Raw genomic sequence first — 55,719 nt, forward strand, 5'->3', positions numbered from 1 at the left:
GACCTCGTCGGCATCGAGCACGTCGGCATCAGCACCGACTTCTGTTTCGACGTCGCCGATTTCACCAACGAGCTGCGCCGCAATCCCCACCTGTTCGACGCCAGCTACACCCGCTGGGGCCCGATCCAGTGGGTGCCGCCGGAAACCTTTGTGACACTCGGTGAGTACCTGCGGGGAAGGGGATGGAACGGTCGTGACATCCAAGCGGTGCTCGGTGGCAACTTCTATCGGGTGGCCAAACAAGCCTGGCGCGCCTGAACAGGCCACCGGCGCATCAGTTCACGGCAGTTCGACCTTGCTGGCCAGCCATCGGCCGTCCACCTTTTCCATCGTCATCTTTACCCTGCTGCGGTCAAGCTGAGGTGCCGGCGCCGCACCGTTGCTCACCGACTGATCCACGAACAGCACGACGTCCACCTTGTCCTCGGTCGCCGACTGGACCGCCGCGTCGATGACGTTGCCGTGCGCCGCCGCCTTGTTGTCGATGAGCGTTTGGCGCAGCTGGGCGCTGGATTTCGTGTACATGTCCTTGAACTCGCCGGTCGAGCCGTCGAGAACTTCGGCGAAGTTCTTGTCGATCGCGTTGGCGTCCACGCTGGTCAGCGCGAGGATGTATTTCTTTGCAGCAGTGAGTGCTTGGGCCGCCGCCACGTCCTTCTGGTGATGCTGGAACAGCAACCAGCCCTCGTATCCGGCGCCGGCGAGTACGACCGTCAGCATCAGAGCGGCCGCCCAACGAGCGACGTTGATCCGCCGGCCCTTTCGCTTGCTCGGCCGCTGATCGTCTTCCCCATCGGCAGAGCCCTCACCGGGGTCCGTGTCTTCGGCAACTTCTGTGCCTTCTGCGGCGATGCGGAAGCGACTTACCAACCACGTCCCTGGGTTGCCGACTGTTCGTAGCGATGGGCGATGGTTCATCAGTCACATGCGCCGGAGTCACGCAGCGCGTTCGCCCAGCCGATGGCCGAGACGATATTCGCGTGGGTGACGCCCGACGGATCCTTTCTCTTGATGCTGTCGCTGATCCGGGACAACTGAAATGCCAAGTGGGCCATGGATTCCCCGCCGTATAACGGCGAATAGGGGCCGAAGTTGTCGGGTTCGTTGGTGATGATCAGTGGCTTCACCCGCGGGCCCAGAAAGGCCGTCGACCGATCGATGTTGGCGACAACGGCATCGGCGGTCCGCTGCACGCCACCGGCCGTATAGTCGTCGTGTTGGTCGCCGAGGTAGCGATTGAAGTCGTTGATCTGGCCCATCAATGGATCGAACTGGGTCTTGAACCATTGGCAGGAGTCGGACATTCCGCCGATCATCTCGGGGGTCACCCGAGAGGTGAACGTGTTGTAGGGCCAGACGTCGAAGTTCGGTGACCAATCGCTGGGCGCGGGGGTGAACGCCGGCTGCGGTGGGGGAGGTTCACCCGGATCGGCGTAGGCGGTGCCGGAAAGCACGAGGGCGGTCGCGAGCAGCGCCGGGCCGGCACACACGATGCCTCCGCCCGCCTGTCGCAACCTCGCCAGAATCATCCGCGCCTTCCCCGAGAACACGATAACTCGCGACCGCTCTAACCAACCATTTAGTCGACAAATGTCCAGTAACATCTGTGGCCCGGAACGGGATCTTCTCGCGAAGTCAGCGTCGCGTCAAGGGCGCGCTGGCAGGCGAAGATGCAAAGTGACCACGGGTCATAGCGGCACCAGGCGGGACAATTGAGCGCCAAATCTGCACAAAGTGCAAAGTGAGATCTTTCGTACAGCCTGAATAGCGGTTAACATAGCCGCCCGTGGGGGCACAGCAAAGGTTCACCAATGAACAGCCGTACCGGCGAGTGGCCGCGCTGAGGCGCATCCGGCGATGACCGCCCAGGACGATCGCCCGCTCACCGAGGACCGGGCGCCCGACAGTGTGGCCACCATCCAGGAGTGGTCCGCGGGCTATGTGGTGCGGCACCCCCTCGCCTCGCTGAACACACTGGGCGAGCAGTACATCCTCGCGGTCCGCACGGTCGAGTACTGCATGGTCGACCTGTTCACCGGCCGCTTCCAGTGGGCGGAGTTCGTGCGGCAGGGGGCCTTCATGGCGGCGACCGCCGTGCTGCCCACGGTCCTGGTGGCGCTGCCGATCGGGGTGACGCTGTCCATCCAGTTCGCCCTGTTGGCTAACCAGGTCGGCGCGACCTCGCTGGCGGGCGCCGCCAGTGGGCTCGCCGTGATCCGTCAGGCCGCCTCGCTGGTGGCCGCGGTGCTGATGGCATCGGCCGTCGGGTCCGCCATCACGGCGGACCTCGGGTCTCGGACCATGCGCGAAGAAACCGACGCCATGGAGGTCATGGGGGTCTCGGTGATCCGCCGCCTGGTCGTCCCTCGCTTCGCCGCCGCCATCATGGTCGGCGTGGCGCTGACCGGAATCACCTGCTTCGTCGGCTTTTTGGCCAGTTATCTGTTCAACGTCTACTTCCAACGTGGCGCACCGGGAAGTTTCGTGGCGACGTTTTCGTCGTTCGCCACCACGGAGGACATGATCGTCGCGCTGCTCAAGGCCGTGATCTACGGAGCCATCGTGGCGGTAATCGCCTGCCAAAAAGGGCTTTTCACCAAGGGCGGGCCGGCGGGCGTGGCCAACTCGGTGAACGCGGCCGTGGTGGAGTCGATTTTGGTGCTGATGATCGTCAACGTCGGGATCAGCCAGTTGTACAACACGCTGTTCCCCAGGACGGGACTGTGAAATGACGGCCTCCGCATACGTTCCCGGACTCGCACGACCGTTCATCGGCGCATACCGGGTCGCGGCCGCACCTACCATGCGCCTGGGACACATGCTGGTCTTCTTCGTCCGTGCCGTGCTCGCGGTGCCGATCGTGCTTCGGCAATACCGCACGGAATTCCTACGATTGCTGTCGAACATCGCCTGGGGCAACGGCTCGATCGTGGTCGGCGGCGGCACCGCCGGCGTCGCGGTGGTCCTCGGCTTCACCGCCGGCGCACTGGTGGCCGTGGAGGGATACAACTTTCTCAACCTGCTCGGCCTCGGCCCCGCCACCGGGATCATCTCGTCACTGGTCAACACCCGCGAACTGGCGCCCATCATGGCCTCCCTGGCGTTCGCGATGCAGGCCGGCTGCCGGTTCACCGCCCAACTCGGCGCCATGCGCATCGCCGAAGAGATCGACGCCCTGGAATCCCTGGCGATACGCCCCATCCCGTTCCTGGTCACGACGAGGTTGATGGCCTCCGTCATCGCCGTCATCCCGCTCTACATCGCCTGCCTCGCCGTCACCTACCTCACGTGCCAGGTGGTCGCCAACATCATCAGCGGCGGATCGATCGGCCCGTACCTGCACTACTTCACGATGATGCTCAGCGCCAAGGACATCGCCTACTCGGTACTCAAATGCGTTGTCTTCGTGTGGCTTTCCTCCACCGTGCAGTGTTACTACGGGTTCTACGCCGCGGGCGGACCCGAGGGCGTGGGCGTCGCGGCCGGGCATGCCATGCGGGCGAGCATCACCGTCGTGATCATGGTCAACATGTTGCTCACGATGGCGCTGTGGAGCATCGACGCCGGCGCGAGATTCGGTGGCTGAATGGCCAATTCGCTAGATTTCGACGGGCGGGGCCCCACCGACCAACAGCTGGTGGCCCTGGGCGCGACGGTGCTGCTGATCGCGGGACTGATCACGGCAAGCCTGCTGCTGAAGTCCACCGGCCGGCTCAACGACTACATCCGCGTGGTCGCGGAGCTGACGAACGTGGGCGATGGGCTGCCGGCGCGGTCCGATGTCAAATACCACGGGCTGCTCGTCGGCGCCGTCGACAACGTCGTCCCGGCGGCCTACGGCAAACCGAACTACGTGCACATCAACCTCAAACCCGAATACGCCAAGGACATCCCGAGCGCGGTGACCGCGCGCGTGGTGCCCAGCAACGTGTTCGCGGTCTCGTCGGTGCAACTCGTCGACGGCGGCCCGAGCCCGAGCATCCGCACCGGGACGCGCATCCCCGAGGACCTGCAGCTGTCGACGGTGATCTTTCAGACCACGATCAGCAAGCTACGCGACATCCTGGCCGCCACCGGCCGGGCCCGCGAAGACCACAGTGTCGGCATCCTGGCCGCCGTCGCGGCCGCCACCAACAACCGGCGCGGCACCTTGCTGACTGCCGGCGCGCAGCTGACCCGGCTGCTCGACGAGCTCAACGCCATCGTGACCACCGACCCGGGCCCGTCCACGGTCTCCGCGCTGCTGGACGCCACCCGCGGCCTGCAGGCCACCGCGCCCGACCTCGTCGACGTCTTGCACGACGCCGTCAAACCGATGCAAACGCTGGCCGAAAAGCGCGAGCAATTCCGGTCTCTGGTCACCGGCTCGCACCACACCTTCGGCGTGAACCGGCAAGCGTTCGACAACCACACCGACCAGCTGATCGAGATGAGCCAGAACCTCACGCCCGCCCTCGGCGTGTTCGCCCTGAACAGCGACAAATTCGTCCCCATCTTCACCCGGCTGAACCGGCTGTCGGACAAGTTCTTCGAAGAGGTGTGGGATCCGGAAATGGACACCGGGAACATGCGAGTCAATCTGGCGCTCACCCCGACCTACACCTACACCCGCGCCGATTGCCCGCGGTATGGTCAGTTGCTCGGGCCGAGCTGCTACACCGCCCCGACCATCGCGGTGCGCCCGGACCTGCCCGAGGTGTTGTTGCCGCAGAACTACCACGCGCCAGCGGATTTGGCGCCGCCCCCGGGCACGCAGATCGGACCGGATGGCAACCTTACCGCGGTGGGCCCGCCCCTGTTCAACCCGAATCCCAGCCTGGAAGACCCCAACCCGCCGTTGCCGTGGTGGCCGTGGCAGATCGGCCCGACCCCCCGCGTCCCGGGGACCGCCGACCCCGACGACGCGCCGCCCGCAGCGGCGCCGGGACCGCCTCCGCCCAGTCCGGACCCGCCCGATGCGGCCGCGCCGGCGTCCTACGGCGGCAACGTCGGCCCGGTGGGCAGCCAACACGAACGCGACCAACTCGGCGCGATCACCGGCCAGGGCCGTCCGGCGTCGGTTGCGACGCAACTGCTGCTGGGCCCGCTGGCGCGCGGCGCCACGGTCTCCCTGAAACCACGGCAACCGCAGCCGGCGCCGGGTGGTGAGCCGAAATGAAGGTACGCGGACCGCTGATCGGGCTGTCGCTGTTCATGGCGATCGCCATCACCGTGACGTGGATGGTGTACGCCACCCTGCGGCGCGACGTGGCCGGGCCGACCACGCCGTACGCGGCGATGTTCACCGACGTGTATGGACTACGCATCGGTGACGACGTCCGCATGGCCGGCGTGCGGGTGGGCCGCGTCGAAAACATCGAACTGGCCGGCAAATTGGCGAAGGTCTCGTTCATCGTCGAGAACGACCAGCACCTGTACGGCAACACGGTCGCATCGGTGACCTACCAGAACATCATCGGGCAGCGGTATCTGGGGTTGTCGCTCGGCGAAACCGGCAGCAGGGGAACGCTTTCGGCGGGCAGCGTGATACCGGTGCAGCAGACGGAACCCTCCTTTGACGTCGGCAAGCTGCTCAACGGTTTCGAGCCGCTGTTCACCCTGCTCAACCCCAAAGACGCCGACGACCTGACCAAGGGGGTCCTGCAGTCGCTGCAAGGCGACCAGGCGTCCATTCCGCTGCTGGTGCAGCAGACCTCGACGATCACGCGGACGCTGTCGGCGCGCGACCAGTCGTTGGGCGACCTCATCAGCAATCTCACCAAGGTCACCGACACCGTCGCGCGGCAAAACGACGACCTCGACCACGCCCTCGATCAAACCCGCTCCGCGGTAGCCAATTTCGATGCCCGCCGCCCGGCGCTGCAGGATTCGGTGGGTTCGATCGCCCGCGTGACCCGCCGCCTCGCGGCGATCGCCGACGACGTCGACCCGTCATTGAACCAGCTGATCACCCGGGAGCCGGGATTCAGCAAGCACCTGGCCGGAATCGAGCCCCAGCTGGCGTTCACCGGTGACAACCTCCCCCTGTTGCTCAAGGGTTTCGCGCGGGCGCTCAGCGAGGGTTCCTACGGCAACGCCTACGCGTGTGACCTGAACGCGACGGGCTTCTTCCCCGGGCTCAACGACATCACCACGTTCATCGTCAACGCGGCCACGCCCGGAAACGCGTATCCGATCACCACGAAGAACATGGGGTGGCACACCCCGCGATGCAGGAACATGGCCAATGGCTGACGCTCTGAGAACCCGATGGCTGCGCTGGCGACCGCTCGAGTCCTACAACAGGACCTGGCTCGGACTGGGCGGGCTCGCGGTGGTCGCGGTCCTCGTCGCGGTGTCGCTGGGGATCAAGCTTCTCGGCGTCGGTTACACCCATTACACCGCCGAATTCCTGCAAGCCGCCACGCTGCGGCCCGGAAACCCCATCACCATCGCCGGGATCGAGGTCGGGCACGTCACCAGCATGAAACTCGACGGCGATCACGTCGAAGCGGGCTTGAGCGTGCGGGACAACGTCGCGCTGGGCAAGGACACCCGGGCGGTCATCAAGGTGATGACCATCCTCGGATCGCGCTATCTGGAGCTGGTGCCCGACGGCCCGGGATCGATTCCGGGCAAGACGATCACCCTGTCCCACACCGCGGTGCCCTACGACCTGCAGTCTCTGCTCGAAGACGCCACCACCACATTCGAGCAGGTCGATTCCGACCAGTTCGCGCAGTCGCTCGCCGTGCTGGGCAAGCAACTGGGCGGGGTACCGCCGCTGGTTCCGCAGGCGGTCGCGAACCTGCAGACGTTGTCGGCGATCACCGCCGACCGCCGGGGACAGCTCGGCACGCTGCTGAAAAGCACTCAGCGAGTGGTCAATACGCTACGAAGCCAGCAGACCAACATCGGGCATCTGATGGATCAAGGGCAGGACCTGCTCGGCCACCTGGTGGCCCGCCAGGCCACCTTCCACGCCATGTTCGCGGCGCTGACCGAGCTGGTCGATCAGCTCGACAAGGTCGTCGTCACCAACCGCCCCATGCTCGACGAATTGTTCGTCAACCTGCATGACCTGACGAACATGATCGGCCAGCACGACGACTTGGTGCGCAACACGCTGCAGGTCGCCCCGGTGGCGCTGCGGGGCTTGACGAACGCCACCGGCTACGGTCCGGTCGTCGAATTCAACCTGCCCAACGGGCTCGCCATCGACTCGTGGATGTGCGCCATCAGTGGCCGCGCGAAGGAATTCAAGATGATCCAGTACTTCAAGGACTGCAAATGATCTCCGGTCGGGGCAGGCTCATCGCCGTCGCCGCGGTGGCAGCGGCGGCGGCGGCCGTCGCCATCGGCGTGCTAGGGCACTATGTCAAATCGCGCCTCGACACGATGACCGTGATCGCTCAATTCGACAGCGCCGCCGGCCTTTACGAGGGAAACGTGGTCGCGGTGCTCGGCATGCCGGTGGGGAAGGTCAGCAAGGTCACGTCCAAAGGCAGCTACGTCGAGGCCGAGCTGACGGTGGACAAGAAGGTCAAGATCCCCGCCGCGGTCCGCGCCGTCACGATCACTACCTCGATACTCACCGACCGCCAGGTTGAATTGACCCCGCCATACCGGAGCGGACCGGTGCTCAAGAACCACGACACCATAGGACTGACCAGGACGAAGACGCCCGTGGCGTTCGACCGCGTCCTCGACATGCTCGACAAAGTCTCCAAATCGCTCAAGGGCGACGGGAAGGGCGGCGGCCCGGTCGCCGACCTCAGCGACGCGGCCGTCGCCATCACCGATGGGAACGGCAAGAAGATCCTGGCCGCCCTCGACGAGCTTTCCAAAGCGCTGCGCCTCAGTTCCGAGCGTGGCGTCACCACCCGCGAGCAACTGACCACCATCGTCACCGACCTCAGCTCGATCACCGAGGCGGCCGCGCGCAACGACGCCAAGGTGCGCGAGTTCGGCTCCACCACACGGCAGCTCAGCCAGATCCTGGCCGACGAGAAGTTCGGCACTGGCGCCACCGGGCGGACCATCAACCGAATACTCGAAGAAGTCACCACGCTGATCGAGAACAATCGCGACAACCTCAAGCAGGCCGTCCGCAACGGGGACACGGTCGCCAAGACTCTTGTCGCGGATCAGCGCGTCGTGGCCGAGATGCTGGACGTGCTCCCGCTGACGCTGGAAAACCTGTACAACACCGTCGATCGCACCAATGGCGCGATCCGTGTGCACGGCCTGCTCGACAAGGCGCTCACCGACAGCCAGTCGGCCAAGGAGCTGTGCAATCTGATGCACCTGCGCCAATTGGGCTGCAGCACAGGGACGCTACAGGATTACGGCCCGGACTTTGGTCTGACCTACATTCTCGACGGCCTCTCGGCGATGGGGCAGTAGCGATGACCTGGGGCAAGCACAAGGCAATGGCGGCGGCGCTGAGCGCGGTGATGGTCAGTGCGGGCTGTGCCACCAACGGCCTGGCCAGTTTGCCGCTGCCGGCACCGGGAATCGGCGGCGGTGGATATTTGCTCAACGCCGTGTTCTCCAACGCCCTGAATCTGCCCGCCCATGCCAAGGTCAAACTCGCCGGCGCCGACGTCGGGCAACTCGAGAAGATGGTCGCGCGCAACTACAACGCGGTGACCACCCTGCGCATCATGGACGGCGTGCGCATCCCCGTCGGCAGCACCGCGGAGCTGCGATCGGCGACACCGCTCGGCGACGTGTTCGTCGCCATCAAGCCACCGACCCCGGTGGACCCGAATGCGCCGCTACTCAAGGGCGGCGAAACCATCGGGCTGCCGGCCACCCGCGCCGCCGCCACCGTCGAGAGCGTGCTCAGCTCGGCCGCGCTCCTCGTCAACGGCGGTGCGGTCCGCAACTTCACCAACATCGTCAACGGCGCCGGGAAGGCAACAGGCGACCAGGGACGCGCGTTCGGCGACCTGATCAACCGGACCAATCTATTGCTGGGCAAACTCAACGCCCGATCGGAGCAGATCGACGCGGCGGTGACCGAGACGGCGGGCCTGGCCGATCGCCTGGATGAGAAGAACCAGGCGATCACCGAGGTCTTGCAGGCCGTCGGCCCGGCCACGAACCTGTTGTCCAGCAACGCCGATGAAATCGCCGACGTGGTCGACGAACTCGGCGCCACGACCCGGCAGCTCTCCAAATTCCCCTCCATCGCCGGCACCGACAAGACGGGCCGCAGCGTCATCAAGGACGCCAACACCATCGCCGCCGCCTGGAACGATGTCGTGCTGAGCCCCGATACCAGCCTCGCCGCGCTGAACCGGCTGATCCCGCCGTTCGTGAAAACCACGTCCAGCGACGCCATTTCGGTACGCGGAAGCTTCGACCGGCTGGTCATGGGATCGCGACCCGGTACCGGGGCGGAGACCGGGGGGTTCAAGGGCGACCCGGCGTTTCACGGACCCATGCGCCGCGACTGGAACTACATGATCGGCTCGATCAAGTACGTGTTGTGGCGCCTGCAGGAACGCGTCGTGGGTCGCGGGCCGCAAACGCCGATGGGCCAATCCCCGTGGACGCCGAGCGGTCCGCCGCTCCCCCCGGCGCCCGGGGGAGAAGCGCCGCCCGATCCCATGAACCCGGAGCCACCGCGATGATCGACACCCTCGCTCGAATCATCGTCGCCGCGGTCCGAGCCGGTCACCGCCAGCGCGCCTGGCTGTCCGGCCTCGCCCTGGTGCTCACCCTCGTGGTCGGCCTGGCCTACCTGGCGATCGGCGCATTGCGCATCAATCCGCTGGACCCCACCTTCCAGGTCACGATCCGGCTGCCCGAATCCGGCGGGTTGCTGGCCAACCAAGACGTGTCCGTCCGCGGGATCCGGGTCGGACGGATCCAGTCCCTGCGACCCACACCCACCGGTGTCGAGGTGATCGCAAACATCAACGCGAACACCAAGATTCCCGCCGCCAGCCCGGTGCGGGTGTCCGGACTCTCACCCGCCGGCGAACAGTACATCGATTTCGAGCCCGCCTCCAACAGCGGACCGTTCCTGTCGAACGGCAGCGTGATCGGCCCACAGCGCACCACGACTCCCATCCCGCTGTCCCAGGTGCTGGCCGACGCCGATGGGATGCTCGCCCAAACCGACCCGAAGAAGCTCGAAATCGTGAAGCGCGAACTGAGTTTGAGCAAGGAGGGCCCGCAGAAGCTCACCGACATCATCGACGGTTCGACGTTCCTGCTCTCGACGATGGACCCGGTGCTGCCGCAGACCGTCAGCATGCTCAAGACCAGTCGCGTGGTCCTGACCACCCTCTCCGACAAGAATGCCGGGCTCGCGGTCGCCGCACGCAATGTCGGCGACCTCATGACCGGTGTGAACAAGATGGACCGCGGCTATCGCAAATTCGTCGACCAGACACCGCACGCGATGTCGTCGGTGGACAACCTGTTCGACGACAACTCCGACACCATGGTCGGGCTGCTGGCCAACCTGGTGACCACCGCGCGGATCATCTATGTCCGGGTTCCGGCCTTGAACGCGGTCTTCCCGAACTACCGGGGGTCCACGCTCGAGGCCCTGATGACGACCATGCACGAGCACGGGCTGTGGGCGACCGCCGACATCTACCCGCGCTACACCTGTGACTACGGCACCCCGCGCCGGCCGTCGTCGTCGGCGGACTACCCCGAACCGTTCCTGTACACCTATTGCCGCGACGACGACCCCCAGGTGTTGATCCGCGGCGCCAAGAACGCCCCCCGGCCGGGCGGCGACGACACCGCGGGCCCCCCGGCCGGCGCCGACCTCGGCCAAACCGCGGATCCAACACCCAAGGTCCGGTTCACCATTCCCACGCCGTACGGCGGACCGGTGCTGCCGATCGAACCACCCCACTGACCCACCGACACCCAGACCTCAAGGAGCCACCGTGACCGTGACCGCCGACCAAGCATGCGACACCACCGAGGACATCGAGAAGCCACCCGACGACGGGGAAGACGCGTCGGACACCGGGGAGAAGGACCCGAAAACCGCGGCGCGCCCGTGGAAAAGGTACGCCCGCATCGCCGTGGTGGCCGCCGTCTACCTGGGCGCATTCGGCCTTGCGGGTGGGCTGGGCGCCAAGCTGTGGGATGAGCACACGGTGACTCAGGCCGGGCAGGCGGCCCAGCGAACCGCGATCGATTATGCCCAGGTGCTGACCAGCATCGACTCCAACCAGGTCGACCAGAACTTCTCCGCCGTACTCGACGGCGCCACAGGGGAATTCAAGGACACCTACACCAAGGCCAGCGCGCAGCTTCGGCAGCTGCTGGTCGACAACAAGGCCACCGCGCACGGCACGGTCGTCGACTCCGCGATCGAATCCCTGAGCAGAACCAGGGCGGTGGTGTTGTTGATGGTCGACCAGACGGTCAGCAATGCCGTGCGACCCGACGGCCGCGTCGACCGGAGTCGGATGAAGATCACGATGGACAATGTCGGCGGCCGTTGGCTGGCCAGCAAAGTCGAACTCCCCTAGGACGTTTCGGTCATGCGGATAATCCGGCTTTCGGCCAGTGTCGCGGCGGTGGCCGCGGCGGTGTTGACCGCGCCGTCGGCGTCGGCGTCGGCGTCGGCGCAGGCGTTTTGCGGCGACCTCGGCGGGGACTGGGACGGACAGTACTGCCACGCCTCGGTGACATCCGAGCGAAAAGCCGTGCGCGACATCAAGATGGCCCTGCCGGGCGATCTGGTCGAAAACCCGACCAGCGGCCCCGCGATCCGCGAGTACCTGCACACCCTGATGAACAACTGGCGCGCGAAGGGCGCCTCGATGGTCCAAGACAGCTGGGGCGAGGAGAACTTCCAAGTCTTCTCGCATGGGCGCGCGCTCAGCGTCGCCTTCCACGAGGACTACCACGCCGACGGGCCGTCGTTCAACAACGCCTATCGCACGTTCACCTTCGACATGGCGTCCGGACGGCGGCTGCAGCTGGCTGACATCACCAAACCCGGTGTCGACCCGCTGACCGCTATCCCTCCGTTGGCCGAACCGTTCATTCAGGAGGCGCTCGACCGCGCCGCGTGGCAACACACCCCGGGGACATATCCGTTCACCGTCGACCGCTGGACACCGGACAACGTGTTCTCCGGGGGCTACAAGGCGTGGGCGCTCACGCCCGACGAGCTGATTCTCTACATGCCGGACTACCCGGTCGGGCACGACTCCCCGATCCAGTACGGGCAGTCCCAGCAATGGTTTATGGACGGAGGCACCGCCCAGCCACACATCCCGCTCAGCGCGCTCAGCCCGGTGCTGCGGCCGGAATTCGGCGGGGCGTAACGGGGTTAGACGTCCAATGACCTCGCGTACGACGCTGCGCCCGGGCGCGCGGCCCCAACTTGCCGTCCCCACAAAACCGGCGGTCCACCGATCGCCCGATCAGCCGCCGCTGCGGCTACGGTGATCTGTATGCCATCGGCTAGCCGCTCGTCTGCGGATCACGTCAAGCGGCGCCCGAAGGACCGCAAGATCCAGATCGCCCGCGCCGCCACCGATGCCTTCAGCGAGCTGGGCTACCACGCCGTCAGCATGGAGAATATCGCGGCGAGGGTCGGGATTTCCGCGGCCGCGCTGTACCGGCATTCGCAAGGCAAATACGACCTGTTCCGCGATGTCGTCTTGGCGCTGGGCCAGCAACTGGTCGACGCGACGGCGTTCGCCGACGACGTGCCCGCCGACGCCGATCCCGAAAAGGTCCTCAGCGCGCTCACCCGTGCGCTGATCGACACCACGATCGTCAACCGCACCACCGGCGGGCTGTATCGGTGGGAAGGCCGCTATCTGCGCGGGGACGACCAACGCGCTTCGGCGGAGCAGATCAAGCTGATCAACCGGCGCCTGCAGCGGCCGTTGGTCAGGCTGCGCCCCAAACTCACATCGCGGCAACGCTGGTTGCTGTCGGCGGCCACGTTGAGCGTCATCGGCAGCATCACCGACCATCGGTCCCGCCTCGGCAACGCGGAGATCCGGGCGGCGCTCACCGATATCGCGACCGCGGTGCTGCACGCCGAGTTGCCGGCGCAGCACCGACGCGGCTCCGAACCGCTGCGGACGTCGACGCTGACCAGCGCCGCGGGCAGCTACGAGCTGCTGCTCCACGAGTCAATGCGCCTGTTCAACGAACGCGGTTACCGCGAGACCGCGATGGAGGACATCGCCGCCGCGGTGGGCATACCGGTTGCCAGCATCTACCAATACTTTCCGGGGAAGGCCGCCATCTTGGCGGTCTACTACCGGCGCGCCGCCGACCAACTCTCCGGCGACCTGTCCAGCATCCTGGCCACCAGCGACGACCCGGAGCAGGCGCTCGCCCGGCTCATCGACGCCTATGTGACCCGGTCCTTCGCCAACCCCGAGCTCGCGTGCGTCTATTACACCGAGCGTCACAACCTGCCCGAGTCAGATGCGGTGCTGCTCTACAACATTCAGCGCTCGACCGTCGAATCCTGGGCCCGGTTGGCCGTCGCCGCCAGGCCGGAACTCACCCTGGGACGCGCGCGGTACGCCGTGCACGCCGCGTTCGCGCTCGCGGTGGACATCGGGCGACTCGTGTACCCCGACACCAGCCTGTCCGCCACGCTCACGGTTCGTCGCCTGATGGAAGTGACGGTGCTGGGGCGGCCGGCCGCATCGCCCGACGCGGTCGGCGAGATCCGACAACGTCGCTGACAGACAATTCAATCCGAAGAACCGCGCTGCACTTGCTGTGATGCGTGCGTAGCGATCGACGAGTCGGCGGTGCTGAACGTGCCGTTGCAGCAGCATATCTCCGCGTGAAGCCGTCGTGCCGATCACCGCCGGCCGGTCCCCTGCACTACCAAAACGTGCGAATCGGGATTAACATATTCAGCGTCTAGTCCGCGCGCCGGAATGTGGTGGTCCTCATCGCTTGGTGTGGGTCGGCGGCAATTCCGGCAGCGCCCGCGCGAAAGGGACGCTCATGCTCAGCAGGCTCCGCAAGCTCCTCGAGTATCAGTTGAGCATCGCCGAACTGCTGGGACTGGGCATCCTGCTGGGTACGCCGTACCTGATCGTCGGCGTGATCTGGTCGAGCACCCACACGGCGCATCTGCACGACATGCACGGCGTCGATTTGGTGGTGTCGTTCCTCGGCTCGATCGTGTCCTGGCCGGTGCTGCTTTTCGCCAACGTGTGCATGACCTAGGGGGCTCAGGGGGATGATCACCCGCGGACCGCTCATTGTCTTCGCGGCGGTGGTGTTCTTGGCCGGCGGACTTTTCGCGCTCCGGTTCCCGGTTTTCATCGAGGCCTACGACCAGTTCGGCTGGCAAGTCAAATGCGGCAGCGGTTTTACCACCGATCTGACCCAGGCCTTCAACGCGGAGAAGAAACCGCCCGGCCAAAAGGCAAGCGCCGGCGCGCCGCACGCGGCGGGCAGCAACTACGTGCGTCAGTGCAATAACGCGCTGATGGCCCGGCGCGTGTGGGCGATCCCCGCGGCGGCCCTCGGGGGCCTGACCCTGACCTGGGTGGCGGTCGCGGCGCTCGCCCACGATCGCCGAGCCCGCATCGAGCACAGCGAAGGCTGATCGACAATAACGGAGATCCGAAATCCATTGGTAATCAACAGTTGTCGGTGACCCTATCGCGTGGTCTCATCGGGGGTGTCGTGCCGCGACTGGTGCAAACCCGGCGCGTGGGGGTCTTCGTGCTGGTGCTCGAGTTGTTCCTGGAGTTTGCGTTGTTCCTCGGTTGTCTTCCGCGCGTCCTGGGGCGCAGCGGGCGAGTCGGCGTTGACTTCCTGATCCACCGGGATCTCCTCCGAACGTCTGCGATGGCTCCTGTCAGGGTCGCCCGAATCGCATGCGTCGAAACACTCAATACCGTTTGACCACGGCGCGCGGGGCGGTGCGCCAGGTTCTACCGCCCTCGTCCTGACCGCGCGGTGGCTCGAGAAGCAGCACGGCCAGTCCGTCGAGCAGCACCGGGCGCACCCAGTCGCCCAGTTCGATCACCTCGCCGGGTGTCGGCTGGCGGTGCAGGTCGTCGCGGGCGAGATCGATCGGTGTCAGGGTGCGGACGGTGTCGAGCGTGGCGTGGTGGGGCAGCTTGCGGATGCCGGGCAGGGTGATGAAAAGGCCGTCGTTGCCGGACAGGTGCAGTCCGATCGCCGCCAGCGCGCCGGTCATGCCCTCCCGGGTGCCGCCGTGTCCCGACAGATGCACCCCGAGAGCTGGGGCGAGTTCGCGGGCTTCGCTGGGATGCAACACCTCTCGTTTGGCGCGGCGACCGAACTCGATGAGTGGCGCTGCGTCGTCGAGATCCCCAGGAATGACGACGGCGAGGCCGGGGTCGGCGTCGGGTGGGCAGACCCGTTCCAGGAATCGCCCGGCGAGTTCGATGATTTCGCCTCGTGCCCCGTGGGGGTCGCCGTCGGCGCTGCGCCAGGCCAGGCAGGCGCTCGAATTGTGGGACGTATAGGGGATCCGGTCGTCGACGAGCAGCTGGTGACGGGTGGCGCCGGCGGGCGCGCCGAGGCCCGCCGCCGCCAACTCGCGAAGCAGCGCGCGGGCGCGCCGACCGGTGCCGGGTGTGTAGGCGTTGTCGGTGTCGTCGATGCCGACGAGCAGGTCCACACCGGCGAGCGCGAGAGCTTCGGTCATGGGTTGACCACCAGGGCGGTGACATCGCGAACCCATTGATCGCGGCTGAGCCGCGCGCCCGTCAGCTTGAGCGTGTTGCGTTTGGTGAAGCTGAGGATGGTTTGATCGTCGAGCGCGGCGGCGATCAGCGTCTGGGCCGGGTCACGCCCCTCGACCCGGACCCGGGTGGCGTCGGCCGCGCCCGCCGCGTTGAGAATCGAGCGCACGCTGGGCCCCTTCTGGGCCTGCGCTCCGTGCGATTGCGGCGTGGTGATCTCCACCTGGGGGAGCTGCTGCAGCTGCGCGATGGTGAACTGGTCGAGGACGCGGTGGTTGTCCTGGACGACGAGCCGGTTGTCGGTCCCGGAGGGGCCGCACGCCGCGATCCCAGCGCTGACGGCCAGGACCGCGACTGCCCGAAGCGACGGCATATAGCTGCGCATTTTCGGATCTTATCCTGTGAATACGCCGCAAATGAGGGCCAGGCTAGCCGCTCGCAATTTATGCTTTCCGGATGACCGTGATGCAACGCCCTGCGGCCGGCTTCATGGCCGTCCGCGAGGCGGTGTTCCCCCTGCTTGCGGCCGCCACGATCGTCGCCTCCACCGATGTCCGGATCCCGCTGGGCCTGCCCGGGCACCGTGGATTGGTCTGGCTGACCCTATTGGTGGCGGTGGCGCTGGTAGCCGTCCGGCGCGAGACGGTGCTCGTGGTCGGGGCGGCCTCCACGGTGGCGACGTTGCCGATGCACGGGTGGGGCGAGCCGTTGTGGAGTAGTCGCTATGTGGCCGCGGCGGCGTTGCTGTACGCCGCCGCCGCGCTGCCGGCGGTGCGGGTGCGGCGATGGTTGCTGGCGCCAGCCGCCGGCCCGATTCATCTTGTCGCACTGGCTAGTTCGGTGTTCGGCCTGCGCGCCGGCGGTCATGTGTCGATTTGGGTGTCGAGCGGGCTGCTCGAAAAGGCCGGCTGGCATCTGGTTTTCGGATTGTCAGCCGGTCTGCTCGCCTGGGTGGCGGCGACGTTCATGGGCAGAAACCGATGTGAGGAGTGGCCGCTATGACGCTACGAGTCCTTCCCGAGGGCCTGGCCGCGACGAGCGCGGCGGTGGAGGCGATCACCGCCCAGCTCGCGGCCGCGCATGCGGCCGCCGCCCCGGTGGTCTCGGCGGTGGTTCCACCGGCGGCCGATCCGGTATCGCTCGGAGCCGCCGCGGTTTTCAGCGGCAGGGGCAGCCAGCATACGGCCGCGGCGGCCAAGGGCGTCGAGGTGTTGGGCCGGGCCGGGCTGGGTGTGAGCCTCGCGGGCATCGGTTACGAAACCCAGGACGCGGCGGACGCGGCGACGTACCTGGGGGCAGGCGGCTGACGATGACCGCTCCGGTATGGATGGCGCTGCCCCCCGAGGTGCATTCGACGTTGCTGAGCAGTGGTCCCGGGCCGGGCCCGCTGCTCGCCGCCGCGGGCACCTGGGCCGCCCTGAGCTCCCAATACCAGTCGGCGGCAACGGAATTGACGGCGGTACTGACCGGATCGGCCGGGGCGTGGGATGGCCCGACCGCGGAAACGTATGTCGCCGCGCACATGCCGTACCTGGCCTGGCTGGAGCTGGCCGGCACGCTGAGCGCCGAGGCGGCCGCCCAACATCAGGGGGTGGCCACCGCTTACGCGGCCGCCCTGGCCGCGATGCCGACGCTGCCCGAGTTGGCCGCCAACCATGCCATGCACGCCGCCTTGGTGGCAACGAATTTCTTTGGGGTCAATACGATTCCGATTGCGCTCAACGAGGCCGACTACGCGCGGATGTGGACCCAGGCGGCCACCACGATGAGCACCTATCAGGTCACGACCGAAGCCGTGCAATTGACCAGCGGCGCCGGCTCGGGCGGTGGCAAGGGAACCGGTAGTGGAACCGGGACCGAGACCGGAACTGGGGCGGGCGGCGGGACCGGAACCGGATCGGGCGGCGGCGGCGGTGGCGGGCAGGGGTCGTTCCAATTGCCCACACCCGAAGAGATCTGGGAGATGCTCTTCGGGCCCGACGGCGAAAAGATCCCCGGCCAGGGACAGCCGAACTGGAGCCCGTCGGAGTATCTGCAGAATCTGGGGAACTTCTTCAACGGAAACGCCCAGGCCCTGGCGTGGCTTCAGCAGAACGCGTCAGGTCTGCTCAACCCGTCCACATTCCCGGCGCTGATGAATTATTTCATCGCCTGGCAGACCTTCCGGATCATCAACTGGACGATCAGGACGCTGCGGTTCATCCTCCAGGAGCTGCCGCTGCTGTTGCAGGTCGGCTTGAGCCTGTCCATCACCAGCCTGGGAGGACTCGCCGGACTGGCGGGCCTGGCGGGGCTGGCCGGGGTGGCTGCGCCGGCCCCGGCGCCCGTGGCCGCCCCGCAACCCGCCGTGGTGGGGATGCAGCCGCCGCTGGTGTCGGTTGCGCCGGCGATGGCTCCGATGGCCCCGACCTCCCCGGCGGCCCCGGTCACGTCGATGACATCGGCCCCGGCGACCACGGTCTCCACCGTCGCGCCGCCCGCGGCGCCCCCCACGCCCCCCGCTCCGGTGACCGGCGCCGAGGGCTTCGGCTACATGGTGGGCGGCCTCGGCCTCGGCATGGGTTCGAAAGCGCAGAGCCGCACCAGAACCGGGCTACCGGCCGCGCAGGCCGCCGCGGCGGCGGCGCGCGCGAGCGCGCCGGAACGGGAGCGGGCACGGTCGCGGCGCCGCCCGCGTTCGGTCATCGACCCCGGCCACCGGTACGAATTCATCGAGGCCGACGACGATTCCGGCGCGGTGAGCGCGTCCCAGCCCGACCGGGCCCTGGCGTCGGACTCCCCCGGTGCGATCGAGGGTTTCACCGGGACGCTGCCCAAGCCCGACGTGCGGGCGGGAGGCCTGATCAGGTTGGCCGGCAATCAGCCCGGTGACGGCGCCCGTCTGCCGATGTTGCCGGAGAGCTGGGACGGCCCGTAGGTCGCGCCGCTAGCCGAGATGCGCGGACAGTAACCAGGCCCCTACGGACTTGCGGCCGTTGCCCTCGTCACGGATGTCGGCACCGGCGAAGGCCTGGAAGCCTTCCAGAAAGCTCTCCGGCACGTTGGCGTGGATGCGGGCCGGGCGGATCTCGTCGATCACCCAGTACTTGGAGACCGCGTCGCGCAGTTCGTCTTCGGTGACCGCATTGACCGGGCCATCGGCCGGCATGGCGGCGCGGTCAAAGACCAGCACGAAGTACGACGCTCCGGGCGCGGCGGCCCGCACGATCGACTGCTGATAGCCGTCGCGCAGCTCGACGGGCATCGAGTGGAACAGGGTGCTGTCGACGATGGTTCCGAAGCGGCCGTCGTACCCGGTGAAGGCACTGATGTCCGCGACGTCGAAGCTGGCGCTGGTCAGGCCGCGCCGGGCGGCCTTCTCGCGCGCCAACTCGATGGCGGTGGGCGACTGGTCCAGGCCCACCGTGGTGAAACCGCGTTCGGCCAGGTACAGCGACACCGCCGCCTCACCGCAACCGGCGTCGAGCACGTCGCCGTGGAACTTGCCGGCCTCGATGAGGGCCGCGATCTCGGGCTGCGGCTCACCGATGCTCCATGGCGGCCGGTTGCCCTCGCCCATCTCGGGGGCCTCGCCCCGGTAAGCAGCTTCGAACATCTCTTGCGTTGGCTGAGTCATACCACCATTGATATCAACCACCCTGATATGTGTCAACAAAGTTGATATAGCGGGGATCGGCGCGCCGGCGATGCCCGTGGTGGCCGCTACCGAAGTGTCGCGGTCAGGTAGCCCGACGCGTCGCCGAACGAGGCCAGCTCATCGTTGGGCACGCCGAACCCCTGGGCGGCGAAGGCCTGCTCGGTGGTCCGTACGTCGGTCCGCCACCCGCGCGCGGCGAGGTATTCGGCCGCGGTGTTGCGCTCGCCGGTGTAGAAAAGCTCGGCCAGATTGATGCTGGACCCGATGCGCCGTGACCGCTCGGTCAGCTTCTGTGCCCAATCCGACGGAATCTTGCGCAGGTCCAAGTGTTCTGTGGCGATCCGGCTGCCGGTCGCCGACGCGGCGGCGATGTTGTCGAACAGGCGGTCTTGCGCCTCGGGCGGCAAGTAGACGAGCAGGCCCTCGGCGCTCCAGGCGGTCGGTTGCGCGGCGTCGAATCCGGCTTCCGCGAGCGCCGTCGGCCAATCGTCTCGCAGGTCGATCGGAACCGTCCGCCGCTCCGCGGCCGGCGTGGCACCCAGGCCGGCCAGCGTCCGCGTCTTGAACTCGATGACCTCGGGTTGGTCGATCTCGTAGACGATCGTGCCCGCGGGCCAGGCCAGCCGGTAGGCCCTGGTGTCCAGTCCGGACGCCAGGATGACGGCCTGCCGGATGCCCGAGCCCGTCGCCTGCAGGAAGAAGTCGTCGAAAAACCGGGTGCGCACCGTGATCTGTTCCTTGACGGCCTGGCGGTTCAGCAGCGGATCGTCGCTGCGGTCGAGCGGGCTGTCGAGGAGCTTGATGAAGGTCTCGGTGCCGACGGCGCGCACGAGCGGGTCGGCCCAGGGGTCGTTCAGCAGGGCGTCCGGGCCTTGGGAGGCGATCGCGCGCTGTGCGGCGACCGCTGTCGCGGTGGCTCCGACGCTGGACGCCAGATCCCACGTGTCGTTCTCGGTGCGGGCCACGCCAATCTCCTCTCGGCCACGAACGCCTGATTAGTTAGCTTATGTAAGTGACGACTCGACTGTACCCGCTCCGCCGGAGCAGGCGGTGGTGTTCACTGTCGTTATGGGCGACCACATCGAGCTGAGCCCCAGGGGCTGGGTCCGCGAGCAGACCGAACAAATCCTGAGTCGCGGCACCACCGACGGGGTCGAGGTCTTCGACCGGCCCATCGTCCTGCTGACCGTCACGGGGGCGAAGTCCGGCAAACAGCGTTACGTACCGCTGATGCGGGTCGAGAAGGACGGCCGCTACGTCATCGTCGCGTCCCACGGTGGCGCCCCCGAGCATCCCGCGTGGTACGCCAACGTCAAGGCGAACCCGACGGTGACGCTGCAAGACGGCGACAAGGTCGCCACGCTCACGGCTCGCGAACTCGAGGGGCCCGAGCGCGACGAGTGGTGGCAGCGGGCCGTTGAGGCCTTTCCTCCCTACGCGGAATACCAAACCAAGACGGCACGACAGATCCCGGTCTTCGTTCTGGAATGAGAAATTTGCGGCACCGCTGACGGGCCCGCGCAAACATTTGCATTCGATATGCGCCAGGCCCGTCCGGTTGACCGGTCTTGGTTGCCCACCTACTTTCGTACGCAGAGGCCAGGCACGCCCTGCTGAACAATGATGTTCAGTGAATTTGAATCGCCTGGGCCGCACGGCTTTACGAAGTGTTCCGGTTGCCGTTGTCGGATGGATACCCCAAAAGTCCACCGTCATTGACGAATTCAGGAGAAGCTCTTGCAACACGCTGAATCGTCGGGTCGGCAAGGGGTGGAGCAGGGCGTATCGTCCCGCATTGACCGGTTCCGCGAGATCGCCCAATACGACCTGCCCGCATCGCTGGTGGTTTTCCTGGTGGCGCTCCCGTTGTCCCTCGGGATCGCAATCGCTTCGGATGCGCCCGTTCTCGCCGGCTTGATCGCGGCGATCGTCGGGGGCATCGTCGGAGGATGGATCGGCGGGTCGCCCCTGCAGGTCAGTGGGCCCGCCGCCGGACTGACCGTCATCGTCGCCGATGTCGTCCATCAGTTCGGCTGGGGCATCACATGTTTCATCACGGTCGTCGCCGGAATCCTGCAAGTTGTGTTGGGATTCAGCCGAATTGCACGCGCCGCACTGGCGATCTCGCCGGTCGTCGTGCACGCCATGCTGGCCGGCATCGGGATCACGATTGCGCTACAGCAAGTGCACGTGCTGCTGGGTGGCGCCTCGGAAAGCTCGGCATGGAGCAACGTCACCGGGCTGCCCGCGCAGATTGTCGGCGCTCACCGGCCGGGGCTGGTGCTGGGGCTGCTGGTGATCGCCATCCTCGTTGCCTGGCGCTGGGTTCCGGCGCGGGTGGCCAGCATCCCCGGGCCACTGGTCGCCATCGTGGTGGTCACGGCGATCTCGGTGGTGTTCCCCTTCCACGTATCCCGGATCGTGCTGAACGGCTCGGTGCTCGACGCGCTGCAATTACCGACGCTGCCGCACGGGAATTGGGGCGCCGTGGTGATCGCCGTCATCACGGTCACCCTGATCACCAGCGTCCAGAGCCTGCTGACTGCGGTATCGATCGACCGCATGCACAACGGACCGCGAACCGACTTCAACCGCGAGCTGATCGGGCAGGGCGCCGCGAACATCGCGTCGGGCGCGATCGGTGGGCTGCCCATCGCCGGTGTCATCGTGCGCAGCGCGGCCAACGTGAACGCCGGTGCGAGAACGCGCGCCTCGACGATCATGCACGGGTTCTGGATCCTGCTCTTCGCCGTGCCCTTCGCCGGGCTGGTCGAAAAGATCCCGACCGCTGCGCTTGCCGGCCTACTCATCGTCATCGGGATCGAACTGCTCAAACCGGCGCACATCGAAACCGCCCTGCGCAACGGTGATCTCGCCGTCTACCTGGTGACCATCACCAGCGTCGTCTTTCTCAACCTGCTGCACGGCGTCATGATCGGACTCGCCTTGGCGGTCATCGTGACCGGTTGGCGGGTGGTGCGCGCCCGGATCGAGGCCAAGCCCGTGGGGGATGGATGGCACGTCGTCGTCGAGGGGGCGTGCACGTTCCTGTCGTTGCCGAGGCTGACCGGTGTCCTGGCGTCCATCCCGGAACGCACGTCGGTGACGCTGCACCTGCTCACGAGTTATCTCGACCATGCGGCCCATCAGGCGATCAGCGACTGGCAGCGGCGGCATACCGCCACGGGCGGGGAGGTTCATCTCCGCGAAACGCTCGAGACGGAATCCGTTGGGGACGAGGGCAAGCCGTCAAAACCCCACCGCCGCAACGCGCACCTGAGCCTGGTCGCTCAGCTCTCCGCGGACGCTCGCGCCTGACGCGGGACGCTAGGTCAGGTCGGCGGCCACTCGTTCCAATGCGGCGAGGTGGTCGTCGACGTGCGCGAAACCGGCCTTCATGGTGTTCACCGACAGATGGCTGGCCCCGGCGGCTTTCCACGCGGCGATGTCGGCGGCGAGCTTGTCGGGGTCGCCGGTCCAGCTGACCCGGCCTTCCATGCCGATGCTCCGCGGGTCCCGGCCCGCCGCCTCGGCCGCCCGGTTCACCTGCGCGAGCGCGTGGTCCAGGTCGGGGCCCGGCGCGGTCATCGGAAACCACCCGTCGCCGAGGCGGCCGGCGCGTTCGTAGGCCCGATCGGAGGCCGCCCCGAACCACACCGGGATCGGCCGCCGGGTGGGCAGCGGGGCCAGGCCCGCGCCGGTCACGGTGTGGTACTTGCCCTTGAAGGTGACCGATCGCTGCGTCCAGAGCATGCGCATGAGCTCGACCTGTTCCTCGGAACGTTTTCCGCGGTTGGTGAATGTCTCCCCGAGCGCTTCGTACTCCACGGCGTTCCAGCCCAATCCGACACCGAGCCGCAAGCGCCCGCCGGTGAGCAGGTCGACCTCGGCGGCCTGCTTGGCCACCAGCACCGACTGCCGCTGCGGCAAAATGATGACGCCCGTGACGAGTTCCAGGCTGGTGACCGCGGCCAGGTAGCCCATCATGACGAAGGGCTCGTGAAACGTCGAGTCGATGTCGTAGGGGCCCTCGAAGCCCCGGTGCACGGTCGTGTCGGCGCCGACGACATGGTCGTAGGCCAGGATGTGGGCGAACCCGAGCTCCTCGACGCGCTCGGCGTAGGCGCGTAGGACGGCGGGATCCGGTCCGAGCTCGGTCTGCGGGAAGACGACTCCGATGCGCATTCGCGGTTCAACCGTCCCGCATCGCGATTGCTTCCCACGCGGCCCGTCGCTCGATACCGCGCGGGCTTCACGCATGATGGGGACGTGACGGCCAAGGATCTGAGCGGCGTGCTGAGGGTCGGCGAGCTGGAGCCGACGCTGGCAGAAGAACTGGCGGCGCGCTACGAGATTGCGAAGCTTCCCGACGGCCCGGCGCGGGCCCGATTCCTGGCCGAGCACGGCGCCGACGTGCGCGTGCTGCTGACGTGGGGACCGCCGGGCGTCGACGCCGACACCATCGCCGCGCTGCCCAACCTCGAGGCCATCGTCAACGACGGGGCCGGGGTGGACCTGATCGACCTGGAGGCGGCGAAGCGCCGCGGCATCGGCGTGAGCAACACCCCGGACGTGCTGTCGGACACGGTCGCCGACACGGCGCTGGGCCTGATGCTGATGACCCTGCGCCGCTTCGGCGCCGCCGACCGCTACGTGCGGGCGGGCCGCTGGGCGCGCGAGGGCCGGTTCCCGTACGCCCGAGACGTCAGCGGCCTCCAGGTGGGCATCCTCGGCCTGGGCCGCATCGGTTCGGCGATCGCCACCCGGCTGCTCGGATTCGATTGCGCCATCGCGTATCACAACCGGCATCGCATCGACGGGTCGCCCTACCGCTACGCCGCGTCGGCTGTGGAGCTCGCCGAGTCGGTCGACGTGCTGGTCGTCGCCACCACGGGCGACCACGAGTCCCACAAGCTGGTCGACCGCTCCGTGCTGGCGGCCTTGGGTCCCGAGGGGTATCTGATCAACATCGCCCGGGGCAGCGTCGTCGATCAGGACGCGCTGGTGGAGCTGCTCGTCGGCGGCGAGCTGGCGGGGGCCGGCTTGGACGTCTACGCCGACGAGCCGCAGGTGCCGGCCGAACTGTGCGACCTGGACAACGTGGTCCTTCTCCCGCACATCGGCAGCGCCACGGCCCGGACCCGCCGGGCGATGGCGCAGCTGGCGATCCGCAACCTCGACAGCTACCTCGACACCGGCGAACTCGTGACGCCGGTGCTGACGCCGCGCCGTCGGCACTGACCGCCTCCCGGCGTCGTGACCAGGCGATCCTGGATGGAAACCGGTCTGTGGCCGAAGCGATACCGCGAGAAGGTTATCGCCGCAACCGCATCTGGGTATCCGGCTCTCATGAGTCCGCTACTGCAGGAGACAGCCGCGCCGGTGCGCTTGACGCTCGCGGGCACAGCGCGCCCCGATACGGCGGCGAAGTGGCGCCATGTTTTGCAACACTGGCTGCGGCACGAGGTGCGCGCGTCGGAGGACATTCGTGAGGACGTCGTTCTGGGGGTGAACGAGGCGTTGGCCAATTGCGTCGAGCACGCCTACCGCTCCCGTCGCGAGGCCGGCGCAATGAAATTGCAGGCCAGCTACGATCCCGCCGCCGAGTCAATCCGGGTATGCGTCAGCGATCGCGGAAGTTGGCGCAAGCCCTCGTCGAGGCAGACCACCGATCCCCGCGCCTCGCGCGGCATCACGCTGATGCACCGCCTCGCCGATCACTGCACGATCCACGCCCGCCCCAACGGCACCAGCGTCTATTTAGACTACACGACCGACGCGGATAGCGCTGTCCAGCAATAACTTTCACGCAGGAACCGAGCTCAGCCGCCCGAGGGCGCCGAGGGCGTGAACGTGACCGGCATGCGCTCGAGGCCGCTGACGAAGTTGGCCGGCCGCAGCGGCAGCGGGTCCTGAGACGCCAACTCCATGTCGGGCAGGCGTTTGAGTAGTCGCTCGAGCATCATCGAGAGCTCCAGACGCGCCAGCTGGTTGCCCAGGCAGAAATGGGTTCCGAAGCCGAATGCCAGATGGTTGTTGGGGTAGCGGTCGATCCGGAAGCTCTCGGGATCCCCGAACACGGCCTCGTCGAAGTTCGCCGATTCGAAGAGCAGGATGATCTTCTCGCCCCGCGCGAGCTGGGTGCCGTGGAACTCGAGATCGGCGGTCATGGTGCGGGCCATGTTCTTGACCGGCGCGGTCCACCTCAGCATCTCTTCGATCGCGTTGGGCAGCAGCGCCACGTCGTCGACCAGTTGCCGGTGCTGTTGCGGGTGGCGCAGGATCTGCGCGGTGCCGCCGGACAGCGTGTGCCGGGTGGTCTCGTCGCCGCCGATGAGCAACAACAGCACCTCGGTCACGATCTCGTGGTCGGCGAGCTTCTCGCCGTCCACCTCCGCGTGCACCAGCACGCTGACCAAGTCATCGGTCGGCTCGGCCTTGCGCGCCGCGATCATGCTCGTCATGTATTCGGTGTAGGCGGCGAAGGCGTCGATGGAGACCTGGAAGTCCTCTTGCGCGGTCGTGCTGCTGAGCATGGTGACCATGTCGTCGGACCAGCGCAGAAACATCTGCCGCTCCTCGGGCAGGACCCCGAGCATGTCGCCGATGACCGCCATGGGCAGCGGGGCGGCGAGGTCCCAGACGAAGTCGCACTCGCCGCGTTCGCAGACGTTGTCGATCAGGGCGTCGCACAGCGCGCCGATCGAGGCCTCCCGGTCCTTGACGCGTTTCCGGGTGAAGCCCGCGTTGACGAGTTTGCGCCGCAACAGGTGGGCGGGGTCATCCATCGCGATCATCATGGGCGGCGCGTCCTGGTCCGGCCGGATACCGCCGGCGTTGGAGAACAGCTCGGGCGCCCGCTCGGCGTCGATCACGGCCTGATACGTCGCCGCGGCGGCCAACCCGTTGCGGTCCCGAAAGACCGGCTCGTTCTCGCGCATCCACCGATAGACCGGGCGCGAGTCGCCCGCGTAGAAGGCGCCATCGGTCAGATCGACGTCGGGCCGTGGCTGATGTCGCGTGTCAACAGTGCTTGGCATGGCTCACCCTTCCCCAAAGCGGGCATGCGCAGTCTTACCGTGGACCTTACAGTAGGCGTCGTGGTAGCAATCCCACCCTCACGCCGGCCCCGGTGCGGCGCGCTCACGTAGCGCCGTCAGGAACATCTCGTCCATCCGCGGACTCACCTCGGCCAGGGTCGCGGCGCTGACGTAGCGCGCGGAGCCGAAGACGCGCTCGAGCTCTTCGGCGGCGGTGGCGCTCCCGATCGACAGGCACAAACAGGCCACTCCGTCGCCACGGAGTTCCTCGAGCGCCTTGTTCGCGTCGGCCTCCGCGTAGCGACCGTCGTAGCCGTCGTCGTAGGGGCACCCGTCGGACAGGACAAGCAGCAGCCGGTTGGGTGTGCGGGCTTCGGTGTTGAGTATCTCGCCCGCGCCGCGGATCGCCGCACCTAGGCGCGTATACCCCGACGGCTCAAGCTGATTGAGCCGGGCGCGTTGCGGGGCGCCGAAGCGCTGTCCGAACGTTTTTATCGCCGGCAGGTGCACGGCGTGCCGCCCGTGGGATCGAAACGCGTAGATGGCCACGCGGTCGCCGAGTTCCTCCAGGGTCATCGCCACGGTTGCCGCCGCGCGCCGCTGGTGGTCGTGGACCCTGTTCCCCCGCAGGTCGGCGTCGGTGGCCGATCCGGACGCGTCGAGCAGGATGAGGACGCCGAGGTTCCGAACGACGTTGCGGCGCTGGGTGTAGACAGCCTCCGTGGGTGAACAACCGGAGCGCAGGTCGACGAAGAGATCGACGAGCGCCTCGATGTCGATCTCGTCACCGTCGGGGCGCGCGCGTAAGAGCTTGGGGCCGAGACCGACGCGTGCCAATCGCCGCCGCAGCTCGTCGTCGTGCGAGACGTGCGCGGCCGAGATGTGGGTGGGCTTGGTGAGCGGAAAATCGATGACGCGGCACCAGTCCGCCCGATAGCGGTTGTTGAAGACGTCCCATTCCGGATGCAGTGCACCGCCGATTCCCAGAGCAGCGCCGGGCCGGTCGCCGACGAAATTGATGCGCGTCGGAAGTGGACGGGCTGACGCGCCGACCGCTCGTGCCGGCCGGATCGAGCGCGCCTCAAACTCCCCGCCCGACGAGTCGTCGCCGCGCGACGGCGCCTCGCCCAACAGTTTTCGCAGAAAGTCCATCAGTGCCCGCGAACGCAGCAGCGGATTCTCGAACAGCTTGAGGACCTTGCTTTCCTCGGAGGCGGCGTCGTCCTCGTCGTCGGGCTCCCGCTCGGCGACGAGCTCGATCGCCGTCCGCAGGTCCGTATCCGTGGCCGGCGCGGCCCGGCTGTCGGACGACGCCAGTAGTTGCGCCGGACGGATGACACCGAACCACGCCGGAGGGTCCGCGATTCGGCTTGTGCCCCTGGCCATTTCGAGGGACCCGTCCGCGGTCGCGGTGCGGGGATCACCGTCGGGGCGAAGTGCCGCCGCCAGCGCAACGGTGGGGGCGAGTTCGGCGAGCACCCGGTGGCCTTCCAGCGCGAGGTAGCGGCGCGCGATCGCCGGCCGGCCTCGCAGCCGCTTCACCAGCCGCCGATCCAGGCTGCCCGCGCCGAGCAGGGCGGCCTGGACCAGCACCTGCCGGCGCTGCTGCCCGGCTGGGTCGGCGGCCGGGACGAAGATGACGGCGCCGTTCGTGTAGGCGTCCTGGCCGGGCGCCGCCCGGGCGACGTCGACGGCCCGGCCGGCCAGGTAGGTGGCGAGGAGCCGATACCGTTGCGGGCCAACGGGATCCATCACCTTGGAGGCAGCAGGGAATCGACGAGCTCGCCGAGTGCCGTGACGACCTCCCGGTCATCGGAGAGGATCCGCACGATCGCCGCCTGGACGGCGCTGCGCAGGCTGAGTCCTTCGGCGACCAGGCTGCCGGCCAGGATCAGCGTGCGGGTGGACGACACCTCGCGCAGCGGTGAGCCATCGAGCTTTCGGATCGCGTTGCCCACGGTGACCAGGGCGCGTGCCGTCGCATCGTCGATTCCCGCTTCGTGGGCAACGACTTCCGTCTCGGCCTCGACGGGCGGGAAGTCGAGTTCGATGGCCACGAATCGCTGCCGGGTCGACTCTTTGATGTTCTTCAGCACGCTCTGGTAGCCGGGATTGTAGGAAATGACCAGTTGAAATCCCGGTGCCGCGGGCACGGTCGTTCCCAGGCGGTCGACCAGAAGCTCGCGGCGATGATCGGCGAGCGGATGGATGACCACCGTGGTGTCCTGGCGCGCCTCGACGATCTCGTCCAGGTAGCAGATCGCGCCCTCGCGAACGGCCCGCGTCAACGGCCCATCCACCCAGACCGTTTCCCCCCCTTTGAGAAGGAAACGCCCGACCAAGTCGGCCGACGTCATGTCTTCGTGCGCCGCGACGGTGATCAGGTTGCGGCCGAGCGCGTGGGCCATCGCCTCCACGAACCGGGTCTTGCCACATCCCGTCGGGCCCTTCAGCAGCACCGGCAGGCCGCGGCGCGCGGCGGCGCGGAACACCTCCACCTCATCGCCGGCGGGCCGATAGAACGGTGCCTCCGACGCCGGGCGCACGGTGGGCTGGGAATCCGTCAGCACCTAGCGCCCTCGCGCGCCCTCGAAGGGGACGACCTCCGGCAGCTGGCCGCCCGGCGGGAGGACGAGATGGCCGTGCACGTCGACGTATCCGGAACGCTTGGTGGGTATGGGCAGGGCGGGATTCGGGCATGGCGTGTCCGTGCCGTCGCCGCAGATGCCGCCGTTGAAGTACGAACGCTTCTGGTGGTCTTGGGGCCACGGGTCGGAGTGCATTCCGATCCATTGCGCGGGCACGTTGTAGAAGAAAAAGAAGCACGAGCTGACGCCGGCGAAGATCGCCAGGAAGCGCGTGAACTGCTGTCTGGCGAATCCGCCTCGCACGTGGTCCAATCCGCGCTCGACGACGGTGCGGCCGCGATCGTCGGTGAAGAAGCGCAGACAGCACAGCGCGGCCTGCACACCACCCCACATCAGGCCTTCGTAGACCGGCCATTGGTAGTAGGTGTCGGCATTGAGCGACACGGACCTGATGGCGCCGGGGTAGGTGTAGAAGCCGATCGGTAGCAGGACCAGACCCTCCATGACGAAATCGAAGACAAACGCGAGCGCGTAGGTGACGAGGACCAACCGAAGATTGCTGATGTTCGGCCAGCGCGTCTTGATTTTGCGCATGATCCAACACCCGACGATCGTGATCAGCAGGACGCCGTAGGCGTAACCCGGAGCGTTGGTCAACAGCGGCTCGGACACCTGACGGCCCGGCTCCTCCGGGGAAACCCAACCCGGAATGTTCGACGACCAGGAGCCGCGGTTGAACAGCCAGGTGTTGTAGGTGCACCACGTGTTGAAGTAGTTCAGCAGCGGATCCTGGAAGAACATCAGGCCCATCGACAGCACGAGCATGCCGTCCAGCGTGATCCGCCGCTCGCGCCGCCACGGCCGGATGAAGAACCACCACACGACGACCGGCAGCGCGATCCATAGCACCACCGCGTTCGCCATCAGCGGCACCTTCATGTACATCGGCGGCTCGCTCGGTCCCGACGGCACCCGCTCGAAATACGGGCCGGTGATCCACCGGATCCACACGTAGAGCTGGAGCACCAGCAGCGCGCCACCGGCGGCGGCCCAAATCTTGATCGGTCGCACCGGCGACGCGGCCTGCGCGCCGAGTTCGCCCGCGCCGGGCAGTGGCTCGGTGACGGACGACGGCTGGTTCCTGTTCGCGAGATCGCTCATGACGCTGGTGTCCTCCGGGGTCGGCATTCCACGCTCCGAGCAATATACTCACGAGTATCTGAGAAACGGAATAGCTTCTCGCAAGCTCTGGCAGAATCTGGCGCATGGTTGAGCGTTGGACGCGAGAGCGCCGCCTCGAGCACACTCGCTCGCTATTGGTCGATGCCGCCGAGGAAGTCTTCGGCGAAAAGGGGTTCGTCGCCGCGACGCTCGACGACATCGCCCACGCCGCCGGGTACACGAAAGGCGCGATCTACAAACACTTCTCGACGAAGGAAGACCTGTTTCTGGCGGTCAGCGACCGCTACTGGCGCCGGTACTTCGTCAACTTCACCGAGGTGATGGCGCCGGCGACGCAGGTCGGTGCGCGCGAACTCGACGAGATCGCCAAGCGCTGGAGCCAGCTCAGCCGCGATCGCGGGGCGGAGCACGCCGCGCTGGGTCACGAGTTCATGCTGTACCTGCTGCGCAACCCCGAGGCGCGGGAACGCGTGGCCGCCAAGCGATCAGAGGCCGTCGAGGCGCTGGCCAAGTTCATCGTGGCGGGCATCGACCGGCTCGGCGGGACGTTGCTGATCCCCGCGTCGACGTTCGCCCAGGTCCTCGTCGCCACCAGCGACTCGGTGGTGTTGGGCAGTCAACTCGATGACGTGGACCTCTTCCGCCCGATCGTCGAGATGTACGTGTCCGTGATCAAGCTGCCCTGACCGCCGATCCGAAAAGGACTGTGGCGCACGGCGTCTCAGGCACCCGTGGCGATCTCCAGGTCCTTCAACGACTCCTCTAGATGACCGAGCATCCGCTGCAGGTGCGGGACGCTGCGCCGGCAGCCGACCAGGCCGAAGTCGAGGTTGTCGGCGTTGTTGGTCACCGTGATGTTGACCGCCTGGCCGTCGAGGGGGATGGACAGCGGATAGTTTCCGTCCAGGCGGGCCCCGCGCCAGTACAGCTGCTCCGAGCGACCCGTCGACACGTTCGAGATGACGATGTTGAACGGCGGCGAGGCCGCGGAAAGGTAGCCGGGGACCAACCCGAGGAACAGGCCCCCGATGTTGAAGGCGGACAGGGCCAACTGCTGAACCGGCGGCAACTGCCAGAACACCTCTTTGGTGTCGCGAATGGATGCGCTGATGATCTCGAGCCGTCTCGCCGGATCGTCGAGATCGGTGGCGAGGTTGCACAGGAAGGTGCCGACCATGTTCCCGCCGCGGTCGTCGTCGTCCTTGCGCAGATTCACCGGAACCATCGCGGTCAGTGGGGCGTCCGGCAGCGCGTTCTGATCCAGCAGGTAGGCGCGCAGGGCCCCGGCCGACATGGCGAGAATGACGTCGTTGACCGTGACGCCGGCGGCCGCCTTGACCGCGTTGATGCGCTCCAACGCCCAGGACTGGGCCGCCACCCGCCGCGCACCGCCGATCCGGACGTTGAACATCGACCGCGGCGCCTGGAACGGGAGCGTGAGTTGTTGTTCGAGCAGCGCGGCCCGCGCGAGCTTCAGCGTGGACGGCGCCAACGCCAGCGCCGACCCCGCGGTGCGGCCCACCCGCCCGAACAGCGACGGACTTCTGCGTCCGCCGCGCTTGCGCGGCGCAATGCTCCACGGGACCCGCACCTCGTCGTCGTCGGGATCGGAGGTGAAGGCCCGCTGCATCAGGCGAAGCGCCGAGACGCCGTCCATCAGGGAGTGGTGGTACTTGGTGTACACGGCGTACCGCCCGTCCTGCAGGCCCTCGACCAGGTGCGCCTCCCACATCGGGCGGTGCCGGTCCAGCAGGCTGCCGTGCAGCCGGGAAACCAGCTCCAGGAGGTCTCGCACCCGTCCCGGTTCCGGAAGCGCGGAACGGCGAAGGTGGTAGTCGAGTTCGACTTCCTTGTCGAAGGACCACGCGACGTTGGTGACCCCGCCGAAGAACGCCGGACGCTTGCTGAAGGCCGGTTGCACGTCGGTGCATTCGAGCATCGCCTGATAGGACTCGCGGACGAAATGCGGGCCGGCATCCTCGGGCGGCTCGAAGAGCTGCAGCGCGCCCACGTGCATCGGATGTTCGCGTGATTCGCCGAGGAGGAACAGCGCATCCGTCGGTGATATCGGTTCCATGCGTGTCGCCCCCAACTGTTGCCGTCGCGCCGCCCACCGCAGGGACGGCCTACCTCCTAATAGCCACAGCGGGTGGCGGCCCAAACAGCCATCCGCCCCGGGACGGTCGCTAGCGGACGTCGTCGGCGAGCGCGCGAGCCTCCCGCTCGGTTTCGACCGCGGGCCCGGAGCCCGGCAACGGCTTGCCGGCGACTTCGGGGGTGAACAGCAGCGTGATCGCGCCCACCACGCCCCCGAAGATCAGCATGTAGGCCGGCACCATCACGTTGCCGGTGCCCGAAACGAGAGCCTGGGCGATCAGCGGCGTGATGCCGCCGACTAGCGAAATCGAGATGTTGTAGGAGATGGCCAGCGCGCCGTAGCGCACGTTGGTGGGGAACAGCGCCGGCAGCATGGCCGGCCCGGTGCTGTCGAAGCACAGCTCCATCAAACCGATCAGCAGCACCCCGATGAAGATCACCGGGTAGATGCCGCCGAAGCGGATGAGCAGGAACGCCGGGATGGAGGCGACGATCAGCAGGCCGCACCCCGTCCACATGATCGGTTTGACGCCGATGCGATCGGACAAGGCCGCGACGAGCACCACCGTGCCCATCAGGATCGCCAACGTGGTCACGATCATGACGAGTCCGGCGGTGCGGCCCACACGCACGAACAGCCGCAGGTACGTCGGCAGGTATCCGGTGAGCATGAAGTCGGCGACCTGGGAAGTCAGCACCAGCGCCGCGCAGATCAGCATGGGCCGCCACTGCTCGACGATGGTGCGGTGAATCTGCTGCCGGCCCTGGTCGCCCGCGTGCGCGTCGTCATGGGCGCTCTGATAGGCAGAGGACTCCTCCAGCCGCAGCCGCAGGAACAGCGCCACCAGCCCGAAAGGCAAGCCCAACAGCAGCGGAATCCGCCAGCCGTAGGTCAGCATGGCGTCCTCGGGCAGCCAGGTCTGCAGCCCGGTCACCAGCAAGCCCGCCAGGACGAACCCCACCAGATTGCCCATCGGCAGGAACCCGACCATCATGCCGCGTTTGTGATCGGGGGCCTGCTCGACGAGATAGGTCATGGCGCCGACGTATTCACCACCGGTCGACAGGCCCTGGAATATTCGCGCGAGGACGAGCAGGATCGGCGCCCAGATGCCGATGGTGCTGTAGGTGGGCAGCAGGCCGGTCACAGTCGTGCTCACCGTCATCATCAGGATGGTGACCACCAGGACGCGGTGGCGCCCGATCCGGTCGCCCAGCGGACCGAAGATGAACCCGCCGAGCGGACGCACGACGAACGCCGCCGCGAGCGTTCCAAAGGTCGCGATGAGGTGGACTCCGCTGACGTTCTTGCCGGGATAGAACACCTGGGCGATCGTGGTCGCGATGTAGCCGTAGACCCCGAAGTCGTACCACTCCATGAAGTTCCCGATCGCGGTGCCCATGATGGTTCGGCGCATCGCGGGGTCGGCGACCCTGATTTCTCTACGTGCCCATTTCCTCCGGCGGCGTCGAATAACCATCGAATCAAGACTTACCCACAACTTTCTCAGGGACAACCGGCGGGGTGGGCTTCACGGCCCTGACGTGGGACGACCGGCGGCGATCGCCGCGATCCCGCTCGGCCACGATCGCGTGCGACAAACGCCAGCTAGAACGGGTCGCCGGCATTCACGTCGGCGGCACCGCCGCGCCGCCGGAGGTGACGCGGGGTTATCCCCGTCACGTTCGCCCGGTCACGGGCGCGCGTCACTGGCCTTTCAGGCTGCCGATGCGCAACGAGAAGTCCCCGGGCCCGGGGCGGGGGGCCTCCACCTGCTCGACATAGCGACGCGGGTCCCGGTCCGTGATGGGCAGCCCCTCGGTGGTCGGGTGCTCGGCCATGAACTCGCTGTATTGGCGCCCGAGCGCTTCGCGAAGGCCGATCGGGGCGTTGCGGCGGAAGTCCGAGAGCCCTTCGCGTTCCTCCTCGCCCATGTGATCGTCGTTGGCCTCGCGGGTGCGCCCGACCGCCGCCCACCATTGCTCGCTGCCGAGTTCGGCCGCGTCGGCGTCGCGCACCCCGTCGCGGATGTCGTTGTGGTCACCGATGGCGTCGAGGGTTTCGCCCTCGGCGTCCTCGCCACCCCGTTTGAGCAGTTGGGGGTAGAAGATCTTCTCCTCGATGTAGGCGTGCACGTCGAGCTTGTCGGCGAGCGGTCGCCACACCCGTTCGAGACCGGTGCGGTCGGCCGGCTGCTGTGCCTGGAGGTAATCCAGCCGGGCGAACTGTTCGCGGAACCAATCGTGGTCGGCGAGGATCAACATGGTGATGTCGGCCATCGGTGAGCCTCCGCCCCTGTGACGCCGGTCAGCCGGCTGGGTTAGCGCGTTCGACACCATTTAAGAACGCCAGCCTCGTCTTACCCGCTTGCGGGGTCGATGTAACGACCCCGTAGGCACCGCATCGATGTGCTCGCCCGAGTTGCTCTGCGCCGCAGGGGATTAGCAAATTTGCACCGACGTAAGTGTTCTGGCAGGCTGAGAGCCATTTCGGCGGCACTAAGCTGGTCGGAAACTCGGCGGAGGGGCACGGTGTGCCGGCCGGATACACTGGGGCGTCCGTGCGGCGATCGATTCGATCGCGCCGTTGAACCCGATATGAATAAGTCAGAGGTTGTGCCTTGTCCGAAAATCCCGGCGATGCCGTCAGCTTGGAACCGCATTTCGAGGACGTACAAGCGCACTACGACCTGTCCGACGAGTTCTTCGCGCTCTTCCTGGACCCGACGCGGACCTACAGCTGCGCGTATTTCGAGCGCGAGGACATGACGCTGGAAGAGGCGCAGATCGCCAAGGTCGACCTCTCGCTGGGCAAGCTGGGATTGCAGCCGGGCATGACGTTGCTCGACGTCGGGTGCGGCTGGGGCACCACGATCGTCCGCGCGCTCGAGTGCTATGACGTCAACGTCGTCGGGCTCACGCTGAGCCGCAATCAGCAGGCGCACGTGCAGCGCCGCCTCGACGCGCATCCGTCCGCGCGGTCCAAGCGGGTGCTGCTGCAGGGCTGGGAGCAGTTCGACGACAAGGTCGACCGCATCGTGTCGATCGGCGCCTTCGAGCACTTCGGGCGTGACCGCTACGACGATTTCTTCAAGACCGCCTATGAGGCTCTTCCGGCGGACGGCGTGATGATGCTGCACACCATCATCAAGCCGAGCGACGAGGAATTCGCCGAGCGCGGGCTGCCCATCACCATGACCAAGCTGCGCTTCATGAAATTCATCATGGACGAGATCTTCCCGGGCGGGGATCTACCCCAGGCCAAGGGCGTCGTGGAGCACGCCCAGCGTGCCGGCTTCGGGGTGAAGCTGGTGCAGCCGCTGCGCCTGCACTACGCGCGCACCCTCGACACCTGGGCGGCCGCACTCGAGGCGCGCCGCGACGAGGCGATCGAGATTCAGTCCGAAGAGGTCTACGACCGGTACATGAAGTACCTGACCGGCTGCGCGGACCTGTTCCGTGAGGGCTACACCGACGTCGCGCAGTTCACCCTGACCAAAGGCTGACGCCCGTCCTGTGCCCCCATCCCGGGGGCGCCCGGTTTACCGGCATAGCACGGCGGGTAATTCCACGGCAACAACCTGATTCGGTGGGTGTCGATGTCCTTCGGCGCAAGCCGCAGGAAGGACGGATCGTGGCCGCCAAACACCGCATGCCGGAGTCGCTGCAGCAAACCCAGACGCCGACCGATCGAGGTCAGCGTATGTCCGGTGCGGCGAAGGTGTGCGAGATCGTCTGCGCTGCCCTGATATGCGCGGCGTGCCTGACGGCGTTGGTGCTCAACGGGGTCCGCGCCGACAAACGAACCGTGACCGCCGAGGTCAGTCCGCCTTCCGTTTCGCAGCCGGTGAAGCAGGAGGGCACCGTGATCGCCGTGACGGTGGACTCGGTCACCATGCGCAGCCCCGACGGGTACACCCAGACCTATCGCTTCACCCCGGACACCACCGTCATCACCCATCGCGGCAGCCAACCCGCCGTCGCGGCACCGCAATTCACCGTCAACGACCGGGTGGTTGTGGTGGGCACCATCGAAGGTGGCTCGGCGCTGGCGACCGCGGTGGCCTACCGCGGCGCGGGACACGGGGAGGCGCCGCCGATGGATTACCTTGAGGGGCAGCCGGTTCCGTCCGACGCCGCCTGAGCCGCTCCCCGGTTCTCCGCGGGATGCCCGCCCGCCTAGGCTGATAGCGATCCAGCCATACGGAGGCGCCATGAGCGAGCACGAAGCCAAGATGATCATCCTGTCCACCGACGACCTGGACGAGTCGATCCGGTTCTACAGCCAGACCCTGGGCATGCCGTTGAAGTTTCGCGACGGGGCGCACTTCGCGGCCCTGGATGCGGGCCCGGTCACGTTGGCGCTGGCGACCGCCGTGGACCATCCCATCCCCGGCCAGGTCGTCGTCGGCATCAAGACCGCGGACGTCGACGCCGCGGCGAAGGCTGTCGAGGCCGGCGGTGGTGGCATCGTCAAGGGCCCCTACGACGACGCCCACGAACGACGCGCCGTGGTCTATGACAACAAGGGCAACGGCCTGGTCTTCTACAAACCGCTGGGACGCTAGCGGGCGCCTACCTTCCGGTGCGTTCGCGGTGTTTGCAGCCCGGCCAGCAGCACGGCCGGCGTTTGCCTTCCTCCAGCTCCTCCTTGGTGCGGCGGATGCGGCGCGCCCGGGTGGCCTCCTGCTTGGCGTCCTCGACCCAGCAGATGAACTCGTTTCGGGCCAGCGGCGTGATGTCGTTCCAGGCGGCCAGGGCCGTAGGGTTGGCGAGCAACGACTCGCGCAGGTCGGCGGGCAGCTTGTGCACCACCCCGCCGGGCACTCGCCGGGCGCTCATCGGTCCACCAAATGTGCGTCGTCATCGTGCAATTCGTCGCGGCGTAACGCCATCGGGGTCCCTGCGGGGATATCGCCGGCGGCGACCACGGCGCGGGTGATGGGGGACAGCGCCCGAAACAGCGTTTCGACCTCGTCGTCGCTGAGCGCGTCGAGCGCCGACAGGGAAAGGGCGTCGGTGCTCGACTCGATGTGGTCCTTCAGTTCGCGCCCGGCGGCGGTCAGCGTTCCGTCATCGCTCAGCAACCCCCGCTCGGCGAGGCGCTGTTCGTGATGGCGCCATGCCGCCTCGTCGTAATCGCGGGTGCGGGCGATGTAGTCGCGCGCGACGTTGCCCGCCGCGGCGTGTAAGACGTTGGATTCACGTCCGGAGATGCCGGCCGCCGCCAGCACCGCCACGTGCCCGTCACCGCGCTGTTCGCGCAGCAGCGTCGTGGCGTGCCACAGCGCGGCCAGGGGATCGTCGGGCCAGGGCAGGGCCAGATTAGCGGCGAACAGCGGGCGGGCATCGAGCGGCGCGTGGCGCGCCGCCTTCCCGGCGAGTTCGGCTGCCACGCGGACGTTTTCGTCCGACCCGAGGCCGTAGCGGCGCAGCGCCGCCACCGCGGACTCCTGGCGCGCCCGCAATGCGGCCTCCGGACCCGCGATCTCCCACGCCGTCGGCAACGCCTTGGCAACCCGTTCGGGTGCGAAGTTGTAGAAGACTGAGGTCACGACCTCCCGCGGCACCATGCCCAGCGGCGCGGAGCGGGCCGCGAAATAGCCCATCCAGAAACCCCGGTAACCCAACGCGTCCAACGCCGCACGGGCCTCGGGCGCGAAATACGTCACCGCGTGCACCGGCTCGTAGCGATCGAAGAAGCGCCGGGCCAACTCGGGTTGTCGTCGCATGCTGGCAGTTAACCACCGGTGACGGGTGGGGACCAAGCACGCGGCCCGGGCGACCCCGCCTAGGCTCGAGCGGTGACCATCCCCTATGACCGGGTACTACACGAGCGGATCCGGAGCAATCTCGCCGGCCATGAGCGTCGAATCGTGGCCGATCCGGCCAAGCGGCACGCCGCCGTGGCGGTGGTGCTCGTCGACTCCGATGTCGGGGAGGACCGGGTGGATCCGGCGCCGGTGGACGACTGGAACGCCGATCGAGGGCTGCCCGCGGCCGGCCTCGACGGCCGCATGGTCGACGTGTCGGGCGGGGCGGCTTTCCTGCTGTGCCGCAGGGCTTCTCGACTCACCTCGCACGCCGCGCAATGGGCGTTACCCGGTGGCCGCCTCGACCCGGGCGAGACCGCCGTCGAGGCCGCGCTGCGGGAATTGCGCGAGGAGGTCGGCATCGAACTCCCCGACGCGGCCGTCCTGGGACTGCTCGACGATTACCCGACCCGGTCCGGATATGTCATTACGCCGGTGGTGATTTGGGGAGGCGGCCGCCTGGATCCGCGCCCATCGCCCGACGAGGTCGTCGCGGTGTACCGGGTGGGCCTGCACCAACTGCAACGTGACGATTCGCCGCGATTCATCGCCATCCCGGAGAGCCCGCGGCCGGTTGTCCAGATTCCGTTGGGGGGCGACCTGATCCACGCGCCCACCGGGGCGGTGCTCCTGCAGCTGCGGTGGCTGGGACTGGAAGGCCGCCACGACCCGGTCGACGGGCTGGAACAACCCGTTTTCGCCTGGAAGTAGCTATCGCGCAACCTCTTCGAAAGTCGGGGCACTCAAGGTTGGCCCTGCGCACCGAACAGCGACCGCGCCAGTTCGACCAGCGATGCGCCCGAGACGTCCCAGGCGCCCGGGGGCGCGGAGGCGGGCAGCGGGTCCGGCCCGTACTCCCGCGGGCGCGCGACGAAACCGGTCGCCAGGCCGCTATCGCGGGCCGCCTCGAGATCGGCGGTGTGCGCCGCCACCAGCATCACCTCACCGGGCTCCAGGCCCAGCAATCGCGCGGGAGTCCGGTAGGCCCGCGGGTCGGGCTTGTAGGCCTGACTGACGTCGGAACCCAGGACCACATCCCACGGCAGGCCCGCGTACTTCGCCATCTCGACCAGCAGCCCGGTGTTGCCGTTGGACAACGGCCCGACGATGACATGCCGCTTCATGGCGGCGATGCCGTCGACGCTGTCCGGCCACGGTGGCAACCAGCGCCACGACCGGGCGAGTGCCTGCACCTCGTCGCCGGGCAGCGCGTCGGCACTGACGCCGAACTTCGCGAGCGATGCGACGAGGTTCTCTCGATGCAGAACGTCCAGCGACACGAATTCCCGTCGGCCCGAGCGAATCTCGGACATAGAGGGCAGGTATCGACTGCGCCACTGAAGCGCGAACGCGTCGGGGTCGACGTCGATGTGGTGGCGCTGCGCGAAACGCCGCACCGAGGCGGCGATCCCCGAGCGCCAGTCGACGACCGTTCCGAACGTATCGAACAGAACTGCACGCACTACCCGACCGGTCGACGGCGAGCGGTAGTCGGTCATGCCTCAGGCTAACGCCGTGTGCAGGCGCGGCGTACAGTATCGTTAGCAGTGCGAACGAATTATTGGACGTCCTGATTGAAGGGAGGCCGTTGTGGCCCGAAGCGCCGGCGATACCTGGGATATCGTGACGAGCGTCGGCTTCACCGCCTTGGCGGTGTGTGCGGCGCGGGCCCTCGACGCGGGCCTGCGGCCGCCGTTGGCGAACGACGACTTCGCCGCCGGCTTCGTCGCCGCCGCCGGTGAACCGAATCTGATTGCGGCCGTGGACAACGCCGACATGAGCAGTGCCGCGGCCTTCAACGCGCAGTGGGTAGGGGTGCGGACGCGGTTCTTCGACGAGTTTTTCGCCGATGCCACCCGATCGGGGACGCGCCAGGCGGTCATCTTGGCGGCCGGATTGGATTCCCGGGCGTACCGGCTGGACTGGCCCGCGGGCCACACGGTTTACGAAGTGGATCAGCCTCGGGTGCTCGAGTTCAAGCAACAGGTCCTCGACCGGCAGGGTGCCGTGCCCTCGACGAGGCGCGTCACCGTCGCCACGGATTTACGGGATGACTGGGCCGGCGCGCTGATTGCGGCCGGCTTCGACCCCGACCGGCCGACGGCGTGGGCGCTCGAGGGCCTGCTGCCGTATTTGCCCGGGCCGGCCCAGGATGCGCTGTTCGAAAGGCTGCACGAGTTGTCGGCGACCGGTAGCCACATTGCCGCCGAACTCGGTCCCGCCCCGGGCGAAGTGCGCGAATTCGCCGACAATGTCCCCACCATCAGCCAAGACACCGGTCAGCCTCCGGTGGCCGAGCTGTGGTACGACGATGCGCGCAGCGACACCAAAGAGTTTCTGGCCCAGCGGCATTGGCGTGTCAGGGCCGTGAACCTGGTCGACAAGGCGGCCACCGAGTATGGCCGGCCCTTCCACGAATTGCCGGCGGTCTTCGACCGGTTGATGCGCACCAAGTTCTTCATCGCGGTCCGCGAATCGCCGACAGGCGACGTTCGATGATGGCCAGGGCTTGCTCGGCCCATCGAATGTTCTCCTCCTCGAACGAGATTCCGCGGACCAACGTCAGGTAGGGGCCGACCCGGTCGGCGTGTGCCAGGTACTCGTTCTCGGTGCGACCGTCCATCATGCGCGCCCGCAACCGTTCGTAGCGTTGCAGTTTGGCCCGCGCCCATTGCAGCCGTTCGAGGATGGACTCGCGCACAGCCGGCATGTCTCCGGCGTCGGCGGCCTGGACCTTGACCAACAGCTCGTCGCGGATCACCGAGGGTTTCGGCGCCTTCGCGGTGAACTGCCGGATCGCCTCGCGCCCGGCCTCGGTCAGCGAGAACATCCGCTTGTTGGGCCGCCGTTCTTGACGCACGACCCGTGCCCGGATGAGGCCCTGCTCGGCCAGTCGATCCAGTTCGCGATACAGCTGCTGCGGGGTGGCCGGCCAGAAATTCGCGACCGAGGCGTCGAAACCCTTGGCCAGGTCGTATCCCGACGACTCGCCCTCGAGGAGGGCCGCCAACACCGCGTCACGCAGCGACACCGGCCGATCGTACAGCGATGCGACTAGTCAACAAAGTGACGAACAGCACCCTGGACAATTCCCGACGGCGGCCTTAGCGTCGACCTCATTACTCAACAAGTTGACTATGCGAGGTCGCTGATGCATCCGTTCCGCACGGCCGTCGAAGAGCGCGATGAACAGGCCATCCAGGCGATGCTGGCCGACACCGTGGTGTTCACCAGCCCGGTGGCGTTCAAGCCGTATGTCGGCAAGCCGATCACCGCGGCCATCCTGCGCGGTGTGTTGCGCGTCTTCGAGGACTTCCGCTACATCCGGGAGATTCACGACCCGGGCGGCCGCGACCACGCCTTCGTTTTCGAGACCGGGATCGTCGGGGCGCCCGGGGTGAAGATCACCGGCTGCGACTTCTTGCATTTCACCGACGACGGGCTGATCGACGACTTCATGGTGATGGTGCGGCCGCTGTCGGGAGCGACGGCATTGTCGGAGGCGATGGGCGCCCAGTTCGACCGCATCCAGCGGGAGGCGCTGGAGTTGGCCAATCAATCCGGCACCGCGTAGAAGTAGGGACCATGCGGATTGGATTGAGCGTCAACTATGCGGGCGGTTTCAAGGACGTGGCCGCCGAAGTGGCCGACCTGGAACGCGCCGGGTTGGATATTGTTTTTGTCCCCGAGGCGTATTCGTTCGACGCGGTGAGCGCGCTCGGCTACCTGGGGGCCAGCACGCAGCGGGTCGGGCTGGCGTCGGGCATCCTGCAGCTCTACACCCGCACGCCCACCCTGACCGCGATGACCGCGGCGGGCCTGGATTACGTCTCCGACGGCCGGTTCACCCTCGGCCTGGGCGCGTCCGGTCCGCAGGTCATCGAGGGCTTCCACGGTGTGCCCTACGACGCCCCGATCGGCCGGACGCGTGAAGTCATCGACATCTGCCGCCAGGTGTGGCGGCGCGAGACCGTGCGCCACCAGGGCAAGCACTACACGATCCCGCTGCCGCCCGACCGGGGGACCGGGCTGGGGAAGCCCCTCAAGCTCATCAATTCCCCAGTGCGTGAACGCATCCCGATACTGGTAGCCGCGCTGGGGCCGAAGAACGTCGAACTGGCGGCCGAGATCGCCGAGGGTTGGCAACCGATCTTCTACCTGCCCGAAAAGGCGCAGTACGTCTGGGGGGAGGCGCTGGCCGCCGGGCGGGCCAAGCGGGACCCCGCGCTGGGCGAGCTCGACGTCTACGCCGGACCCGTCCTGGCCATCGGCGAAAACGTCGAGCCGCTAAGGGAATTCGTCAAACCGCACCTGGCCCTCTACATCGGCGGGATGGGCGCCAAGGGCAAGAACTTTTACCACACCCTGGCCACCAAGTACGGGTACGGCCCGCAGGCCGACCGGATCCAGGAGCTCTACCTTGCCGGCGACAAGGACGGCGCCGCCAAGGTGGTGCCCGACGATCTGGTGCGCGACGTCAACTTGATCGGCTCCCGAGGGTTCGTCAAGGAACGTCTGGCGGCCTACCGCGAGGCGGGGGTAACCACGCTGAACGTGGCGCCCATCGCGTCGACGACGGCCGAGCGGATCAAGCTCATCGAAACGCTGCGCGAACTGGTGTGACGGCCGCTGTGGAGCCAAATCAGTTCTGGCGGTGACTATCTCGTCGCAGCCGCATCGCCCTGCCGACCGCGCTCACCGACGCCAGCGCCGCCATGGCCGACAGGATCGCGGCCGAGACGCCAGGCTCGGCGGTCGCCAACAACAGTGGCAGCGCGAAGCCGATGTACGTGACGACGTAGAACACCCCGGTCAGAGCGCCCCGCAGGTGTTGCGGCGCCGCGGCCTCCAGATCGATCAAGCCCTCCCGCAGGCACAGGCCCGAAGCGCAGCCCAGGATCAACAACAGCGGTATCCCGACCGCGGGCGTCAGGGCCGGTGGCGTCGTCGCGGCCACCACGTAGCCGACCGCGGCCAGAGCCGCGCCGGCGGTCCCGGTCTGTGGCCCCCACCGGCGCGTGCGGGCCAGGACCTGAACGACACCGCTGACCCCGTTGACGATCAGGGTGGCCGTGCCCGCCGCGATCGGGGCCGCCAGCGCGGTGTGCAACCGCGTTGGGGATGGTGACGAAACCCAGTGTCGCCGAGGCGTATACCCACGGTGCGAGCGGCATGGCCCAACTCAGGGCCCGCGACACTCCCTGCGCCGCCGGTCCCGTCGGGCCCGCGTCGGGGGGCGGCGCCGGCCGGGCCACGTGTGCGGCGGGTGTGGCCGCGACGGCGACGGCAAGCGATGCCAGCACGACGATCGCGGCGGCGACGGCGAACGACACCTGGATGCCGGACTGCCCGGCCCACGCGAATCCCCCACCGGCGAACGGCCCGATGGCGAAGCCGGCGGTGAGTACCGCGCCGGCGGTCCCGGCGCCGGCCGGGCCCCTCAGGTCGGACGCCCACGCGGTGCCGGAGCTGATGGCAAGGCCCACACCGACCCCGACGATGAGGCGGCCCACCAGCAGCGCGCCGGTGTGCTGCGACAGCAGCATCGCCACCGTCCCCGCCACGGTGGCGGCCGCGCCCGCCAGCGCCATTGGCCGCCGGCCCAACGCGTCCGACGCGCGGCCGCCGATCAGCAACCCGGGGAGCAGCCCGAGCGCGTAGATGCCGAAGATGCCATCGAGGGTCGCGGTGCTGAGGTGTTCGCGGTCGCTGATCACCGGCATCAACGCGACGAAGTGGTTGGCGACCCATCCCGTCGCCAGCAGCAACGCCAGCACGCTGACGAACAGGGCGCGGGTGGCGGCCCGGCCGTTACGCGCTCGGCGGTTGCGGCCGCTGCGCACGCTCGACGAGATCACTGGTCTTCTCCCCCTCCAACGCGCGGCCGACGATCGTAGAACGCGACGCCACCCGGGTGGTTATTCCCGTGGACGTGATCGCGCCGCCGCCGCGGGCGCGGACTTCGCGGTGTGAAGGGGTTTGAGATCAGCGGATTTGGTGTACTGATACCACTACTCGCACCCAGGAAGGCACACGATGAAGTACATTGCGGCAGCCACGATCGCGATCTCCGTCTTGTTGTCCAGCGCGTGTTCGGCCTCACAGGTCATCAACACCGGCGGCGACACAAAGTGCAAAGACTTCACCACGCAGGACGAGAAGAAGCAGAACGACGAAGTCAGCAAGATGCTCAAGGACAAGAGCGGCGCAGACCCGAGCAACGTCGAGATCTCGGCGACGCGGCTCTCGGTGACGACGTACTGCCAGACGCTCGGAAAGCCGGACACGAAGATCTCCGAGGCGCCGCACGGCTGACGGACCCGGTCGGTGACGTGGGTTACGTTGCCGCCCTTGGTGTTTAGCGCCTAGTCCAGGAGCAACTGGGCGGGCACCTCGTCTTCCAGCACGGCCCGCGCCAGCAGTTCACCGAGCAGCGGCCCGAATTTCATGAGATTGCTACCGACGAACGCCAGCACGCGCCCACGCTGCGCCACCGTCCAGCCGTCGCCGCCCGGATCGAGCCACGGGGCGCGGACACTGACGCAGTCCACCTGGTCCACCGGCGACAGTGACGGGAACAGCGCGCGCACGGTCGCGGGGTCCGCCACCTCCTGGCCGAACGCCCACCGGCCGGTACTGCCGAGCGGCAATCCGTAGCCCTCGGGCGCGGACAGGCACGCCGCGCCGACCGCGTCCGCGCCGCGGTAGGTGAACCGGGTGTGCGGAACGAAGCCAACTGAGAGCGGACCGAACAGGTCTGAAGTGTGCGCGCCCGCACAGATCAGCACCCGGTCGCCGCGCAGCACGGTGCCGTCGGCGAGCGTCGTCGCGCCGTCGTCGGCCACCGACAGCACGTGCGCGTTGCGGATGGCGACGCGGCGCGCCAACGCGCTCAGGGCGCGGCGGATGCGCAGGCTGCCGCCGAGGGGATCGAAAACTCCTGTCTCCCAAGGCACGACCGCGAACGGAATCCGTGCCGCGATTTCGGAACGCCCGAGCCGGGAGAACTGCGCGCCGGCGGAGCTCATGGCCGCCGCGACGTCGTCGCAGGCGCCGGCGGCGATGAAGCCCTCGGAGCCCAGCAGTCGCCCCGCGCCGAACTCGGATTCCCACCGTTGCCAGCCCGTTCGCGCCGTCAGCGCCAACCGGCAGAGCGCCGGGCGCCGATGCGCGACCCGGAATATCCGCGCCAGCCCGGCGGATTGCTCCCCGAATGGCCGCCCGCGCTCCAGCACGACGACGTCGTGGCCGCGCCGCGAAAGCTCGTAGGCCGCCGCCAGGCCACATATTCCCGCGCCGATGACGACGATCATCCGCATCACCCCCGCCCTCAGAAGTAGAACCCGGCGTGGGGCGCCTCGGGCACGGCAAACAATCGATCGGCCGCCGTCAGCGCTTCGGGATCGTCGGCACGGGCCAGCCCGGCCACGGCGAGATCGCGCCACGTGGTGCCGCCCAACAGGACGGCGCCCAGCCCCTCGACGTCGACGGTGACGTCGGGTTGCCGGTCGGTGACCGTGACGCCGTCGGCCGCGACGGCGAACCGTGCCGAATTGGCCGGCAGTTCAGGGTCATTGACCACGATGGTGACGGCACCGTCGCCACCGTAGCTGCGGGCGGACAGCGCCGCCGCCACATCGATGATGCGCAGCCATGTTTCGTCGTGCACGGCGGTGACCCGCACGGCGCGCCGGTCGGCAACCAGCCAGGGCAGCGGATCGTCCAGCGGCAGCATCCAAAACAGCACGCGGTCAACAAGATCCAGTCCGAGCAGAAAGCGCAGCAACCCCAGATAGGCCTCGGCGGTGGGCGCGAAGAAATCCTCGACCACGATGGTGCGCTGGTCGCTGACGAACCACCGCTCGGTGTCGATCGGGCGGTATCGGACGAAGCCGGATTCGGATCCCGGCTCGCCGTGCACGGCGACATAGGCGGCCCCCGGGTCGGATTCGGCGCGCAGCCGCACGCCCTGCCACCACGACTGTGGGCGGTCGATGGTGCCCGGGCGGGCGGGACGGTTCTCGGCATAGATGCGCGGCAGCAACTCCCACGCCTGCGCGGTGTCGAGCAGGCGCACCCGACCGCCGGTCCCGACGTCGCGCCGCAGCCCCGCCCGCGCGGTGTGGACCTCGACAGATTGCGACGAGCTCGCGACGCCGTAGCCGTAGCGCCCGTAGATCGTCGCCTCCGAGGCCCGCAGCGTCGCCACCACCTCACCGCGTGCGGCGAAGTCGCGCAGCTGGTGACGGATCAGCTCGGTGGCGATGCCTCGCCGGGTGAACGACGGCAGCACCCCGATGTGGGTGACGGCGGCGTGACCCACGATCGCGGGGCCGGGCAGCGTCAACCGGCTCGTCACGGCGTCGGCGGTGCCGACGAGTTGACCGTCGGCGAATGCCCCCACGGTCCGTCCCGGTTCGAGGAGCGTCGTGATCTGGCCGGGGGCGAGCCCCGTAAGCGGCGGAAACCCCACCATCGCCGTGCGAAACACGTTCGCGGCGGCGATCAGGTCGTCCTCGCTGTCGAGCACCCGGATCTCGGTAGCCATCCCGCCATCATGTCGCGTTCCCCGGCCGGCACGGGCCGCGGGCCGCGCGACGCGTCAAGCGGCGATCGTCACCGGATGGGCAAACCCGTCAGCGCCCGGGAGACCACCAGCCGCTGGATCTCGCTGGTGCCCTCGAAGATCGTGAAGATCTTCGCGTCGCGGTGCATCCTCTCGACGGGGTAGTCGCGGGTGTACCCGTTGCCGCCCAGGATCTGGATCGCCTCGTCGGTGACATAGACCGCGGTTTCGCTGGCCACCAGCTTGGCCATCGACCCCTCCGCGGAGTCGAAGGATTGGTTGTTGCGGGCCATCCATCCCGCGCGCCACACCAGCAGGCGGGCGGCGTCGATGCGGCACTTCATGTCCGCCAGTTTGAAGGCCACCGCCTGAAATTCGCCGATCTTGCGGCCGAATTGCTCACGCTGGCAGGCATAGTCGAGCGCGTACTCGTAGGCGGCCCGCGCCACGCCGACGGCCATCGCGCCGACGGTGGGCCGGGTGCGCTCGAAGGTCTTCATCGCCGCCTGCCCGCGCGCGGAGGCCCCGGACTTGACGCGGGCGATGCGCGCCTCGAACTTCTCCCGGCCCCCGAGGATGTGGTCCTCGGGCAGCCGGACGTCGTCGAGCACCACCTCGGCGGTGTGGGAGGCGCGGATCCCGTGCTTCTTGAATTTCTGGCCCTGCGCCAGGCCCTTGACGCCCGCCGGGATGACGAACGTCGCCTGGCCGCGCGTGCCGAGCTCGGGGTAGACCGACGCCACCACGATGTGCACGTTGGCGATGCCGCCGTTGGTCGCCCACGTCTTGGTGCCGTTGAGGACCCACTCGGAGGTCGCCTCGTCGTAGCGCGCGCGGGTGCGGATGGCGCCGACGTCGGAACCCGCGTCGGGCTCCGACGAGCAGAACGCGCCCAGCTTGGGTTCGTCGGCGGTGCCGAACATCTCGGGCAGCCAGCGGCCCAGCTGTTCGGGGGTTCCGTTGCCCGCCAGCGCCGCCGCGGCGAGTCCCGTCCCCATGATGGACAGGGCGATACCCGCGTCGCCCCAGAACAATTCCTCGAACACCGTCAGCATGCCCAGGCCCGTCGGCTCGGCCGCCTGCTGGGCGAACAGGTCGGGGGAGTACAGCCCCACCTTCGCGGCTTCCTGGATCACCGGCCACGGTGTTTCCTCGCGCTCGTCCCATTCCGCGGCGGCGGGCCGCACGACGTCGGCCGCGAATTTGTGCACCCAGTCGCGGACTTCGATCACGTCGTCGGACAGTTGTAGTGAGAACGTCACTGCTGGTCTCCTGAATCGTTGGTGTTCAAAGGGTTTCGGGGATTCGCGTACTGGGCCAGGACGCTGACGGTCTGGTTGACCCACGCCTCGAAATACCGTTCTTCGTCGGTGTTGCCGGGCAGGCGGCCGGTGAGCGCTTGCAGGGTCGCGGCGTAGGACAGCGAGCCGATCGCGACCGCCGCGGCCGCTTCGGGGTCGGGAATGCTGGTGCGCCCGGAGCGATTCGACGCGGCCAGTTCGTCGGCGAAGCGTTGGTAGGCGTTGTCGGTGATGACCTGCCACGTCTTCTCGTCGAGGTCGCCGAGCTCGTCGGGCTCGCGCAGCATGACCTTGAGCAGATCCTCGCTGTGATTGAGGTTGCTCCAGATCAGCTGCCCGGCGGTGCGCACCGCGTGCTCGACGCTGCCCGGTTGTCCCGCGTCGTACTGCTCGCGGGCCGCCACGATGCTGTCGATCCGGTGCGCGACCGCGGCCTCGAGCAACTCGCGTTTGGAACCGAAGTGCTTGTAGAGCGCGCCCGAGCCGGGCGCCAGGCCCGATTCGCGCTGGATGTCGGCCACCGACGTGGCCGCGTACCCCTTAGCGGCGAACAGGCGTAACGCCGCGGAAAGCAGGCGGTCACGTCCGCGGCCGGGCCCGGTGAGCATGGTGAGAGAGTACTCACTCACCATGCGGGCGAGCAAAACGGCGTCCGGTCCCCGGCCGGCGGCGGGCACGGGTGCGGCGCGGTTGACGGTAAATTCTTGCGAAACGCCATCGCGCTTGAACGTGCCGAACCCCCGCGGCTGTGAGGGTTGTACTCAGGCTGGTCGTCACGAACCCACTCGAACCCACAAAGGAGCCCGACATCCGCGTCTTCCCGCGTGTACAGCTGCCGATGCGGGTGCTGTCGCTGCGCACGATCCTCATCGTCGCCGCCATCTCGGTGATGACGCTGGTCGTCCTGCTGGGCACCTGGGTGTGGGTGGGCGTCACCAACGACCAGTACAGCCAGCTCGATCGCCGGCTCGATTCGGTCAGCAGCCTGGGCGACATCAGCAGCCTGCTCAACACCGCGCCGCCCGCCACCCCCGACCGGCACATGCCGGACGGCAACCTGGTGCGCACCGCGCGCATCGGCGGGGTGACCGTCTCGGCGCCCAGCAGCATCGTGTTGCCCCAACTGCCCGACGGCTACGCCAACACGACCATCAACGGGGTGCAGTACCGCGTTCGCACCTTCACCGCGGGTCCCGCCTCGATAGCGTTGGCCGCGCCGCTGGCCGAGGCCCAGCACCGGATCAACGAACTGCACCTGCGAGTGTTGCTGATCTGCGCCAGCGTCATCGGCGGCACGGTCGTGGTGGGCTGGGTGATCTCGTTGATCATGGTCAATCCCTTCCTGCTGCTGGCCCAGCAGGCCCGCGCGATCAACGCCCAGTCCAGCCCAGACGAGGTCCAGGTGCGCGGCGTGCGCGAGGCGGTGGAGATCGCCGAGGCGGTGGAGGGGATGCTGGCCCGCATCGGCAAGGAACAGCAGCGCACCAAGGCGGCGCTCGAGTCGGCGCGCGACTTCGCGGCGGTCGCCTCCCACGAGCTGCGCACGCCGTTGACGGCCATGCGCACCAATCTTGAGGTGTTGTCCACCCTGGACCTGCCGCCCGAGCAGCGGCACGAGGTCATCGGCGACGTCATCCGCACCCAGAGCCGCATCGAAGGAACGCTGACGGCGCTGGAGCGGCTGGCCCAGGGCGAACTGACCACCGTCGACGATTTCGTCCCCTTCGACATCACCGAGCTGCTGGACCGCGCCGCGCACGACGCGCTGCGCATCTACCCCGACGTCGAGGTCTCCCTGGTGCCCTCCCCGACGGTGCTGATGGTCGGGCTGCCAACCGGACTGCGGCTGGTGATCGACAACGCCATCGCCAACGCCGTCAAGCACGGCAACGCCGGCAAGATCCAGCTGACCGTCAGCAGTTCCGGCGAGGGCGTGGAGATCGCGATCGACGACGACGGCACCGGCGTCCCGGAATCCGAACGTGCCACGGTGTTCGAGCGCTTCGCCCGCGGATCGACGGCCTCGCGTTCGGGATCGGGGCTGGGCCTGGCGCTGGTCGCCCAGCAGGCCGAATTGCACGGCGGCACAGCGGCATTGCAGACCAGCCCACTCGGTGGCACGCGACTTCTGTTGCGGCTCGCCGGCGACGGGCGTGGCCCGGCCTAGCCGCCTGCCTGGACCGACGGAGCCGTTCTTAACGCGCCGCGAAATGTTTACTCCGATAACCTTGACAGCCGGCGCGCACTCACCCGCCCGCCATTTCCCGCAAATATCCCCGACACCATTACGCCGCCGTTCGGAACCTGCCATTCGGCATCAAACTCGACGCCCCGGCGAGAAAAGACGGGGATTTTGTGACTGCCGAGTCTCGAGTGGCGATTGAGGTTTATTAACGACTCTTTGTGGGAAATCACCAGTTTCGCGCTTGGGACCAGCCTTAATTACCGAAATCAGGGGCCACGGATCCGGCCGATAGGCAGTGAATACAAGATCAACCAATCCGCACTACACTAAGGCCCCAAGAAGGCCCCGAGCACGTGGCTTTGGCGTTGAGGGTTCGGAGGGAATCATGGTTGTTTCGGTGCAGTCGGAGGCGGTGCTGGCGTCTGCAGCCGCCGAGTCGGCGATCAGCGCGGAGACCGAGGCCGCGGCCTCGGCGGCGTCGCCGGTCCTGCTGGGAGTGCTGCCGATGGGCGGCGACCCCGACTCGGCGATGTTCGCGGCGGCGCTAAACGCGTGCGGCGCGAGCTATCTGGGCGTGGTTTCCGAGCACGCCGCCCAGCGCGGCTTGTTCTCCGGCACGCAGACCCTCGCCTCGGGGACCTATGTGGTCACCGAGCTCATGCGCAGCCTGACGCTGGCTATTGGCGCTTAGTCGCTAGCAACGTTTAAAGGGGGAGTGCGCATGGCCGATCCTGGGTGGGCTGCGCGTACGCCTGAGGAAAACGACCTGCTGCTCAAGGCCGGCGCGGGTGTCGTGACTCATCTGGCCAACCAGGCAGCCTGGACCGCGCTGGCGGCCACCCATCACGGCTCCAGCATCGCCTCGACGATCAACACCGTCGCGACGTCGGCCAGCTGGACCGGCGCCGGTTCGTTGGCCTCGGCGGCCAACGCCACCGCGCTCAACGCGTCGCTGCACGGGCTCGCCGGCTGGGTCGACGTGAAGCCGGCGGTGGTTTCGACGGCGGTCTCGGCGTATCAGATGGCGTACGGCTCGATGCGCCCCGCGCCCGAATGCATCGAAAACCGCACCGAGACCGCCACCGACTACGGCATCAACCCGCTCGTGCTCGGCGCGCTCACCCCACGGATCACGTCGCTGGAGCTCGAGTACTTCGGGTCGATGTGGCCGAACAACTCCGCGGTCGGGGCCAGCTACGGATCGATCCTCACGGCCTTGTCCTCGAGCCTGACCATTCCGCCGCCGATCGCGACCATGGGCGCCTCGCCGGCGGCGCCGGCGCAGGCCGCGGCGGCGGTGGGGGAGTCCGCCGCGCAAATGGGCGCGGGCGACGGCATGCGCGCCGCCATGCAGGGCGCCCAGACCGGCACGCAGGGCGCGGGGCAGGCGACCTCGGGAGCCCAGGACTTCATGGGCCAGGCCGGCACGTTCATGCAGCCCGTGCAGCAGATGATGGGGGCGGCCCCGCAGATGATGCAGGCTCCCATGCAGGCGATGCAGGCCCCGATGCAGATGATGCAGCCGCTGATGGGCATGTTCGCCAATCCCGGCGCCATGGGCATGGGCGGGGCGACGCCCGCGGTCTCCGCGGTCTCGGCCACCGGGCTTTCGGCGGCGGAGGCCGGCGGGGGCGCGTCCCTGGGTAGCGCGGGCGTCCCCGCGAGCACTTTCACCCGTCCGGTCAGCGCATTCGAGCCCGCCACCAGTGGCCGGCCGGTGGGGTTGCGCCCGGCCGGTGCGTTGGGAGCCGAGGCCATGCGACCGCAGACCACGACGACGGGCGGCGCCGCGATGGGCGGCATGCCCGTGGGGCACGCGGCGGGAGGCGACCGCGGATCCCGTGACAAAGCCGAACAGCCGGCGACCGTGCGGGTTGTCGACGCCAGAGTCTGAAGCACACCCCCTGGTGAAAGGTGAATCGACAGGTCCGAATAGCCGCCATACACTTCGCTTCATGCCCTCACGGGGGCGGCCAACCGCAGAAGGAGAATTCCGTGACAATCAAGGTGACCCCGCAAATGCTTCGCGATACTTCGAACGCGATTCAGGCAAACATGGAACATGCGATCGGGATCGGGCAGGGATACGTCGCAAATCAGGAAAATGTGATGAACCCGGCCACCTGGTCCGGTGACGCGGTCGCCGCGTCGCACGCGACGGCCATCGAGGTTCAAAACGACTTGAACAAAGTGTTGACCGGCGGCACCCGCCTGGCCGAGGGCCTCACCAAGGCGGCGGCACTGATGGAAGGCCACGAGGCGGATTCCTCGCACGCCTTTACCGCCCTATTCGGCGGCCACGGCTCCTGACCCGCCCACCCATTCGTCAATTCATAAAGGTCTTTTGAAAGGAAATTCACCATGTCCGACCCGATCACTTACAACCCGGGTGCCGTAGCCGACTTCGCCACCGACGTCGCCTCCCGCGCCGGCCAGTTGCAGTCCATTTTCGACGACACCTCCAACCGGACGCACGCGCTGCAGGAATTCTTCGCCGGCCACGGCGCGTCAGGCTTCTTCGAGGCGCAGGCGCAGATGCTGTCGGGGTTGCAGGGCCTCATCGACACCATCCGCCAGCACGGCCAGACGACCTCGCACGTGCTCGACAGCGCGCTCAGCACCGACCAGCACATCGCCGGCCTGTTCTGAGCCCGCTCGACCACCGGGACCAGCGAAGGTGGGGCAGATGCGCCGAGCGTATGTGCCCCACCTTCGGTCTCTGCTACGCCGATTCGAGGGAGTCGCTGATTAAGGGCGGGGCGACATGCTGACGACGACGGTCGATGGCCTATGGGTGTTGCAGGCGATCACCGGTGTCGAGCAAACGTGCCCTGAGCTGGGGTTGCGGCCGATGCTGCCGCGGCTGGACACCCCCGAACGCGCGCTGGGCCACCCCGCGGCCGCCGACCTGATCGCCGCCGGCGCACTCGATGAGGCCGGCAACGTCGACCCGATGATCCGCGAATGGCTCACGGTCCTGCTGCGGCGCGACCTGGGTCTGGTCGTGATGATGGGCGTGCCGGGTCGCGAGCCGACGCGCGCGTCGATCAACCGCTTCGCCACGTGGTGGGTGGTCTTGGAGCGGCACGGTGAGATGGTGCGTCTGTACCCCGCCGGCACGGCCAGCAACGAATCCTCGGCCAGCGAGCTCGTGGTGGGTCAGATCGAGCGGCTGTGCGGCGTGGCCGAGGCGGCGCCGCTGCGGCCGATCACCCTGGACACCGAGCAATTGCTGAACTCGGTGCGCGACACCGCCAGCCTGCGCGCATTCCTGCTCGAACAGCGCCTCGACGCCGACCAGCTGCAGGTGGTTCTCACCGCCGCCGATCCCGCGCGCTCGGCGCACGCGAACATCGTCGCGCTGCAGGCGGGCGTCGGGCCCGACGAACTGGCGCGCGTGGCCGTCGGCGATGCGACGGTGTCGATCGTCGACACCCCCGGGGGCCGCGTGTGCATCGAAAGCGTCATCTCGGGGCAGCGCCGCTACCAGATTCTTTCGCCCGGCTCGCGCAGCGACATCGGCAGAGCGGTGCAACGGCTCATCCGCCGGCTGCCCGCCGGCGACGAGTGGCACTCGTATCGGCGGGTGGTGTGACGGTGTTATCGGATGCCGAAGTAACTTAGTTAACCAAAGTCTTGTAATAACAACGCCTGTCGCGCTTGATGGGTGGTTTCTCAACGGGTAAACGCGGTATCGCGAACCGTGTTAGCATCTCGTCGTGACGAGCCCTTGGAATGACCCGAATATGTCGGACGAAGGAGCGCTCAGACGGGGGGATCCGTCAGGGGGCAGCAACTTCCCGGATTCGGTATCCGACACGATGCGAATTACCGATCTGGCCGCACCACGAAAGATTCCACCGGGGTCAGGATGGCGTAAATTCATTTACGCCATCTCATTTCGACAAATAAATCTCGGTGAATCGCCCCGAGAACGGCACTACCGTGATTTACAAAACCGCATCCGCCGGCATATTCGACGGCAGTATGTGATCACCGTGGTCTCCGGCAAGGGCGGCGTCGGGGTCACGACGCTCACGGCCTGCCTCGGTGGCGTGTTCCGGGAATGCCGCCCGCAGAACGTGATTGCGATCGACGCCGTCCCCGGATTCGGCACCCTGGCCGACCGCATCGACGACTCCCCGCCGGGCGACTACACCGCGATCATCAACGACACCGATGTCCAGGGCTACGCTGATATCCGAGAACATCTGGGGCAGAACGCAATCGGCCTCGACGTGCTGGCCGGCAACCGGACCTCGGACCAACCCCGGCCGCTGGTGCCGGCGATGTTCTCCGGGGTGCTGTCGCGGCTGCGGCGCACCCACACGGTGATGATCGTCGACACCTCTCCCGATCTCGAACACGAAGTGATGAAGCCGGTATTGGAGAACACCGACACCCTGGTGTTCGTTTCGGGGATCACCGCGGACCGCTCGCGTCCGGTGCTGCGGGCGGTGGATTACCTGCGGTCGCAGGGCTACCACGAGTTGGTCTCGCGCAGCACCGTGATCGTGAACCACACCGACCAGATCACCGACAAGGACGCGCTGGCGTACCTGACCGAGCGGTTCACCAAGGTCGGCGCGACCGTCGAGGCGCTGCCGTTTGATCCGCACCTCGCCAAAGGCGGCATCATCGACACGGTTCACGAGTTGAAGAAAAAGACGCGGTTGCGCCTCTTTGAAATCACCGCGGGGCTGGCCGACAAATACATTCCAGACGCCGAGCGGGCGGTACCGTGACCTCGCCGCATAAGGTCGCTTTTCCGGCGCGTTGTGCGGTCAACATTTCTTACGAGAAGCATCTGTGTTCCCAAGTCTTCCCCGCCGGAATTCCGATGGAGGGATTCTTCGAGGGAATGGTCGAGCTGTTCGACGCGGACCTGAAGCGCAAAGGTTTTGACGGCATTTCGTTGCCGGCCGGCAGCTACGAACTCCACAAGATCAATGGGGTCCGGCTCGATATCAATAAGAGCCTCGACGAGCTCGGCGTCCAGGACGGCGACACCCTGGTGCTGGTGCCCAGGGTCGACGGGGAGTCGTTCGAACCGCAGTACGAGTCCCTGTCGACGGGCCTGGCCGCGATGGGCAAGTGGCTGGGCCGCGACGGCGGGGATCGGATGTTCGCGCCGGTGACGCCGCTGACGGCCGCGCACACGGCGGTCGCGGTCATCGCGATGGCGGTCTCGGTGGTGGTGGCCCTGACGCTGCGGGCACGGACCTTCACCGACGGCCCGATCCCGGCGGCGGTGGCGGGCGGGGTCGGCGTCCTGTTGGTCATCGCGACCCTGGTGGTGCGAAGCGGATGGCGGGAGCGGCGCGATCTGTTCAGCGGGTTCGCCTGGCTCGCGGTGGTCTCGCTGGCCACCGCCGGCGCCTGCGCGCCGCCGGGTGTGCTGGGCGCGGCGCACGGGCTGATCGGCGCGGTGGTGGTGATCCTGGGTGCCGTCGCCATCGGGGTGACGGCGCGCAACCGGTGGCAGACCGCGGTGGTCACCGCCGTCGTGACGGTGTGCGGCGTCCTGGCTGTCGTTGCCGCCGTCCGGATGTTCCGCCCCGCCTCGGCGCAGGTGCTGGCGGTGTGCGTGTTGGTCGGATTGCTGGTCCTCGTCCGGATGACCCCGCTGATCG

The 55,719-nt window shown here is 67.6% G+C and carries 61 protein-coding genes and 2 pseudogenes (2 of these 63 cut by a window edge); 39 read left to right on the top strand and 24 right to left on the bottom strand.

Translation table 11 applies throughout. The features are described from left to right. Positions 1–258, top strand: a pseudogene (locus tag W7U_RS21960) (membrane dipeptidase); it begins 697 nt to the left of the window's first position. A 21-nt stretch (positions 259–279) separates the two neighbouring features. Here the strand turns inward: W7U_RS21960 and W7U_RS21965 are convergent. Continuing rightward, positions 280–918, bottom strand: coding sequence for a hypothetical protein (locus W7U_RS21965; protein WP_036429732.1), 639 nt, complete (start codon positions 916–918; stop codon positions 280–282). Then, entirely contained in the window at positions 918–1,550 is a 633-nt protein-coding gene (locus tag W7U_RS21970) for a hypothetical protein (protein WP_008262771.1), read from the bottom strand. Before W7U_RS21970 ends, W7U_RS21965 begins: the two co-directional genes overlap by 1 nt. A gap of 307 nt (positions 1,551–1,857) precedes the next feature. Here W7U_RS21970 and W7U_RS21975 point away from each other — a divergent pair, with 307 nt between their 5' ends. From W7U_RS21975 to W7U_RS22035, 13 genes are all read left to right on the top strand, one after another. After that, on the top strand, positions 1,858–2,727 hold the full coding sequence (locus W7U_RS21975; RefSeq protein ID WP_008262772.1) for an ABC transporter permease: 870 nt from the start codon (positions 1,858–1,860) through the stop codon (positions 2,725–2,727). Position 2,728: 1 nt separating this feature from the next. Further along, positions 2,729–3,586: an ABC transporter permease gene (locus W7U_RS21980; RefSeq protein ID WP_008262773.1), complete on the top strand. Its 858-nt coding sequence runs from the start codon at positions 2,729–2,731 to the stop codon at positions 3,584–3,586. Further along, positions 3,587–5,158, top strand: a complete 1,572-nt coding sequence (locus tag W7U_RS21985) for an MCE family protein (protein ID WP_008262774.1) — start codon at positions 3,587–3,589, stop codon at positions 5,156–5,158. After that, positions 5,155–6,234 (top strand): MCE family protein, encoded by a 1,080-nt coding sequence (locus W7U_RS21990; RefSeq protein ID WP_008262775.1) that lies wholly within the window; start codon positions 5,155–5,157, stop codon positions 6,232–6,234. Before W7U_RS21985 ends, W7U_RS21990 begins: the two co-directional genes overlap by 4 nt. Next, complete coding sequence (locus W7U_RS21995; protein ID WP_008262776.1) at positions 6,227–7,273, top strand: MCE family protein; 1,047 nt, start codon at positions 6,227–6,229, stop codon at positions 7,271–7,273. The genes W7U_RS21990 and W7U_RS21995 overlap by 8 nt, the downstream gene beginning before the upstream one ends. Then, positions 7,270–8,385 (top strand): MCE family protein, encoded by a 1,116-nt coding sequence (locus W7U_RS22000; protein ID WP_008262777.1) that lies wholly within the window; start codon positions 7,270–7,272, stop codon positions 8,383–8,385. Before W7U_RS21995 ends, W7U_RS22000 begins: the two co-directional genes overlap by 4 nt. Positions 8,386–8,387: 2 nt before the next feature. Beyond that, entirely contained in the window at positions 8,388–9,620 is a 1,233-nt protein-coding gene (locus W7U_RS22005; RefSeq protein WP_036429734.1) for an MlaD family protein, read from the top strand. Next, a complete protein-coding gene (locus tag W7U_RS22010; protein ID WP_008262782.1) occupies positions 9,617–10,867 on the top strand; it encodes an MlaD family protein in 1,251 nt (416 codons plus the stop codon). Before W7U_RS22005 ends, W7U_RS22010 begins: the two co-directional genes overlap by 4 nt. A gap of 31 nt (positions 10,868–10,898) precedes the next feature. Next, positions 10,899–11,492 (top strand): hypothetical protein, encoded by a 594-nt coding sequence (locus tag W7U_RS22015; RefSeq protein WP_008262784.1) that lies wholly within the window; start codon positions 10,899–10,901, stop codon positions 11,490–11,492. A gap of 12 nt (positions 11,493–11,504) precedes the next feature. Further along, positions 11,505–12,296: a mannan-binding family protein gene (locus W7U_RS22020; RefSeq protein WP_008262786.1), complete on the top strand. Its 792-nt coding sequence runs from the start codon at positions 11,505–11,507 to the stop codon at positions 12,294–12,296. A gap of 129 nt (positions 12,297–12,425) precedes the next feature. Continuing rightward, a complete protein-coding gene (locus W7U_RS22025) occupies positions 12,426–13,685 on the top strand; it encodes a TetR/AcrR family transcriptional regulator (protein WP_008262788.1) in 1,260 nt (419 codons plus the stop codon). Positions 13,686–13,956: 271 nt separating this feature from the next. Further along, the gene (locus W7U_RS22030; protein ID WP_008262789.1) at positions 13,957–14,181 is read left to right on the top strand and encodes a hypothetical protein; all 225 of its coding nucleotides are present in this window, start codon (positions 13,957–13,959) and stop codon (positions 14,179–14,181) included. A gap of 13 nt (positions 14,182–14,194) precedes the next feature. Next, positions 14,195–14,566 carry a hypothetical protein gene (locus W7U_RS22035; protein ID WP_008262790.1) on the top strand — a complete coding sequence of 124 codons (372 nt, stop codon included), beginning with the start codon at positions 14,195–14,197 and terminating at the stop codon, positions 14,564–14,566. 53 nt (positions 14,567–14,619) lie between these two features. Here the strand turns inward: W7U_RS22035 and W7U_RS26570 are convergent, their stop codons facing one another. The 3 genes from W7U_RS26570 to W7U_RS22045 form a co-directional block, all read right to left on the bottom strand. Further along, on the bottom strand, positions 14,620–14,787 hold the full coding sequence (locus tag W7U_RS26570; RefSeq protein WP_008262791.1) for a hypothetical protein: 168 nt from the start codon (positions 14,785–14,787) through the stop codon (positions 14,620–14,622). Between the two features lie 67 nt (positions 14,788–14,854). Then, on the bottom strand, positions 14,855–15,640 hold the full coding sequence (locus W7U_RS22040) for a hypothetical protein (RefSeq protein WP_008262792.1): 786 nt from the start codon (positions 15,638–15,640) through the stop codon (positions 14,855–14,857). After that, entirely contained in the window at positions 15,637–16,062 is a 426-nt protein-coding gene (locus tag W7U_RS22045; RefSeq protein WP_008262793.1) for a hypothetical protein, read from the bottom strand. The genes W7U_RS22040 and W7U_RS22045 overlap by 4 nt, the downstream gene beginning before the upstream one ends. 71 nt (positions 16,063–16,133) lie before the next feature. Between W7U_RS22045 and W7U_RS22050 the strand changes: the two genes are divergently transcribed. The 3 genes from W7U_RS22050 to W7U_RS22060 are packed head-to-tail and all read left to right on the top strand — an operon-like array spanning position 16,134 to position 18,594. Next, positions 16,134–16,679, top strand: a complete 546-nt coding sequence (locus tag W7U_RS22050) for a hypothetical protein (protein WP_008262794.1) — start codon at positions 16,134–16,136, stop codon at positions 16,677–16,679. After that, positions 16,676–16,984 carry a PE family protein gene (locus W7U_RS22055; RefSeq protein ID WP_008262795.1) on the top strand — a complete coding sequence of 103 codons (309 nt, stop codon included), beginning with the start codon at positions 16,676–16,678 and terminating at the stop codon, positions 16,982–16,984. The genes W7U_RS22050 and W7U_RS22055 overlap by 4 nt, the downstream gene beginning before the upstream one ends. A gap of 20 nt (positions 16,985–17,004) precedes the next feature. After that, positions 17,005–18,594, top strand: a complete 1,590-nt coding sequence (locus tag W7U_RS22060) for a PPE domain-containing protein (protein WP_008262806.1) — start codon at positions 17,005–17,007, stop codon at positions 18,592–18,594. A 9-nt stretch (positions 18,595–18,603) separates the two neighbouring features. Here W7U_RS22060 and W7U_RS22065 read toward each other — a convergent pair whose 3' ends face one another. Both W7U_RS22065 and W7U_RS22070 read right to left on the bottom strand, forming a co-directional pair. Next, the gene (locus W7U_RS22065; protein ID WP_014378803.1) at positions 18,604–19,293 is read right to left on the bottom strand and encodes a class I SAM-dependent methyltransferase; all 690 of its coding nucleotides are present in this window, start codon (positions 19,291–19,293) and stop codon (positions 18,604–18,606) included. Positions 19,294–19,379: 86 nt separating this feature from the next. Next, positions 19,380–20,279 (bottom strand): class I SAM-dependent methyltransferase, encoded by a 900-nt coding sequence (locus W7U_RS22070; protein ID WP_008262811.1) that lies wholly within the window; start codon positions 20,277–20,279, stop codon positions 19,380–19,382. 103 nt (positions 20,280–20,382) lie between these two features. Between W7U_RS22070 and W7U_RS22075 the strand changes: the two genes are divergently transcribed. Together W7U_RS22075 and W7U_RS22080 are read left to right on the top strand one after the other, a co-directional pair. Continuing rightward, the gene (locus W7U_RS22075) at positions 20,383–20,805 is read left to right on the top strand and encodes a nitroreductase family deazaflavin-dependent oxidoreductase (RefSeq protein WP_008262818.1); all 423 of its coding nucleotides are present in this window, start codon (positions 20,383–20,385) and stop codon (positions 20,803–20,805) included. A 279-nt stretch (positions 20,806–21,084) separates the two neighbouring features. Next, positions 21,085–22,632 carry a SulP family inorganic anion transporter gene (locus W7U_RS22080; RefSeq protein ID WP_008262821.1) on the top strand — a complete coding sequence of 516 codons (1,548 nt, stop codon included), beginning with the start codon at positions 21,085–21,087 and terminating at the stop codon, positions 22,630–22,632. 9 nt (positions 22,633–22,641) lie between these two features. On the opposite strand, the gene W7U_RS22085 is transcribed toward W7U_RS22080, so the two are convergent. Further along, positions 22,642–23,499 carry an LLM class F420-dependent oxidoreductase gene (locus W7U_RS22085; RefSeq protein ID WP_008262823.1) on the bottom strand — a complete coding sequence of 286 codons (858 nt, stop codon included), beginning with the start codon at positions 23,497–23,499 and terminating at the stop codon, positions 22,642–22,644. An 84-nt stretch (positions 23,500–23,583) separates the two neighbouring features. Here W7U_RS22085 and W7U_RS22090 point away from each other — a divergent pair, with 84 nt between their 5' ends. Together W7U_RS22090 and W7U_RS22095 are read left to right on the top strand one after the other, a co-directional pair. Next, on the top strand, positions 23,584–24,555 hold the full coding sequence (locus W7U_RS22090; RefSeq protein WP_008262833.1) for a 2-hydroxyacid dehydrogenase: 972 nt from the start codon (positions 23,584–23,586) through the stop codon (positions 24,553–24,555). 141 nt (positions 24,556–24,696) lie between these two features. Further along, entirely contained in the window at positions 24,697–25,116 is a 420-nt protein-coding gene (locus W7U_RS22095) for an ATP-binding protein (protein WP_008262834.1), read from the top strand. A 20-nt stretch (positions 25,117–25,136) separates the two neighbouring features. Here W7U_RS22095 and W7U_RS22100 read toward each other — a convergent pair whose 3' ends face one another. From W7U_RS22100 to W7U_RS22115, 4 genes are all read right to left on the bottom strand, one after another. Beyond that, positions 25,137–26,354: a cytochrome P450 gene (locus tag W7U_RS22100; protein WP_008262836.1), complete on the bottom strand. Its 1,218-nt coding sequence runs from the start codon at positions 26,352–26,354 to the stop codon at positions 25,137–25,139. 78 nt (positions 26,355–26,432) lie between these two features. Then, on the bottom strand, positions 26,433–28,106 hold the full coding sequence (locus W7U_RS22105) for a VWA domain-containing protein (protein WP_008262842.1): 1,674 nt from the start codon (positions 28,104–28,106) through the stop codon (positions 26,433–26,435). After that, a complete protein-coding gene (locus W7U_RS22110) occupies positions 28,106–28,924 on the bottom strand; it encodes a CbbQ/NirQ/NorQ/GpvN family protein (protein ID WP_008262844.1) in 819 nt (272 codons plus the stop codon). Before W7U_RS22110 ends, W7U_RS22105 begins: the two co-directional genes overlap by 1 nt. Beyond that, positions 28,925–30,103 carry a spirocyclase AveC family protein gene (locus tag W7U_RS22115; RefSeq protein ID WP_157884953.1) on the bottom strand — a complete coding sequence of 393 codons (1,179 nt, stop codon included), beginning with the start codon at positions 30,101–30,103 and terminating at the stop codon, positions 28,925–28,927. Between the two features lie 104 nt (positions 30,104–30,207). Between W7U_RS22115 and W7U_RS22120 the strand changes: the two genes are divergently transcribed. Beyond that, entirely contained in the window at positions 30,208–30,810 is a 603-nt protein-coding gene (locus W7U_RS22120; protein ID WP_008262849.1) for a TetR/AcrR family transcriptional regulator, read from the top strand. A gap of 35 nt (positions 30,811–30,845) precedes the next feature. On the opposite strand, the gene W7U_RS22125 is transcribed toward W7U_RS22120, so the two are convergent. The 3 genes from W7U_RS22125 to W7U_RS22135 form a co-directional block, all read right to left on the bottom strand. After that, the gene (locus tag W7U_RS22125) at positions 30,846–32,201 is read right to left on the bottom strand and encodes a wax ester/triacylglycerol synthase family O-acyltransferase (RefSeq protein WP_008262850.1); all 1,356 of its coding nucleotides are present in this window, start codon (positions 32,199–32,201) and stop codon (positions 30,846–30,848) included. Positions 32,202–32,310: 109 nt separating this feature from the next. Beyond that, complete coding sequence (locus W7U_RS22130; protein WP_008262852.1) at positions 32,311–33,639, bottom strand: MFS transporter; 1,329 nt, start codon at positions 33,637–33,639, stop codon at positions 32,311–32,313. A gap of 289 nt (positions 33,640–33,928) precedes the next feature. Next, positions 33,929–34,501: a hemerythrin domain-containing protein gene (locus tag W7U_RS22135; RefSeq protein ID WP_008262854.1), complete on the bottom strand. Its 573-nt coding sequence runs from the start codon at positions 34,499–34,501 to the stop codon at positions 33,929–33,931. Positions 34,502–34,842: 341 nt separating this feature from the next. Between W7U_RS22135 and W7U_RS22140 the strand changes: the two genes are divergently transcribed. The 3 genes from W7U_RS22140 (at position 34,843) to W7U_RS22150 (ending at position 36,789) form a co-directional block, all read left to right on the top strand. Continuing rightward, a complete protein-coding gene (locus W7U_RS22140; protein ID WP_008262860.1) occupies positions 34,843–35,727 on the top strand; it encodes a cyclopropane mycolic acid synthase family methyltransferase in 885 nt (294 codons plus the stop codon). An 83-nt stretch (positions 35,728–35,810) separates the two neighbouring features. Beyond that, complete coding sequence (locus tag W7U_RS22145; RefSeq protein ID WP_008262862.1) at positions 35,811–36,365, top strand: hypothetical protein; 555 nt, start codon at positions 35,811–35,813, stop codon at positions 36,363–36,365. A 70-nt stretch (positions 36,366–36,435) separates the two neighbouring features. After that, complete coding sequence (locus W7U_RS22150) at positions 36,436–36,789, top strand: VOC family protein (protein WP_008262864.1); 354 nt, start codon at positions 36,436–36,438, stop codon at positions 36,787–36,789. 7 nt (positions 36,790–36,796) lie between these two features. Here W7U_RS22150 and W7U_RS22155 read toward each other — a convergent pair whose 3' ends face one another. Both W7U_RS22155 and W7U_RS22160 read right to left on the bottom strand, forming a co-directional pair. Continuing rightward, a complete protein-coding gene (locus W7U_RS22155) occupies positions 36,797–37,063 on the bottom strand; it encodes a YdeI/OmpD-associated family protein (RefSeq protein WP_008262866.1) in 267 nt (88 codons plus the stop codon). Further along, positions 37,060–37,953: a hypothetical protein gene (locus W7U_RS22160; protein WP_008262867.1), complete on the bottom strand. Its 894-nt coding sequence runs from the start codon at positions 37,951–37,953 to the stop codon at positions 37,060–37,062. Before W7U_RS22160 ends, W7U_RS22155 begins: the two co-directional genes overlap by 4 nt. Before the next feature lie 72 nt (positions 37,954–38,025). Between W7U_RS22160 and W7U_RS22165 the strand changes: the two genes are divergently transcribed. Next, positions 38,026–38,745 (top strand): CoA pyrophosphatase, encoded by a 720-nt coding sequence (locus W7U_RS22165; protein WP_008262868.1) that lies wholly within the window; start codon positions 38,026–38,028, stop codon positions 38,743–38,745. A 32-nt stretch (positions 38,746–38,777) separates the two neighbouring features. Here W7U_RS22165 and W7U_RS22170 read toward each other — a convergent pair whose 3' ends face one another. Beyond that, positions 38,778–39,533, bottom strand: coding sequence for a haloacid dehalogenase type II (locus tag W7U_RS22170; protein ID WP_008262869.1), 756 nt, complete (start codon positions 39,531–39,533; stop codon positions 38,778–38,780). Positions 39,534–39,624: 91 nt separating this feature from the next. Between W7U_RS22170 and W7U_RS22175 the strand changes: the two genes are divergently transcribed. Beyond that, positions 39,625–40,533, top strand: coding sequence for an SAM-dependent methyltransferase (locus tag W7U_RS22175; RefSeq protein WP_008262871.1), 909 nt, complete (start codon positions 39,625–39,627; stop codon positions 40,531–40,533). On the opposite strand, the gene W7U_RS22180 is transcribed toward W7U_RS22175, so the two are convergent. Further along, a complete protein-coding gene (locus W7U_RS22180) occupies positions 40,493–41,065 on the bottom strand; it encodes a PadR family transcriptional regulator (protein WP_008262872.1) in 573 nt (190 codons plus the stop codon). The two genes, W7U_RS22175 and W7U_RS22180, sit on opposite strands and share 41 nt — an antisense overlap. 120 nt (positions 41,066–41,185) lie before the next feature. On the opposite strand from W7U_RS22180, the gene W7U_RS22185 reads away from it, so the two are divergent. Next, the gene (locus W7U_RS22185) at positions 41,186–41,608 is read left to right on the top strand and encodes a nuclear transport factor 2 family protein (RefSeq protein WP_008262873.1); all 423 of its coding nucleotides are present in this window, start codon (positions 41,186–41,188) and stop codon (positions 41,606–41,608) included. A gap of 11 nt (positions 41,609–41,619) precedes the next feature. Continuing rightward, positions 41,620–42,657, top strand: a complete 1,038-nt coding sequence (locus tag W7U_RS22190) for an LLM class F420-dependent oxidoreductase (RefSeq protein WP_008262874.1) — start codon at positions 41,620–41,622, stop codon at positions 42,655–42,657. 19 nt (positions 42,658–42,676) lie between these two features. Here W7U_RS22190 and W7U_RS26995 read toward each other — a convergent pair. Beyond that, a pseudogene (locus tag W7U_RS26995) lies at positions 42,677–43,823 on the bottom strand (MFS transporter). On the opposite strand from W7U_RS26995, the gene W7U_RS26850 reads away from it, so the two are divergent. Both W7U_RS26850 and W7U_RS22200 read left to right on the top strand, forming a co-directional pair. Continuing rightward, on the top strand, positions 43,705–44,007 hold the full coding sequence (locus W7U_RS26850; protein WP_231504915.1) for a hypothetical protein: 303 nt from the start codon (positions 43,705–43,707) through the stop codon (positions 44,005–44,007). The pseudogene W7U_RS26995 and the gene W7U_RS26850 overlap by 119 nt on opposite strands. 63 nt (positions 44,008–44,070) lie before the next feature. Next, positions 44,071–44,349: a hypothetical protein gene (locus W7U_RS22200; RefSeq protein WP_008262877.1), complete on the top strand. Its 279-nt coding sequence runs from the start codon at positions 44,071–44,073 to the stop codon at positions 44,347–44,349. Positions 44,350–44,399: 50 nt separating this feature from the next. Here the strand turns inward: W7U_RS22200 and W7U_RS22205 are convergent, their stop codons facing one another. The 4 genes from W7U_RS22205 to W7U_RS22220 all read right to left on the bottom strand — a co-directional run bounded on the left by W7U_RS22205 (position 44,400) and on the right by W7U_RS22220 (position 48,509). Continuing rightward, a complete protein-coding gene (locus tag W7U_RS22205) occupies positions 44,400–45,347 on the bottom strand; it encodes an FAD-binding oxidoreductase (RefSeq protein WP_036429742.1) in 948 nt (315 codons plus the stop codon). A gap of 17 nt (positions 45,348–45,364) precedes the next feature. Then, positions 45,365–46,582 (bottom strand): GNAT family N-acetyltransferase, encoded by a 1,218-nt coding sequence (locus tag W7U_RS22210; RefSeq protein WP_008262880.1) that lies wholly within the window; start codon positions 46,580–46,582, stop codon positions 45,365–45,367. Between the two features lie 68 nt (positions 46,583–46,650). Next, complete coding sequence (locus tag W7U_RS22215; RefSeq protein WP_008262881.1) at positions 46,651–47,862, bottom strand: acyl-CoA dehydrogenase family protein; 1,212 nt, start codon at positions 47,860–47,862, stop codon at positions 46,651–46,653. Beyond that, positions 47,859–48,509 (bottom strand): TetR/AcrR family transcriptional regulator, encoded by a 651-nt coding sequence (locus W7U_RS22220; RefSeq protein WP_008262882.1) that lies wholly within the window; start codon positions 48,507–48,509, stop codon positions 47,859–47,861. Before W7U_RS22220 ends, W7U_RS22215 begins: the two co-directional genes overlap by 4 nt. Positions 48,510–48,739: 230 nt before the next feature. Between W7U_RS22220 and W7U_RS22225 the strand changes: the two genes are divergently transcribed. The 8 genes from W7U_RS22225 to eccD all read left to right on the top strand — a co-directional run. Beyond that, positions 48,740–50,068, top strand: coding sequence for a HAMP domain-containing sensor histidine kinase (locus W7U_RS22225; protein ID WP_008262884.1), 1,329 nt, complete (start codon positions 48,740–48,742; stop codon positions 50,066–50,068). 403 nt (positions 50,069–50,471) lie between these two features. Further along, positions 50,472–50,777: a PE domain-containing protein gene (locus W7U_RS22230; protein WP_008262885.1), complete on the top strand. Its 306-nt coding sequence runs from the start codon at positions 50,472–50,474 to the stop codon at positions 50,775–50,777. 30 nt (positions 50,778–50,807) lie between these two features. Continuing rightward, positions 50,808–51,980 carry a PPE family protein gene (locus W7U_RS22235; RefSeq protein WP_008262886.1) on the top strand — a complete coding sequence of 391 codons (1,173 nt, stop codon included), beginning with the start codon at positions 50,808–50,810 and terminating at the stop codon, positions 51,978–51,980. A 101-nt stretch (positions 51,981–52,081) separates the two neighbouring features. Continuing rightward, complete coding sequence (locus tag W7U_RS22240; protein WP_008262887.1) at positions 52,082–52,396, top strand: WXG100 family type VII secretion target; 315 nt, start codon at positions 52,082–52,084, stop codon at positions 52,394–52,396. 51 nt (positions 52,397–52,447) lie between these two features. Next, on the top strand, positions 52,448–52,735 hold the full coding sequence (locus W7U_RS22245; RefSeq protein WP_008262888.1) for a WXG100 family type VII secretion target: 288 nt from the start codon (positions 52,448–52,450) through the stop codon (positions 52,733–52,735). Positions 52,736–52,850: 115 nt separating this feature from the next. Continuing rightward, positions 52,851–53,681: an ESX secretion-associated protein EspG gene (locus W7U_RS22250; protein WP_008262889.1), complete on the top strand. Its 831-nt coding sequence runs from the start codon at positions 52,851–52,853 to the stop codon at positions 53,679–53,681. A 124-nt stretch (positions 53,682–53,805) separates the two neighbouring features. Next, complete coding sequence (locus tag W7U_RS22255) at positions 53,806–54,831, top strand: MinD/ParA family protein (RefSeq protein ID WP_008262890.1); 1,026 nt, start codon at positions 53,806–53,808, stop codon at positions 54,829–54,831. Beyond that, positions 54,828–55,719, top strand: partial view of a type VII secretion integral membrane protein EccD gene (gene eccD, locus W7U_RS22260; protein WP_008262892.1) — the 5' portion only. 638 nt of this gene lie beyond the right edge of the window; the window shows 892 of its 1,530 coding nt (coding positions 1–892); it begins with the start codon at positions 54,828–54,830; its stop codon lies off the right edge, out of view. The genes W7U_RS22255 and eccD overlap by 4 nt, the downstream gene beginning before the upstream one ends.

Source organism: Mycobacterium sp. H4Y (assembly GCF_000364405.1).
Classification (GTDB): Bacteria; Actinomycetota; Actinomycetes; order Mycobacteriales; family Mycobacteriaceae; genus Mycobacterium; species Mycobacterium intracellulare.

Bases quoted from the DNA above. Each gene is read 5' to 3' on its own strand.
- W7U_RS21965 (WP_036429732.1), bottom strand. From the start codon at position 918: ATGAACCATCGCCCATCGCTACGAACAGTCGGCAACCCAGGGACGTGG.
- W7U_RS21975 (WP_008262772.1), top strand. From the start codon at position 1,858: ATGACCGCCCAGGACGATCGCCCGCTCACCGAGGACCGGGCGCCCGAC.
- W7U_RS21980 (WP_008262773.1), top strand. From the start codon at position 2,729: ATGACGGCCTCCGCATACGTTCCCGGACTCGCACGACCGTTCATCGGC.
- W7U_RS21985 (WP_008262774.1), top strand. From the start codon at position 3,587: ATGGCCAATTCGCTAGATTTCGACGGGCGGGGCCCCACCGACCAACAG.
- W7U_RS21990 (WP_008262775.1), top strand. From the start codon at position 5,155: ATGAAGGTACGCGGACCGCTGATCGGGCTGTCGCTGTTCATGGCGATC.
- W7U_RS21995 (WP_008262776.1), top strand. From the start codon at position 6,227: ATGGCTGACGCTCTGAGAACCCGATGGCTGCGCTGGCGACCGCTCGAG.
- W7U_RS22000 (WP_008262777.1), top strand. From the start codon at position 7,270: ATGATCTCCGGTCGGGGCAGGCTCATCGCCGTCGCCGCGGTGGCAGCG.
- W7U_RS22005 (WP_036429734.1), top strand. From the start codon at position 8,388: ATGACCTGGGGCAAGCACAAGGCAATGGCGGCGGCGCTGAGCGCGGTG.
- W7U_RS22010 (WP_008262782.1), top strand. From the start codon at position 9,617: ATGATCGACACCCTCGCTCGAATCATCGTCGCCGCGGTCCGAGCCGGT.
- W7U_RS22020 (WP_008262786.1), top strand. From the start codon at position 11,505: ATGCGGATAATCCGGCTTTCGGCCAGTGTCGCGGCGGTGGCCGCGGCG.
- W7U_RS22025 (WP_008262788.1), top strand. From the start codon at position 12,426: ATGCCATCGGCTAGCCGCTCGTCTGCGGATCACGTCAAGCGGCGCCCG.
- W7U_RS22030 (WP_008262789.1), top strand. From the start codon at position 13,957: ATGCTCAGCAGGCTCCGCAAGCTCCTCGAGTATCAGTTGAGCATCGCC.
- W7U_RS22035 (WP_008262790.1), top strand. From the start codon at position 14,195: ATGATCACCCGCGGACCGCTCATTGTCTTCGCGGCGGTGGTGTTCTTG.
- W7U_RS22040 (WP_008262792.1), bottom strand. From the start codon at position 15,640: ATGACCGAAGCTCTCGCGCTCGCCGGTGTGGACCTGCTCGTCGGCATC.
- W7U_RS22045 (WP_008262793.1), bottom strand. From the start codon at position 16,062: ATGCGCAGCTATATGCCGTCGCTTCGGGCAGTCGCGGTCCTGGCCGTC.
- W7U_RS22050 (WP_008262794.1), top strand. From the start codon at position 16,134: ATGACCGTGATGCAACGCCCTGCGGCCGGCTTCATGGCCGTCCGCGAG.
- W7U_RS22055 (WP_008262795.1), top strand. From the start codon at position 16,676: ATGACGCTACGAGTCCTTCCCGAGGGCCTGGCCGCGACGAGCGCGGCG.
- W7U_RS22060 (WP_008262806.1), top strand. From the start codon at position 17,005: ATGGCGCTGCCCCCCGAGGTGCATTCGACGTTGCTGAGCAGTGGTCCC.
- W7U_RS22065 (WP_014378803.1), bottom strand. From the start codon at position 19,293: ATGACTCAGCCAACGCAAGAGATGTTCGAAGCTGCTTACCGGGGCGAG.
- W7U_RS22075 (WP_008262818.1), top strand. From the start codon at position 20,383: ATGGGCGACCACATCGAGCTGAGCCCCAGGGGCTGGGTCCGCGAGCAG.
- W7U_RS22085 (WP_008262823.1), bottom strand. From the start codon at position 23,499: ATGCGCATCGGAGTCGTCTTCCCGCAGACCGAGCTCGGACCGGATCCC.
- W7U_RS22100 (WP_008262836.1), bottom strand. From the start codon at position 26,354: ATGCCAAGCACTGTTGACACGCGACATCAGCCACGGCCCGACGTCGAT.
- W7U_RS22105 (WP_008262842.1), bottom strand. From the start codon at position 28,106: ATGGATCCCGTTGGCCCGCAACGGTATCGGCTCCTCGCCACCTACCTG.
- W7U_RS22115 (WP_157884953.1), bottom strand. From the start codon at position 30,103: ATGAGCGATCTCGCGAACAGGAACCAGCCGTCGTCCGTCACCGAGCCA.
- W7U_RS22120 (WP_008262849.1), top strand. From the start codon at position 30,208: ATGGTTGAGCGTTGGACGCGAGAGCGCCGCCTCGAGCACACTCGCTCG.
- W7U_RS22125 (WP_008262850.1), bottom strand. From the start codon at position 32,201: ATGGAACCGATATCACCGACGGATGCGCTGTTCCTCCTCGGCGAATCA.
- W7U_RS22130 (WP_008262852.1), bottom strand. From the start codon at position 33,639: ATGCGCCGAACCATCATGGGCACCGCGATCGGGAACTTCATGGAGTGG.
- W7U_RS22135 (WP_008262854.1), bottom strand. From the start codon at position 34,501: ATGGCCGACATCACCATGTTGATCCTCGCCGACCACGATTGGTTCCGC.
- W7U_RS22150 (WP_008262864.1), top strand. From the start codon at position 36,436: ATGAGCGAGCACGAAGCCAAGATGATCATCCTGTCCACCGACGACCTG.
- W7U_RS22155 (WP_008262866.1), bottom strand. From the start codon at position 37,063: ATGAGCGCCCGGCGAGTGCCCGGCGGGGTGGTGCACAAGCTGCCCGCC.
- W7U_RS22160 (WP_008262867.1), bottom strand. From the start codon at position 37,953: ATGCGACGACAACCCGAGTTGGCCCGGCGCTTCTTCGATCGCTACGAG.
- W7U_RS22170 (WP_008262869.1), bottom strand. From the start codon at position 39,533: ATGACCGACTACCGCTCGCCGTCGACCGGTCGGGTAGTGCGTGCAGTT.
- W7U_RS22185 (WP_008262873.1), top strand. From the start codon at position 41,186: ATGCATCCGTTCCGCACGGCCGTCGAAGAGCGCGATGAACAGGCCATC.
- W7U_RS22190 (WP_008262874.1), top strand. From the start codon at position 41,620: ATGCGGATTGGATTGAGCGTCAACTATGCGGGCGGTTTCAAGGACGTG.
- W7U_RS26850 (WP_231504915.1), top strand. From the start codon at position 43,705: ATGCCATCGAGGGTCGCGGTGCTGAGGTGTTCGCGGTCGCTGATCACC.
- W7U_RS22200 (WP_008262877.1), top strand. From the start codon at position 44,071: ATGAAGTACATTGCGGCAGCCACGATCGCGATCTCCGTCTTGTTGTCC.
- W7U_RS22205 (WP_036429742.1), bottom strand. From the start codon at position 45,347: ATGATCGTCGTCATCGGCGCGGGAATATGTGGCCTGGCGGCGGCCTAC.
- W7U_RS22210 (WP_008262880.1), bottom strand. From the start codon at position 46,582: ATGGCTACCGAGATCCGGGTGCTCGACAGCGAGGACGACCTGATCGCC.
- W7U_RS22220 (WP_008262882.1), bottom strand. From the start codon at position 48,509: ATGCTCACCGGGCCCGGCCGCGGACGTGACCGCCTGCTTTCCGCGGCG.
- W7U_RS22225 (WP_008262884.1), top strand. From the start codon at position 48,740: ATGCGGGTGCTGTCGCTGCGCACGATCCTCATCGTCGCCGCCATCTCG.
- W7U_RS22230 (WP_008262885.1), top strand. From the start codon at position 50,472: ATGGTTGTTTCGGTGCAGTCGGAGGCGGTGCTGGCGTCTGCAGCCGCC.
- W7U_RS22235 (WP_008262886.1), top strand. From the start codon at position 50,808: ATGGCCGATCCTGGGTGGGCTGCGCGTACGCCTGAGGAAAACGACCTG.
- W7U_RS22245 (WP_008262888.1), top strand. From the start codon at position 52,448: ATGTCCGACCCGATCACTTACAACCCGGGTGCCGTAGCCGACTTCGCC.
- W7U_RS22250 (WP_008262889.1), top strand. From the start codon at position 52,851: ATGCTGACGACGACGGTCGATGGCCTATGGGTGTTGCAGGCGATCACC.